The organism is Mesorhizobium sp. M1423, from assembly GCF_040317575.1.
GTDB lineage: Bacteria > Pseudomonadota > Alphaproteobacteria > Rhizobiales > Rhizobiaceae > Mesorhizobium.
Genome location: NZ_JAMYKU010000021.1, coordinates 1 through 57,090, shown reverse-complemented (window position 1 = coordinate 57,090; position 57,090 = coordinate 1). Strand labels below are relative to the sequence as shown.

General features: G+C 62.9%; 51 protein-coding genes, 1 tRNA gene and 1 riboswitch (1 of these 53 only partly in view). Of the genes, 24 read left to right on the top strand and 28 right to left on the bottom strand.

Annotated elements, in window-relative coordinates:
* On the bottom strand, nt 1-646 hold the start of the coding sequence (locus tag NKG95_RS24015) for a bifunctional rhamnulose-1-phosphate aldolase/short-chain dehydrogenase (protein ID WP_353042734.1). Its footprint begins 1,457 nt before the window's first position; the window shows 646 of its 2,103 coding nt (coding positions 1-646); its start codon is at nt 644-646; the stop codon falls past the left edge of the window.
* A 188-nt stretch (nt 647-834) separates the two neighbouring features.
* Between NKG95_RS24015 and NKG95_RS24010 the strand changes: the two genes are divergently transcribed.
* From NKG95_RS24010 to NKG95_RS23980, 7 genes are all read left to right on the top strand, one after another.
* Entirely contained in the window at nt 835-1,644 is an 810-nt protein-coding gene (locus NKG95_RS24010) for a DeoR/GlpR family DNA-binding transcription regulator (RefSeq protein ID WP_352493797.1), read from the top strand.
* Between the two features lie 54 nt (nt 1,645-1,698).
* Nucleotides 1,699-2,694, top strand: a complete 996-nt coding sequence (rhaS, locus tag NKG95_RS24005) for a rhamnose ABC transporter substrate-binding protein (RefSeq protein WP_023719466.1) — start codon at nt 1,699-1,701, stop codon at nt 2,692-2,694.
* Nucleotides 2,695-2,777: 83 nt separating this feature from the next.
* A complete protein-coding gene (locus tag NKG95_RS24000) occupies nt 2,778-4,319 on the top strand; it encodes a sugar ABC transporter ATP-binding protein (RefSeq protein ID WP_352919182.1) in 1,542 nt (513 codons plus the stop codon).
* Nucleotides 4,316-5,293: an ABC transporter permease gene (locus NKG95_RS23995; protein WP_352493795.1), complete on the top strand. Its 978-nt coding sequence runs from the start codon at nt 4,316-4,318 to the stop codon at nt 5,291-5,293. Before NKG95_RS24000 ends, NKG95_RS23995 begins: the two co-directional genes overlap by 4 nt.
* Complete coding sequence (locus NKG95_RS23990; RefSeq protein ID WP_352482463.1) at nt 5,290-6,291, top strand: ABC transporter permease; 1,002 nt, start codon at nt 5,290-5,292, stop codon at nt 6,289-6,291. The genes NKG95_RS23995 and NKG95_RS23990 overlap by 4 nt, the downstream gene beginning before the upstream one ends.
* On the top strand, nt 6,291-6,608 hold the full coding sequence (gene rhaM, locus NKG95_RS23985) for an L-rhamnose mutarotase (RefSeq protein WP_352482465.1): 318 nt from the start codon (nt 6,291-6,293) through the stop codon (nt 6,606-6,608). The genes NKG95_RS23990 and rhaM overlap by 1 nt, the downstream gene beginning before the upstream one ends.
* Nucleotides 6,605-7,975, top strand: a complete 1,371-nt coding sequence (locus NKG95_RS23980; RefSeq protein WP_352919180.1) for an FGGY-family carbohydrate kinase — start codon at nt 6,605-6,607, stop codon at nt 7,973-7,975. The genes rhaM and NKG95_RS23980 overlap by 4 nt, the downstream gene beginning before the upstream one ends.
* Nucleotides 7,976-8,011: 36 nt before the next feature.
* Here NKG95_RS23980 and NKG95_RS23975 read toward each other — a convergent pair whose 3' ends face one another.
* Together NKG95_RS23975 and galE are read right to left on the bottom strand one after the other, a co-directional pair.
* Nucleotides 8,012-9,262 (bottom strand): D-amino acid dehydrogenase, encoded by a 1,251-nt coding sequence (locus NKG95_RS23975; RefSeq protein ID WP_353042733.1) that lies wholly within the window; start codon nt 9,260-9,262, stop codon nt 8,012-8,014.
* Nucleotides 9,263-9,366: 104 nt separating this feature from the next.
* A complete protein-coding gene (gene galE / locus NKG95_RS23970) occupies nt 9,367-10,362 on the bottom strand; it encodes a UDP-glucose 4-epimerase GalE (RefSeq protein ID WP_023719473.1) in 996 nt (331 codons plus the stop codon).
* A gap of 265 nt (nt 10,363-10,627) precedes the next feature.
* Between galE and hemA the strand changes: the two genes are divergently transcribed.
* Nucleotides 10,628-11,905, top strand: a complete 1,278-nt coding sequence (hemA, locus tag NKG95_RS23965) for a 5-aminolevulinate synthase (protein WP_353042732.1) — start codon at nt 10,628-10,630, stop codon at nt 11,903-11,905.
* A 92-nt stretch (nt 11,906-11,997) separates the two neighbouring features.
* Here the strand turns inward: hemA and NKG95_RS23960 are convergent, their stop codons facing one another.
* Nucleotides 11,998-13,164 carry a pyridoxal phosphate-dependent aminotransferase gene (locus tag NKG95_RS23960; RefSeq protein ID WP_352547899.1) on the bottom strand — a complete coding sequence of 389 codons (1,167 nt, stop codon included), beginning with the start codon at nt 13,162-13,164 and terminating at the stop codon, nt 11,998-12,000.
* Between the two features lie 111 nt (nt 13,165-13,275).
* Complete coding sequence (mscL, locus tag NKG95_RS23955; RefSeq protein ID WP_352493792.1) at nt 13,276-13,698, bottom strand: large conductance mechanosensitive channel protein MscL; 423 nt, start codon at nt 13,696-13,698, stop codon at nt 13,276-13,278.
* A 233-nt stretch (nt 13,699-13,931) separates the two neighbouring features.
* On the opposite strand from mscL, the gene NKG95_RS23950 reads away from it, so the two are divergent.
* The gene (locus NKG95_RS23950) at nt 13,932-17,420 is read left to right on the top strand and encodes a PAS domain-containing hybrid sensor histidine kinase/response regulator (protein ID WP_353042731.1); all 3,489 of its coding nucleotides are present in this window, start codon (nt 13,932-13,934) and stop codon (nt 17,418-17,420) included.
* A gap of 3 nt (nt 17,421-17,423) precedes the next feature.
* Here NKG95_RS23950 and NKG95_RS23945 read toward each other — a convergent pair whose 3' ends face one another.
* Together NKG95_RS23945 and NKG95_RS23940 are read right to left on the bottom strand one after the other, a co-directional pair.
* Complete coding sequence (locus NKG95_RS23945; RefSeq protein WP_502893818.1) at nt 17,424-18,086, bottom strand: response regulator; 663 nt, start codon at nt 18,084-18,086, stop codon at nt 17,424-17,426.
* 118 nt (nt 18,087-18,204) lie between these two features.
* The gene (locus NKG95_RS23940) at nt 18,205-18,636 is read right to left on the bottom strand and encodes a hypothetical protein (protein ID WP_353042730.1); all 432 of its coding nucleotides are present in this window, start codon (nt 18,634-18,636) and stop codon (nt 18,205-18,207) included.
* Nucleotides 18,637-18,762: 126 nt separating this feature from the next.
* On the opposite strand from NKG95_RS23940, the gene NKG95_RS23935 reads away from it, so the two are divergent.
* On the top strand, nt 18,763-19,113 hold the full coding sequence (locus NKG95_RS23935) for a DUF952 domain-containing protein (protein WP_352482472.1): 351 nt from the start codon (nt 18,763-18,765) through the stop codon (nt 19,111-19,113).
* Complete coding sequence (locus tag NKG95_RS23930) at nt 19,110-20,186, top strand: quinone-dependent dihydroorotate dehydrogenase (RefSeq protein WP_352860761.1); 1,077 nt, start codon at nt 19,110-19,112, stop codon at nt 20,184-20,186. The genes NKG95_RS23935 and NKG95_RS23930 overlap by 4 nt, the downstream gene beginning before the upstream one ends.
* Before the next feature lie 3 nt (nt 20,187-20,189).
* Here the strand turns inward: NKG95_RS23930 and NKG95_RS23925 are convergent, their stop codons facing one another.
* The gene (locus NKG95_RS23925; RefSeq protein WP_352860760.1) at nt 20,190-21,614 is read right to left on the bottom strand and encodes an MATE family efflux transporter; all 1,425 of its coding nucleotides are present in this window, start codon (nt 21,612-21,614) and stop codon (nt 20,190-20,192) included.
* 50 nt (nt 21,615-21,664) lie between these two features.
* On the opposite strand from NKG95_RS23925, the gene NKG95_RS23920 reads away from it, so the two are divergent.
* Nucleotides 21,665-22,567 (top strand): histone deacetylase family protein, encoded by a 903-nt coding sequence (locus NKG95_RS23920; RefSeq protein ID WP_353042729.1) that lies wholly within the window; start codon nt 21,665-21,667, stop codon nt 22,565-22,567.
* Between the two features lie 62 nt (nt 22,568-22,629).
* On the opposite strand, the gene NKG95_RS23915 is transcribed toward NKG95_RS23920, so the two are convergent.
* A complete protein-coding gene (locus NKG95_RS23915) occupies nt 22,630-22,932 on the bottom strand; it encodes a DUF6460 domain-containing protein (RefSeq protein ID WP_254816341.1) in 303 nt (100 codons plus the stop codon).
* Nucleotides 22,933-23,025: 93 nt separating this feature from the next.
* On the opposite strand from NKG95_RS23915, the gene NKG95_RS23910 reads away from it, so the two are divergent.
* Nucleotides 23,026-23,099: transfer RNA gene (locus tag NKG95_RS23910), tRNA-Gly, on the top strand.
* Between the two features lie 315 nt (nt 23,100-23,414).
* Here NKG95_RS23910 and NKG95_RS23905 read toward each other — a convergent pair.
* Nucleotides 23,415-24,404 (bottom strand): LysR family transcriptional regulator, encoded by a 990-nt coding sequence (locus tag NKG95_RS23905; protein WP_353042728.1) that lies wholly within the window; start codon nt 24,402-24,404, stop codon nt 23,415-23,417.
* Between the two features lie 317 nt (nt 24,405-24,721).
* On the opposite strand from NKG95_RS23905, the gene chvE reads away from it, so the two are divergent.
* The 4 genes from chvE (at nt 24,722) to araD1 (ending at nt 29,883) form a co-directional block, all read left to right on the top strand.
* Nucleotides 24,722-25,786, top strand: coding sequence for a multiple monosaccharide ABC transporter substrate-binding protein (gene chvE / locus NKG95_RS23900; protein WP_352526805.1), 1,065 nt, complete (start codon nt 24,722-24,724; stop codon nt 25,784-25,786).
* Between the two features lie 99 nt (nt 25,787-25,885).
* Nucleotides 25,886-27,418, top strand: a complete 1,533-nt coding sequence (mmsA, locus tag NKG95_RS23895) for a multiple monosaccharide ABC transporter ATP-binding protein (protein ID WP_352776082.1) — start codon at nt 25,886-25,888, stop codon at nt 27,416-27,418.
* Nucleotides 27,415-28,707: a multiple monosaccharide ABC transporter permease gene (gene mmsB / locus NKG95_RS23890; protein ID WP_353042727.1), complete on the top strand. Its 1,293-nt coding sequence runs from the start codon at nt 27,415-27,417 to the stop codon at nt 28,705-28,707. Before mmsA ends, mmsB begins: the two co-directional genes overlap by 4 nt.
* Nucleotides 28,708-28,890: 183 nt before the next feature.
* Entirely contained in the window at nt 28,891-29,883 is a 993-nt protein-coding gene (gene araD1, locus NKG95_RS23885) for an AraD1 family protein (protein ID WP_023719489.1), read from the top strand.
* Nucleotides 29,884-29,912: 29 nt separating this feature from the next.
* Here araD1 and NKG95_RS23880 read toward each other — a convergent pair whose 3' ends face one another.
* Nucleotides 29,913-31,007: a 2'-deoxycytidine 5'-triphosphate deaminase gene (locus tag NKG95_RS23880; protein WP_353042726.1), complete on the bottom strand. Its 1,095-nt coding sequence runs from the start codon at nt 31,005-31,007 to the stop codon at nt 29,913-29,915.
* A 143-nt stretch (nt 31,008-31,150) separates the two neighbouring features.
* Nucleotides 31,151-31,228: riboswitch (SAM riboswitch) on the top strand.
* A 70-nt stretch (nt 31,229-31,298) separates the two neighbouring features.
* Here NKG95_RS23880 and NKG95_RS23875 point away from each other — a divergent pair.
* On the top strand, nt 31,299-32,489 hold the full coding sequence (locus NKG95_RS23875) for an O-succinylhomoserine sulfhydrylase (protein ID WP_352790956.1): 1,191 nt from the start codon (nt 31,299-31,301) through the stop codon (nt 32,487-32,489).
* Nucleotides 32,490-32,524: 35 nt separating this feature from the next.
* On the opposite strand, the gene NKG95_RS23870 is transcribed toward NKG95_RS23875, so the two are convergent.
* A complete protein-coding gene (locus NKG95_RS23870; RefSeq protein ID WP_353042725.1) occupies nt 32,525-33,679 on the bottom strand; it encodes a ceramide glucosyltransferase in 1,155 nt (384 codons plus the stop codon).
* A gap of 227 nt (nt 33,680-33,906) precedes the next feature.
* Between NKG95_RS23870 and apaG the strand changes: the two genes are divergently transcribed.
* On the top strand, nt 33,907-34,299 hold the full coding sequence (gene apaG, locus NKG95_RS23865) for a Co2+/Mg2+ efflux facilitator ApaG/CorD (RefSeq protein ID WP_254816331.1): 393 nt from the start codon (nt 33,907-33,909) through the stop codon (nt 34,297-34,299).
* A gap of 76 nt (nt 34,300-34,375) precedes the next feature.
* Here the strand turns inward: apaG and NKG95_RS23860 are convergent, their stop codons facing one another.
* The 3 genes from NKG95_RS23860 to NKG95_RS23850 all read right to left on the bottom strand — a co-directional run bounded on the left by NKG95_RS23860 (nt 34,376) and on the right by NKG95_RS23850 (nt 37,629).
* A complete protein-coding gene (locus NKG95_RS23860; protein ID WP_023719494.1) occupies nt 34,376-35,386 on the bottom strand; it encodes an Hsp33 family molecular chaperone in 1,011 nt (336 codons plus the stop codon).
* A gap of 117 nt (nt 35,387-35,503) precedes the next feature.
* Nucleotides 35,504-36,415, bottom strand: coding sequence for an ornithine carbamoyltransferase (gene argF, locus NKG95_RS23855; protein ID WP_031194171.1), 912 nt, complete (start codon nt 36,413-36,415; stop codon nt 35,504-35,506).
* 14 nt (nt 36,416-36,429) lie between these two features.
* On the bottom strand, nt 36,430-37,629 hold the full coding sequence (locus tag NKG95_RS23850; protein WP_023719496.1) for an aspartate aminotransferase family protein: 1,200 nt from the start codon (nt 37,627-37,629) through the stop codon (nt 36,430-36,432).
* A gap of 354 nt (nt 37,630-37,983) precedes the next feature.
* Between NKG95_RS23850 and NKG95_RS23845 the strand changes: the two genes are divergently transcribed.
* A complete protein-coding gene (locus NKG95_RS23845; protein WP_023719497.1) occupies nt 37,984-38,508 on the top strand; it encodes a GcrA family cell cycle regulator in 525 nt (174 codons plus the stop codon).
* A 102-nt stretch (nt 38,509-38,610) separates the two neighbouring features.
* On the opposite strand, the gene NKG95_RS23840 is transcribed toward NKG95_RS23845, so the two are convergent.
* The 3 genes from NKG95_RS23840 to NKG95_RS23830 form a co-directional block, all read right to left on the bottom strand.
* Complete coding sequence (locus NKG95_RS23840) at nt 38,611-39,618, bottom strand: magnesium and cobalt transport protein CorA (RefSeq protein WP_352861740.1); 1,008 nt, start codon at nt 39,616-39,618, stop codon at nt 38,611-38,613.
* A 193-nt stretch (nt 39,619-39,811) separates the two neighbouring features.
* Nucleotides 39,812-40,537, bottom strand: a complete 726-nt coding sequence (gene phoU / locus NKG95_RS23835) for a phosphate signaling complex protein PhoU (RefSeq protein WP_352526793.1) — start codon at nt 40,535-40,537, stop codon at nt 39,812-39,814.
* A 114-nt stretch (nt 40,538-40,651) separates the two neighbouring features.
* A complete protein-coding gene (locus tag NKG95_RS23830; RefSeq protein ID WP_353042724.1) occupies nt 40,652-41,917 on the bottom strand; it encodes an ATP-binding protein in 1,266 nt (421 codons plus the stop codon).
* A gap of 214 nt (nt 41,918-42,131) precedes the next feature.
* Between NKG95_RS23830 and ppk2 the strand changes: the two genes are divergently transcribed.
* Nucleotides 42,132-43,034, top strand: a complete 903-nt coding sequence (gene ppk2, locus NKG95_RS23825; RefSeq protein WP_353042723.1) for a polyphosphate kinase 2 — start codon at nt 42,132-42,134, stop codon at nt 43,032-43,034.
* 24 nt (nt 43,035-43,058) lie between these two features.
* Here ppk2 and NKG95_RS23820 read toward each other — a convergent pair whose 3' ends face one another.
* The 3 genes from NKG95_RS23820 to NKG95_RS23810 all read right to left on the bottom strand — a co-directional run bounded on the left by NKG95_RS23820 (nt 43,059) and on the right by NKG95_RS23810 (nt 45,291).
* The gene (locus NKG95_RS23820) at nt 43,059-43,808 is read right to left on the bottom strand and encodes an enoyl-CoA hydratase-related protein (RefSeq protein WP_353042722.1); all 750 of its coding nucleotides are present in this window, start codon (nt 43,806-43,808) and stop codon (nt 43,059-43,061) included.
* 15 nt (nt 43,809-43,823) lie between these two features.
* On the bottom strand, nt 43,824-44,462 hold the full coding sequence (locus tag NKG95_RS23815) for an acyl-homoserine-lactone synthase (protein ID WP_353042721.1): 639 nt from the start codon (nt 44,460-44,462) through the stop codon (nt 43,824-43,826).
* A gap of 97 nt (nt 44,463-44,559) precedes the next feature.
* Complete coding sequence (locus NKG95_RS23810; RefSeq protein WP_353042764.1) at nt 44,560-45,291, bottom strand: helix-turn-helix transcriptional regulator; 732 nt, start codon at nt 45,289-45,291, stop codon at nt 44,560-44,562.
* Between the two features lie 250 nt (nt 45,292-45,541).
* Between NKG95_RS23810 and NKG95_RS23805 the strand changes: the two genes are divergently transcribed.
* Entirely contained in the window at nt 45,542-46,393 is an 852-nt protein-coding gene (locus NKG95_RS23805; RefSeq protein ID WP_353042720.1) for an ABC transporter substrate-binding protein, read from the top strand.
* A gap of 15 nt (nt 46,394-46,408) precedes the next feature.
* On the opposite strand, the gene NKG95_RS23800 is transcribed toward NKG95_RS23805, so the two are convergent.
* Complete coding sequence (locus tag NKG95_RS23800; RefSeq protein WP_023719505.1) at nt 46,409-46,819, bottom strand: tellurite resistance TerB family protein; 411 nt, start codon at nt 46,817-46,819, stop codon at nt 46,409-46,411.
* Between the two features lie 247 nt (nt 46,820-47,066).
* On the opposite strand from NKG95_RS23800, the gene NKG95_RS23795 reads away from it, so the two are divergent.
* Nucleotides 47,067-48,722 carry a lysine--tRNA ligase gene (locus NKG95_RS23795; RefSeq protein WP_352716970.1) on the top strand — a complete coding sequence of 552 codons (1,656 nt, stop codon included), beginning with the start codon at nt 47,067-47,069 and terminating at the stop codon, nt 48,720-48,722.
* Here the strand turns inward: NKG95_RS23795 and NKG95_RS23790 are convergent.
* From NKG95_RS23790 to NKG95_RS23765, 6 genes are all read right to left on the bottom strand, one after another.
* Nucleotides 48,685-49,521, bottom strand: coding sequence for a thermonuclease family protein (locus NKG95_RS23790; RefSeq protein WP_353042719.1), 837 nt, complete (start codon nt 49,519-49,521; stop codon nt 48,685-48,687). The genes NKG95_RS23795 and NKG95_RS23790 overlap by 38 nt on opposite strands.
* A gap of 11 nt (nt 49,522-49,532) precedes the next feature.
* The gene (locus tag NKG95_RS23785; RefSeq protein ID WP_353042718.1) at nt 49,533-50,177 is read right to left on the bottom strand and encodes a S24 family peptidase; all 645 of its coding nucleotides are present in this window, start codon (nt 50,175-50,177) and stop codon (nt 49,533-49,535) included.
* An 81-nt stretch (nt 50,178-50,258) separates the two neighbouring features.
* On the bottom strand, nt 50,259-52,478 hold the full coding sequence (locus NKG95_RS23780; RefSeq protein ID WP_352640403.1) for a 3-hydroxyacyl-CoA dehydrogenase NAD-binding domain-containing protein: 2,220 nt from the start codon (nt 52,476-52,478) through the stop codon (nt 50,259-50,261).
* A 12-nt stretch (nt 52,479-52,490) separates the two neighbouring features.
* Nucleotides 52,491-53,699, bottom strand: a complete 1,209-nt coding sequence (locus NKG95_RS23775) for an acetyl-CoA C-acetyltransferase (RefSeq protein WP_352547915.1) — start codon at nt 53,697-53,699, stop codon at nt 52,491-52,493.
* A 31-nt stretch (nt 53,700-53,730) separates the two neighbouring features.
* A complete protein-coding gene (locus NKG95_RS23770) occupies nt 53,731-54,900 on the bottom strand; it encodes an acyl-CoA dehydrogenase family protein (protein ID WP_353042717.1) in 1,170 nt (389 codons plus the stop codon).
* A gap of 114 nt (nt 54,901-55,014) precedes the next feature.
* A complete protein-coding gene (locus NKG95_RS23765; RefSeq protein WP_353042716.1) occupies nt 55,015-56,811 on the bottom strand; it encodes an acyl-CoA dehydrogenase in 1,797 nt (598 codons plus the stop codon).
* On the opposite strand from NKG95_RS23765, the gene NKG95_RS23760 reads away from it, so the two are divergent.
* On the top strand, nt 56,810-57,090 hold a 281-nt coding region (locus NKG95_RS23760), incomplete at its 3' end, for a hypothetical protein (protein WP_353042715.1). The genes NKG95_RS23765 and NKG95_RS23760 overlap by 2 nt on opposite strands.

Below are 57,090 nucleotides of genomic sequence, written 5' to 3'. Positions count from 1 at the left end.
CGTAGCATTCCTTCGGCGTGTCGCCCCAGCTGAACAGGCCATGGCTTGCCAGCACGACACCCTTGGCCTCGGGGTTCTCGAGGCAGAATTTCTCCAGCCACAGGCCGAGTTCGAAGCCCGGGCGCTTCCATGGCAGCCAGCCGATCGTGTCGCCGAATATCTCCTTGGTCAGCGCCTGCGAATCCTTGGCGGCGGCAATAGCGATGATGGCGTCGGGGTGCATGTGGTCGACATAAGGCTTCGGCACGAAGGCATGCAGCGGTGTGTCGATCGAGGCCGCGCGCGGGTTGAGGTTGAAAGTGCAGTGGGGCAAATAGCCGACCATCTCGTCTTCATGTTCGAGGCCACGATAGAGACCTTTCAGCGCGCGCAATTTGTCCATGTAGAGCGTGGCGAAGCCGTCGAGTTTGATCGAGGCGCTGTCGCCGCCCGAGCCCTTGACCCACAGCACTTCCACGCTCTGCCCAGTGAGCGGATCGTTTTGCCAGATCTTGGAGGAGGTGTTGCCGCCGCCATAATTGGTGACGCGCTTGTCGGAGCCAAGAACATTCGAGCGATAGACCAGACATTCGGGCTCGCTCATCGCTTGCGCTTTTGCGTCATCCCAAAGATTGGCGAGGCGCGTGCCGGAGCGCTTGTCGAGCATAGGTAATCCTCCCTTTGGGACACGCAAACGGCGCGGGTCCCTTTTGTGCGAATTTCTACGCAAGCGGCTGTCTTGTCAATCACAAACGATCAATATCAATCATATTGCACTGCACAATGAAATTATCTGATCGGAAATGATTGACACTGCGCGCTTTGGGTGCCTAGATGCTCAAGCAGGGAGGAACCATGCACGAGAAAGAGCGCCACAGGATCATTCTGTCCGCCGTCCAGGAAAAGCCTGTGGTGACGGTGCAGGAGATGGTCGACCTGACGGAGTCGTCGGAGGCGACGATCCGGCGCGACATCGCGGCATTGCATGTGCAAAAGCGGCTGCGCCGAGTGCGCGGCGGCGCCGAGGCGCTCTCGCCTCCGCAGTTCATCGGCCTTGCCGGCCGGCCGTTTTCCGTCAACGAGACGATCAACGCTTCGCAGAAGCGGGCGATCGCACGAGAGGCCGTGGAACTCTGCAAGGACGGCGAGCCGATCATCATCAATGGCGGCACCACCACGTTCCAGATGGTGCATTTCCTGAGCGGCCGCCGCATGCCGATCTTCACCAATTCCTTTCCGATCGCCGAGCACCTGCTCAGGCATTCCAAGAACACGGTGATGCTGTCGGGCGGCACCATCTACCGCGAGCAGAACATTATCCTGTCGCCCTTCGACAATGACGTGACGCGCAATTTCTACGCGCGCCGCATGTTCATGGGCGCGCAGGGACTGGGGCCGCTGGGTCTTATGGAAGGCGACCCGCTGCTGATCCAGGCCGAGCAGAAGCTTATCGACCAGGCGGACGAATTGGTGGTGCTGGTCGACTCCTCGAAATTCCGCAAGCGCTCGAGCCTGATCCTGTGCGGCCTGTCGCGCATCGCCACGGTGATCACCGACGACGGCATCGAGGATCGCGAAGCCAAGATGCTGGAGACCGCCGGCGTGACGCTGATCGTCGCCCGCACAACGGCAAGCAACAAGGAAGAATCTTCGCTGCAGGCCTGAGAAAACTCACGCCCGCAGCGGCGATGGAATGCAACGCTCAAGGGAGGATATTCGATGAGCTTTCTGAAGAAACTGATGGTTACGGCGGCGTTTTCCGCCGCCATGTTCGTGAATGCCGCCTATGCCGAAAACGTCAAGATCGCGCTGGTGGTGAAGTCGCTCGGCAACGGCTTCTTCGACGCCGCCAACAAGGGCGCCGAAGAGGCGGCCAAGGAACTCGGCGACGTCGAGATCATCTACACCGGCCCGACCAAGGCGACCGCCGAAGCGCAGATCGAAGTGGTCAATTCGCTGATCGCCCAGAAGGTCAACGCCATCGCCATTTCGGCCAATGACGCCGACGCGCTGGTTCCGGCGCTGAAGAAGGCGATGGAACGCGGCATCACCGTCATCTCGTGGGATTCAGGCGTCGCGCCGGAAGGCCGCCAGCTTCACCTCAACCCTTCCGACACCAACCTGATCGGCGAGACCATCATCAAGCTTGCCGCCGACTACCTGCCGGAAGGCGGCGATGTCGCCATCCTGTCGGCTTCGTCCACCGCGACCAACCAGAACGCCTGGATCGACGCGGCCAAGAAGGTGCTGCCGGAGAAGTTCCCCAAGATCAAGCTCGTCGCCACCGTCTATGGCGACGACGACTCGGCCAAGAGCACGGACGAGGCCAAGGGCTTGCTGAAGTCCTACCCGAACCTCAAGGCGATCATCGCACCGACCACGGTCGGCGTCGTTGCCGCCGCGCAGGTGGTGACCGATGAAGGCCTGATCGGCAAGGTCAACGTCACCGGCCTGGCGCTGCCGTCGGAGTTCAAGAAGTTCATCGACAACGGCGCCAGCCAAGCGGTTGCGCTGTGGAACCCGATCGACCTCGGCTATTCGGCCGTCTACCTCGCCCACGACCTGGCGGTGAAGAAGGAAGAGGCGAAGCCCGGTGCTACGCTGTCGATCGGCCGCGTCGGCAAGGTCACGCTCGACGACACCAACTCGGCTGCGATGGCTCCGCCCTTCCAGTTCGACAAGTCGAACATCGAAAAGTTCTCCAAGATCTATTGATCCTGGAGCCTTCGAACTGGTGCGGCGGGACCTTGGCCCCGCCGCGGCCTCAACCGGACCTAGTTTCAGGGCTTGATACGATTATGGACACGACAGCCCAACACGAAGTGGCGAAGGAAGCGCCTTTGTCTCCCGGGCCGCGGCTGACGCTGTCCGGCATCTCGAAAAGCTTTCCCGGCGTGCGCGCGCTGCACGATGTCAGCCTGTCGCTCTATCCCGGCCAGGTGACCGCGCTGATCGGCGAGAACGGCGCCGGCAAGTCGACGCTGGTCAAGATCATGACCGGCATCTATCAGCCCGATTCAGGCACAATCAACATCGACGGCCAGCCCGTCGCTTTGCCCAGCGCCCATGCCGCCTTCGGGCATGGCATCACCGCCATCCATCAGGAAACCGTGCTGTTCGACGATCTGACGGTGGCCGAAAACATCTTCCTCGGCCATGCGCCGCGCACCCGCTTCAAGACCATCGACTGGCGCACCATGCGCAAGAATGCCCGCGAGGTGCTGGACACGATGGGCGCCGGCCATATCGACGCCGATGCCAGGCTGAAGGATCTCGGCATCGCCAACAAGCATCTCGTCGCCGTTGCCCGCGCCATGTCGATCGACGCGCGGATCGTCATCATGGACGAGCCGACGGCAGCACTTTCGATGAAGGAGATCGAAGAGCTTTTCCTGCTGATCGAATTCCTCAAGAGCGACGGCAAGGCGATCCTGTTCATCAGCCACAAATTCGATGAGATCTACCGCATCGCCGACCGCTATACCGTGTTCCGTGACGGCGAGATGGTTGGCGAAGGCCTGATCAAGGATGCCGGCCAGAGCCAGATCGTGCGCATGATGGTCGGCCGCGCGGTCGACCATATCTTTCCGCAGCGCAAGGCCGAGATCGGCGCGCCGGTGCTGGCCGTCTCCGGCCTGTCGCATCCGACCGAGTTCGATGATATCGGCTTCGAGCTGCACAGGGGCGAGATCCTCGGCTTCTACGGTCTTGTCGGCGCCGGGCGCAGCGAGGTGATGCAGGCGATATCAGGCATCACCCGCACCAGCGGCGGCACGATCACGCTGGAAGGCAAAGCGATCGCGCCGAAATCGGCGGCGGATTCGATCGATGCCGGCATCGTCTATGTGCCGGAGGAACGCGGCAAGCAAGGCGTGGTGATCGGCCTGCCTATCTTCCAGAATGTCTCGCTGCCTTCGCTCAAGCGAACCTCCAAATCCGGCATATTGCGGCTGGCGGAAGAGTTTGCGCTAGCCCGCTCCTACACAGAGCGGCTCGACCTGCGCGCCTCCTCGCTCAGCCAGGACGTCGGCACGCTGTCGGGCGGCAACCAGCAGAAGATCGTCATCGCCAAATGGCTGGCGACCGCGCCCAAGGTGATCATACTGGACGAGCCGACCAAGGGCATCGACATCGGCTCGAAGGCCGCCGTGCACGGCTTCATGGCCGAGCTCGTCGCGCAAGGCCTGTCGGTTATCATGGTGTCGTCCGAACTGCCGGAAATTCTCGGCATGTCCGACCGTGTCGTCGTTATGCGCGAGGGCCGCATTGCCGCGGTCTACGACAATAAGGGGCTCGACGCCGAAACGCTGGTCAGGACGGCAGCGGGGATCGCGGCATGAAGGCTCTTCTCAAATACCGCGAAGTCTGGCTGCTGGCGGCAATCGCCGTGCTGATCGGGCTGATCTCGATGCGTTTTCCGGGCTTTGCCGCTCCCGGCAATGTGCGCCAGGTGTTCAACGACACGTCGATCCTGATGATCCTGGCGCTCGGCCAGATGGTGGTTATCCTGACCCGCTCGATCGACCTGTCGATGGCAGCCAATCTCTGCTTCACCGGCATGGTGGTGGCGATGCTGAACGCCGCGCATCCGGCAATCCCGATCCCGCTGCTGATCGTCATCGCACTTCTGGTCGGCCTGGTGCTCGGCGCCATCAATGGCCTGTTGGTGTGGCGGCTGAACATTCCCTCGATCGTGGTAACGCTCGGCACTCTCACCATCTACCGCGGCGCCACCTTCGTTATTTCAGGCGGCGCCTGGGTCAACGCCGACCAGATGAGCCCCGATTTCATCGGCCTGCAGCGCGCGACGTTCCTCGGCATACCGGTGCTGTCATGGATTGCCCTGCTGGTCATCGCCTTGTTCTTCCTTGTGATGACGCGCACGGCGCTCGGCCGCTCGATCTACGCCATCGGTGTCAACCCGACCGCATCGGTCTATGCCGGCATCGACGTCGGCCGGACGAAATTCATCGTCTTCTGCATTTCGGGGATGATCGGCGGCCTCTGCGGCTATCTCTGGATCTCGCGCTACGTCATCGCCTCGGTCGAGGTCGCCAACGGCTATGAGCTCAACATCATCGCCGCCTGCGTCATCGGCGGCATCTCCATCGCCGGCGGCATCGGCTCGGTCGGCGGCGCGGTGCTCGGCGCGCTGTTCCTCGGTATCATCTCCAACGCGCTGCCGGTGATCAATATCTCGCCCTTCTGGCAAATGGCGATTTCGGGCAGCGCCATCATCCTGGCCGTGGTGCTCAACGCGCGCGGCGAACGCCGGCAAGGCCGCATCATCCTCAAAAAGGCGGAAGTGGCATGACCGATACCCCTGCCCCGCGCCATGTTCCGAACCGACTCGACAAGCCGTTCACTGCGGCGATCTTCTCATGGGAGGCGCTGCTGGTCGTCGTGGCGGTCGCCATCTTTGCCGTCAACAGTTTTGCCTCGCCCTATTTCCTCGACGCGTGGTCGCTGTCGGACCTGACTTTCAACTTCACCGAAAAGGCGCTGATCGCGCTGGCCATGGCACTGCTGATCATCTCCGGCGAAATCGACCTGTCGGTCGCCGCTATCATCGCACTCGCCTCGACGATGATGGGCATGGCGGTGCAGGCCGGCGCCGGCACGCCTGTCCTGGTGGCAATCGGCATCGTCGTCGGGCTCGGCTGCGGCGCCTTCAACGGGCTGCTCGTCACCAGGCTGGGGCTGCCGTCGATCGTCGTCACCATCGGCACGATGAGCCTGTTTCGCGGCGTTGCCTTCATCATCCTCGGCGACCAGGCCTACAAGGGCTATCCCGCGAGCTTCGCCTTCTTCGGCCAAGGTTATGTCTGGTGGGTGGTGTCGTTCGAACTGACGCTTTTCCTGGTCGCGGCCGTCGTCTACTGGTTCCTTCTGCACCGGACGAGCTTCGGCCGCCGGGTCTTTGCCATCGGCAACAACCCGGTTGCGGCGCAGTTTTCCGGCGTGCGTGTCGGCCGCATCAAGTTCATCCTGTTTTGCCTGACCGGCCTGATGGCGGGCATCGCCTCGGTGCTGATTACGTCACGGCTCGGCTCGACCCGGCCGTCGATCGCGCAGGGCTACGAACTCGAAGTCATCACCATGGTGGTGCTCGGCGGCGTCAGCATTCTCGGCGGCGCCGGCAGCATTCTGGGCGTCGTGCTGGCGGCCTTCATCATGGGGCTGGTGACCTTCGGTCTTGGCCTGCTCAACGTGCCGGGGATCGTCATGTCGATCTTCATCGGCCTGCTGCTGATCATCGTCATCGCGCTGCCGATCCTGTGGCAGCGCGTGCGGCGGGAGCGCTTTGCCTGATGCCCGAAAAATATGCGTTCAAGATGAAGCTCAATCCCGGCATGAAGGCCGAATACAAGAGGCGCCACGACGACATCTGGCCGTCACTCGTCGCGTTGCTAAAACAGGCTGGTATCTCCGATTACTCGATCCATCTCGACGAGGAGACCAACACCTTGTTCGGCGTGCTGTGGCGCCGTGACGACCATGGCATGGACGAATTGCCTAAGCATCCGGCGATGCAGCGCTGGTGGGCCGAGATGGCAGACATCATGGAAACCAAGCCGAACAACGAGCCGGTGGCGGTGCCGCTGGAAACAATGTTCCATATGGAATGACCCGCCACGTCGCCGTCATCGATATCGGCAAGACCAACGCCAAGGTGGCGCTGGTCGATCTCGCCGCAGCAAGCGAAGTGGCGCTGCGCAGGATGGTCAACGAGCCGGTTCGGCAACGCCCGTATCCGCACCACGACGTCGAGCGGTTATGGGCGTTCATCCTCGGCAGCCTGGCCGAGATCGATCGCGAGCAGCGCATCGACGCGATATCGATCACCACCCATGGCGCAACGGCGGTGCTGGCCGACGCATCAGGCGAACTGGCGCTGCCGGTGCTCGATTACGAGTTCGACGGTCCGGATGCCTTCGCCAAGGACTACGACGCGATCCGCCCGCCTTTCACCGAGACCGGCACGCCGCGCCTGCCGGCCGGCCTCAATCTCGGCGCGCAGTTGTTCTGGCAGCAGAAGCGCTTTCCAGCGGATTTCGCCAGGGCCGCCGCGATGCTGATGTATCCGCAATACTGGGCCTTGCGCCTGACCGGCGTCGCCGCCAGCGAGGTGACTTCGCTCGGCTGCCACACCGATCTGTGGAACCCGTGGAAAGCGGATTTTTCCTCACTGGTCGACCGGCTGGAATGGCGCCGGCTAATGGCGCCGGTGCGGCAGGCCAAGGACCGCTTGGGCCCGATCCTGCCCGCTCTGGCGCGGCAAACCGGCCTCGATCCGCAAACGCCGGTGTATTGCGGCCTGCACGATTCCAACGCCTCGCTGCTGCCGCATCTCCTGTCCGACAAGCCGCCTTTCTCCGTCGTCTCGACCGGCACCTGGGTGGTGTCGATGGCGGTTGGCGGCAGCAAGGTCACGCTCGATCCGGCGCGCGACACGCTGGTCAATGTCAACGCGTTCGGCGATGCCGTGCCCTCGGCGCGCTTCATGGGTGGCCGCGAGTTCTCCGTGCTGACGGAAGGCCAATCGGAAGACTGGACCGAAGACGATGTCGCCGCGGTGCTCGCGCGCAAGACGTCCCTATTGCCTTCGATCCAACGGGGTTCGGGGCCGTTTCCGCACTGCGCCGCGGCATGGCTTAACGCGGACGGCATCAACAATGGCCAGCGCTTTGTCGCCATCTCGTTCTACCTGGCGCTGATGACCGCGACCTGCCTCGATCTGATCGGCGGCGGGGGGTCAACCATCGTCGAAGGACCCTTCGCCCGCAACCGGCTGTTCACCCGCATGCTGGCTGCGGCGACGGCGCGCGCCGTCATTGCCTCCGCGGCTGCGACAGGCACCAGCATCGGCGCCGCCTTGCTGGCGTCGGACCAGGGGACACCGCAAGGCAGAGGCGAAAGGACCGAACCGTCGGCCGATCCACTCTGGACAAGTTACGTGCGCTCCTGGCGTTCGGCAGTCGACGAACGAGCCTGACCGCCGAGCTCATGGCGCCCTGCGGTCAGGCCGTTGCTAGCCCGCGTAGAGCAATCCTTGTGGATCGATCTCCGGCTTGCGGCCGGCGACCACGTCGGCAAGGAATTTTCCCGAACCGCAGGCCATGGTCCAGCCGAGATGGCCGTGGCCGGTATCGAGATATAGATTGTCATACCGCGCCCGGCCGATGACCGGCACGGAGTTCGGCATCATCGGGCGAAGTCCAGCCCAGAGCTCGGCCTTGCTCTCGTCGAAGGCGCCGGGAAAAAGCTCTTTGCCGGTTTTGAACATGGCAGCAAAGTCGCTCGGCCGGTGGGTGCGGTCGAAGCCGGTGAATTCGGCGGTGGAAGTGAGCCGCAGCCGGTTGCCGAGCCTGGAATAGGCGATCAGCTGGTCCTCGTCGGCGCCGCCCATGGTCGGCCCCTTGCCCTCATCCTCCAGCGGGATGGTCGCGGTATAGCCCTTCACCGGATAGACCGGCAGGTCGATGCCGTAGCGGCGGCCGAGCAGACCGCTCTCCGGCCCCATCGAGATGACCACCGCATCGCCAGCCACCGGACCGGCCGAGCTCATCACCGCGCGCACCCGGTCGCCGTCGATGTCGAGGCCTTCGACCGTCGTGCCGTAGAGGAATTGGACGCCGAGTTTTTCGGCGGCATAGGCAGCGAGGCGCTGCGTGAATTGACTGGAATCGCCGGTCTGGTCGATCGGCGAATAGACGCCGCCGGCAATTTTGTCCTTGGCTCCGGCAAGGCCGGGCTCGAGCTCGACCAGCCGGTCGCGGCCGACGATCTCGATCGGCAGGCCATGTTCGGCGAGATAGCGGTAATTGTCGGTGCCGGTATCAAAGCTCTGCTGCGAGCGGAAGAAATACAGAATGCCTTTCTTGCGCTCGTCGTAGTGAACGCCGGTGTCAGCGGAGATGGCGTTGATGCAGTCGCGTGAATAAAGCGCCAGGCGCAGCTTGATCTCGGTGTTGGCGCGCATGCGCTTATGCGTGCACTGGCGCAGGAAGCGCAGGCTCCAGGCGACAAAATACGGATCGAAGCGCAGCCGCACCTTGATGCCGAGATCGTGGTTGTAGAGGGCTCGCAGGAACGTTTTAAGCGCGGCGGGCGAAGCCCAGGCGGTGGCATCGCCGGGAGATACCAGGCCGGCATTCGACTGGCTGGTGCCGCGCGCCGCCGCCGGATGGCGCTCGATCACCGTGACTTCATGGCCGTCGCTGGCCAGACAATAGGCCGCCGCCGTGCCAACGACGCCGGCTCCAAGCACCGATATTTTCATGCCGCCCCCAAGTCGAACGCAGCCGAACGCCTGCACGCTCAGCCGTGAGGCCCTTCAATAGCGCCTCTGCCTCCTGCCGACGAGCCCTTACGGAGAGCCCGCGCTTAGCCCAGAGCCGAATTCTTGCTGGTCAGGATGCGCTCCCAGGCAAGCGCATCGGAGACGATCTGGTCGAGGTTGTCACGCTGCGGGGTCCAGCCGAGTTCGCCGCGGGCCAGCTCCGAATTGGCGACAACCGCGGCGGCGTCACCGGGGCGGCGCTCGCCCATCCGCACCTCGAAATCATGGCCGAAGACGCGGCGTACGCTGTCGATGACCTCGAGCACCGAATAGCCGTGGCTGTAGCCGCAATTGGCGACCAGGCTCGATCCGCCGGCACGCAGCCGCTGCAGGGCCAGCCGATGCGCCGCCGCCAGGTCGCTGACATGGATATAGTCGCGCATGCAGGTGCCGTCCGGCGTCGGATAGTCGGTGCCGAACACCTGCATGAAGGGGCGCTTGCCGAGCGCCGTCTCGCAGGCGACCTTGATCAGATGCGTGGCGCCGGGCGTCGACTGGCCGGTGCGGCCCTTCGGGTCGGCGCCGGCGACGTTGAAATAGCGCAGCGCCGTATAGCGCAGCCCATAGGCAATAGCCGCGTCGCGGAGCATCCATTCGCTCATCAGCTTGGACAGGCCGTAGGGCGATTCCGGCGCAAGCCTGGCGTCCTCGCGCACCGGCTCCAGGCCGGCGCCGCCATAGACGGCGGCGGTCGAGGAAAAGATGAAATTGGGCACGCCTTCGCGCACCGCGGTCTCGATCAGGGTGCGTGTCTTGCAGGTGTTATTCTCGTAATAGGCAAGCGGGTCGGCCACCGATTCGGGCACGACAATCGAGCCGGCGAAATGGATGATCGCGTCGACCTTGTTGTCGCGGATGATCGAGGCGACCAATTCCTTGTCGGCGACATCGCCGACGACGAGCTTTGCTTCCGGAGCCACCGCCCATTCAAAGCCGGTCGAAAGCCGGTCGAGGACGACGACGCTGTCGCCCGTGTCCAGCAACTCCCAGACCATATGGCTGCCGATATAGCCGGCACCGCCTGTCACCAAAACCGTCATCCGCATCCTCGCTATTCATGATTTATCGGAACTGTCTCAATCGTCGCCGTACTGGAAAACCTGCCGCCAGGCCATTACAATCTGCGGTACCCAGTCTCATCGGCGGGTGGCATTGTCCTGAAACAAGATTGATCCACATCAAGGGAATAGGCCACGTTCCGTGGTCGTTAGGAACAGGCCTGGGGCGTGGCATTTTGACCAAAACGGTGCGGTGGACGGCGAATAGGCCAATGACTATGATCCCGCGCAAAATTGGGAAGGCGACATGAATTACCAGCGGTTCTTCGAGGAAGCGATCGACCAGCTCCATGCAGAGCGTCGCTATCGCGTCTTCGCCGACCTTGAGCGTATCGTGGGAAAATTCCCGCGCGCCATCTGGCGTGCCAATGGCCGCGCCGAGGAAATCACCGTCTGGTGCTCCAACGATTATCTCGGCATGGGCCAGCATCCCGACGTCATCGCCGCGTTCCAGAAGGCGGCAGGCAAAATGGGATCGGGGGCCGGCGGCACCCGCAACATTTCGGGCACCAGCAACCCGCTGGTCGAGCTCGAACTGGAGCTTGCCGACCTGCACGACAAGGAAGCGGCACTGGTTTTCACCTCCGGCTTCGTTTCAAACGAAGCGTCGATCTCGACCATTGCAAAGCTGCTTCCCAATTGCCTGATCATCTCGGACGAGCTTAACCACGCTTCGATGATCGAGGGTGTGCGGCGCTCGGGCGCCGAGAAGAAGATCTTCCGCCATAACGACGTCGCGCATCTCGAAAGCCTGCTGCAGGCGGCCGGCCGCGAGCGTGCCAAGCTGATCGTCTTCGAGAGCGTCTATTCGATGGATGGCGACATCGCGCCGATCAAGCAGATCGTCGACCTCGCCGAGCGTTACAATGCGATGACTTATATAGACGAGGTCCATGCCGTCGGCATGTACGGGCCGCGCGGCGGCGGCATCACCGAGCGCGAAGGGCTGGCCGACCGCATCGACATCATCGAGGGCACACTGGCCAAGGCGTTCGGCACGCTTGGCGGCTACATCACCGGCACCAGCGCCGTGATCGACGCCGTGCGCTCCTATGCGCCGGGCTTCATCTTCACCACGGCGCTGCCGCCGGCGATCGCTGCCGCGGCAACCACCTCGATCCGCCATCTCAAGCGCTCGGAGGCCGAGCGCGACGCGCAGCTGCGTCAGGCGACGCGGACCAAGGAAGTGCTTGCCGCGGCCGGCCTGCCGGTAATGGAGTCACCTACCCACATCGTGCCGCTGCTGGTCGGCGATCCCGAGCTCTGCAAGATGGCCAGCGACCGCCTGCTCGGCGTGCACGGCATCTATATCCAGCCGATCAATTACCCGACAGTGCCGCGCGGCACCGAACGGCTGCGCATCACGCCGACACCGTTCCATTCTGACGCGCTGATTGCCTCCTTACAGGACGCGCTAGTCGAGACATGGGATGCGTTGGGGATTCCCTACGGTTCGGCCGGCCGGCCTTCAGTGGCCAAGAGCGACCGCGTCATTCCGTTGCTGGTGCCGAAGTCGGGCGGGTAACCTCCGCCGCTACGGGCACCATTGCGGAAGCCGCCTATCGGTGCCGCCTCATTTTTCAGTGCTGCGATGCCTGGCGCGAAGCTCAACACACCTCACACAGTCTTCATCCATTTCGCCAGCCGGTGCGCGGCTTCTTCGAGCTGGTCGAGGCGGCGGTGGAAGCATAGCCTGAGGAAAGCTTCGCCGCCGGGGCCGAAGGCGGTGCCGGGGGCCAGGCCGACATTGGCGCGGTCGACCATGTCGAAAGCGGCAGCGCGGGAATCGGTGATGCCGTCGACGGCGAAGAACAGATAGAACGCGCCCTGCGGCACGGTGAACCGCGCCCTGCCGGTTTCGGCGAGAATGCCGCAGACGAGGTCGCGCGCCGCCCTCGCCCGCTCCACCTGTTCGACGATGAAGGCATCGCCCTCGTCGAGGGCGACGACGGCGCCGCGCTGCATGAACTGCGCAACGCCGGAAGTCGAATACTGGACCAGGTTCTCGAACACCTGCTGCAAGGCGGGATGGATCTTGATCCAGCCGATGCGCCAGCCGGTCATCGCCCAGTTCTTGGAAAAGGAATTGACGAACAGGATGCGGTCCTCATCGGCCATGATGTCGATGAACGACGCCGCGCGGCCATGGCCGTAGTGGAACAGCGAATAGATCTCGTCGGCAATGATCCACAGGCCCCTTTCGCGGGCGAGATCGAGGATTGCCTGCAGCGTCTCCTTGTCGGCGGTCCAGCCGGTCGGGTTGGACGGCGTGTTGACGAACAGCGCCTTGGTCCGTGGCGTGATCGCCGCTGCGATCTTGTCGACATCGCAGGACCAGCCATTGCCGGACTGATCAAGGGTGACTGCAACCGGAACGGCGCCGGCCACGCCGGCGGCGGCGGCGAAATTCGGCCATGCCGGCGACAGGTAGACAAGTTCGTCGCCCTTGCCGGCCACCGCGTCGATGGCCATCTGGATGGCATGCATGCCGGAGCCGGTGACGATGAATTCTTCGTTGGCGAAAGTCTTGCCGAAATGCCTGGTGTAGTAGCGGGCGAGCGCCTGCCTGAGTTCGGGAATGCCCCGCTGCCAGGTGTAGAAGGTCTCGCCGGCGGCCAGCGCCTTGGCGGCGGCATCGGTGATGAAGGCAGGCGTCGGCAGGTCGCCCTCGCCGGCCCAAAGCGGGATCATACCGTCGCGGCCGCGGCCACGATTCATGACGGCGACAATGCCGCTTTCGGGCGCCGCCCGCGCTTCGGCGCGCAGAGTATCGATCAGGGTCATGGATGGGTCCGTTTTCGTTTGCTCGACTGCTAGCGTGTTTCAGGGCGGACGAAAACAGAAAACCCCGGCCGCAAGCGACCGGGGTTTTGGTCCAGAAAGTTGCCGCAGGCGCTACTTTCTGGCGAGGAGATCGCGAATTTCGGTGAGCAGCGCGACGTCGGCTGGTGGCGGAGCGGCCGGGGTAGCCGGTTTCTCGCGCTCCAGCCGCTGGCGCAGATTGTTCACCGCCTTGACCATCAGGAAGATAATGAAGGCGAGGATAAGGAAGTTCAACGCCACGGTGATGAAGCTGCCATAGGCGAAGACCGCGCCCTGTTTCTTGGCATCCGCCAGCGATGTGGCGTTAACGGCCGAGGACAAGGGCAGAAAGTAGTTGTTGAAGTCTAATCCGCCCAAAATCGCCCCGATGACCGGCATGATGATGTCGTCGACCAGCGAGGTGACGATCTTGCCGAAGGCAGCGCCGATGATGACGGCGACGGCCAGGTCCACCACATTGCCCCTGGAAATGAATTCCTGAAACTCTTTCAGCATTCGACCCTCCTTTTCCTGACCGGCCGTGCTGCCGTCCACGCCCTCGGCATCGACCGGCAGGCAGAATAGCAAAAACCTGCGGTTGCGACAGGAGCAAAGACGTGTTTCCCCGGCCTGGATTGCGCGAAGCCGCGGCCATAATGCGCCGAAAGCCGCGATGGACTCGGTGGCCAAGCTGTGATTGCGTCTGCAAGGCCGGATGAAAAAGCCGGCGCAGGGAGGAAGTTCGAGGCGTGCAGGGCTGGTTCATCGTCATCATCGCGATCGCCTATGTGACGTTGCTGTTTGCTATCGCCAGCCTGGGCGACCGGCGCTCGACTTCATCCGGGCCTGGCCGCGCCCGGCCCTTTATCTATGCGCTCAGCCTCGCCATCTACTGCACCTCCTGGACCTTCTTCGGCTCGGTCGGGCTCTCCTCCGAGCGCGGCCTCGAATTCCTCGGCATCTATATCGGACCGGTTCTGGTGTTCGTGTTCGGCTTTCCGCTGCTGCAGCGCATCGTCAGGCTGGCAAAGACCGAGAAGATCACCTCGATCGCCGACTTTCTCGGCGCCCGCTACGGCAAGAGCTTCGCTGTCGCGGCGATCGCCACGCTGATCGCAACCATAGGCGCGGTGCCTTACATGGCGCTGCAATTGAAGGCGATCTCCGGCTCGGTCAGCCTGATGGTCGAGCACTATACCGGCTCGCCGCCGTCGTTCGATCCGTTCGTCAGCGACATCTCGCTTGTCGTTGCCATGCTGCTGGCGCTGTTTGCCGTGCTGTTCGGCACGCGCCATGCCGACGCCACCGAACACCAGGACGGTCTGGTGCTGGCGGTGGCGGTCGAGACCGTGGTCAAGCTCGCCGCCTTCCTGGCGATAGGCCTGATGGTCACGTTTCTGATCTTCGGCGGGCCAGGCGATATGTTCGACCGGCTCGCCGAAAACACGCAGGTGCGCCAGGCGATGGGCTACAACACCTCGCTCGCGACCTGGCTGGTACTGACATGCCTGAGCGGCTTTGCCATCCTCATGCTGCCGCGCCAGTTCTACGTCACCATCGTCGAGAACCGCAGCGAGGCTGAGCTGCGCACGGCGACATGGGTGTTTCCGCTCTATCTCGTGGCAATCAATCTGTTCGTGCTGCCGATCGCGCTGGCCGGCCTGGAACTGGTCGGCCCCAGGACCAGCAGCGACCTCTATGTGCTGTCACTGCCGCTGTTCAGCGGCCACGACGTTCTGGCCATGGCCGCCTTTATCGGCGGCCTGTCGGCGGCGACGGCAATGGTGATCGTCGAAAGCGTCGCGCTGTCGATCATGATCTCCAACGACCTGATCATTCCGCTGTTCGTGCGCCGGCTGCTGCGGACCACGACCTCAGAGAGCGAGGACTGGTCGACGCTCATCCTCAATGTGCGGCGGGCGGCGATCTTCATCATGCTGTTCATCGCCTTCCTCTACTACCGCGAGAGCACAAACAGCGCGCGGCTATCCTCGATCGGCCTGATGTCGTTCGCCGCGATCGCGCAGTTCGCGCCGGCAATGATCGGCGGCCTGGTCTGGCGCGGCGCCAACGGAAGGGGTGCGGCACTCGGCATGGTGGCCGGCATCGTCGTCTGGAGCTACACGCTACTGCTTCCCTCGCTCGCCGCGCCCGAGACCGGCATCCTCGTCCACGGCCTGTTCGGCTTCGATGCATTGCGGCCGCAAGCCCTGTTCGGCACCGTCGCCGAGCCGCTGAACCATGGCGTGCTGTGGAGCCTGTCGATCAACACGTTGTTTTTTGTGTTCGGCTCACTGTCGCGCGCGTCGGTGCCGCTGGAACGCATCCAGGCGTCGATCTTCGTGCCGCGCGAGGCGGGGCCGCTGCCGAGCCTGCGCCGCTTCCGCACCACGATCACCGTCAACGACCTCAAGGACACGATCGCGCGCTATCTCGGTGTCGAACGCACCGAGCGCTCCTTCCAGTCATTCGAGAAGAGCAGCGGCACTTCACTGCACGGCAACGAACAGGCCAGCATGGATGTCATCCGCTTCTCCGAGCAGCTTCTGGCCAGTGCCGTCGGCTCCTCCTCGGCGCGGCTGATCCTGTCGCTGCTGCTGCGCCGCAACGACCGCGAATCCAAGGACGCCTTCCGCCTGCTCGACGACGCCACCGAGGCGCTACAGCACAATCGCGACCTGCTGCAGATCGCACTCGACCAGATGGAACAGGGCATCACCGTCTTCGACCGCGATTTGCGGTTGATCTGCTGGAACCGCCAGTACCGGGCGCTGTTCGACCTGCCCGACGAGATGGGCCAGGTCGGCGTCTCGCTCGATCGTATCCTGCGCCACCTTGCCGAGCGCGGCGATATACCGCCAGACCAGCGCGTCACCATGCTGAACCGCCTGACCAGCTTCGTCAGCCCATGGCAGATGGAGCTGAAGACCAGCGGGCGTATCCTGGAATTGCGCTCCAATCCGATGCCGGACGGCGGCATCGTCGCCACCTATGCCGACATCTCAGGGCGCGTCGAGCAGGATCTGGCGCTGAAGCGCGCCAATGAATCGCTGGAACAGCGCGTGAAGAGCCGCACCGCCGAGCTCACCCGCGTCAACGAGGAGCTGGCGCAGGCGCAGATGCTGGCCGAAGAGGCCAATCTCGGCAAGACGCGCTTCCTCGCTGCCGCCGGCCACGACATCCTGCAGCCGCTGAACGCCGCCCGCCTCTATTGCTCGTCGCTGATCGAGAAGACCGGCAAGGGGCCTGCCGGCAAGGCGGCGATGAATATCGAATCGTCACTGGAATCGGTCGAGACCATCCTCGGCGCGGTGCTCGACATTTCGCGCCTCGATGCCGGTGCGATGAAGCCGGACGATACGAGCTTCGGCCTCGACGGGCTGCTGCGCCAGATCGGCAACGACTTCCGGCCGCTTGCCGCCGAAAAGAAGCTCGAACTCTCGATCATGCCGTCGTCGCTCAGCGTCATGACGGATCGAAATCTGCTGCGCCGGCTGATCCAGAACCTGGTCTCCAACGCCATCAAATATACGCGCCATGGCCGCATCCTGGTCGGCGTGCGGCGGCGCGGCGAACTGGCCGAGATCCAGGTTATCGACACCGGCATCGGCATTGCCGGCGACAAGCTCAACACCGTGTTCCGCGAATTCACCCGGCTCGACGAGGGCATGCGCGAGGCGGAAGGCCTCGGCCTGGGGCTCTCCATCGTCGACCGCATCGCCCGCGTCCTGCGCCTTGAAATCCGGATCTTCTCCAATCCCGGCAAGGGCACGCGCTTTTCCGTGCTGCTGCCGGTGGCGGCCGTGCAGGCACCGCGACGCGAGGCCGAGGTGAAGGCACCTGCCCATGCCGCGGCCTCGCTTGCCGGGCTGCGTGTGCTCTGCATCGACAATGACGGCCGCATCCTCGATGGCATGCGGCTGCTGCTCGAGGGCTGGGGCTGCAGCGTCGACACGCTTTCCGGCGCGGAGGATCTCGACAGGTCCGCCATGCATCGGCCGGACATCGTGCTTGCCGACTATCATCTCGACGACAAGACCGGCCTCGAATTGATCGCCCAGTTGCGTGCGATCCATGGCGAGGACCTGCCGGCCGTGCTGGTCACCGCCGACCGCTCCAGCGAGGTTCGCGCCGCCGCCGGCAGGCTCGACGTGCCTGTGATCAGCAAGCCGTTGAAACCGGCGATGCTGCGCTCGATGATGGCCAGGGTCAGGCCGCTGGCGCCGGCGGCCGAATAAGAATCAGCCGGCGGCCTGCACCGGGTCGCTGCCGATCTTGGACAAAAGGATGACCGCCTGGGTGCGGCTGTCGACGCCGAGCTTCTGCAGGATGGCCGAGACATGCGCCTTGATCGTCGCTTCGGAGACGCCGAGCTCATAGGCTATCTGCTTGTTGAGCAGTCCCTCCGCCAGCATGCCGAGCACGCGCGTCTGCTGTGGCGTCAGCGCCTGCAGCCGCTTGATCAGGTCGGAAATCTCGGGATCGCGCTCGACGCCGAGATCGACCCCGGCGGGTGCCGCGATATCACCTGCGAGCACCGACTGCACCGCATTGCGGATCTCTTCCATGCTGGCCGATTTGGAGATGAACCCCGAGGCGCCCAGGTCGAGCGCGCGCCGGATCGTCACCGGATCGTCATGCGCCGAGACCACCATCATCGGCACCGCCGGATGGATGCCGCGCAACGAGATCAGGCCGGAAAGGCCGCTTGCGCCCGGCATCGAGAGGTCGAGCAGGACCAGATCGACATCCTCATTGGCCAGGACCAGCGCCTTGGCGCTTTCGAAATCGCCGGCCTCGTGAATGGCGGCAACATCTCCGATGCCGGCGAGTGCCTCCCTCAATGCACCGCGAAAAAGCGGATGATCGTCGGCGATGACGAATGTGTAGCCCAACGGTGATATCCCTCCCCGAATCCCGTTGGCGATTTTCCGCCTTGCAGGATCTGAACGATCATAACGCTACGCCGCTGTTCGGCGTGGCCGGCTTGCTATTCCCGCCCTAGGTCTTTTTGCGAATTGCCTAGGTCTTTTGCGAATTGGGCTTGGCGCCGTCTTCGTCCTTGTCCATGTCCTTGACGATATCCATGAAGCTGCGCAGGAAGCGCTCCATGTAGCCCATCGTCTTGTTGAAATCCTCCTCGCTGGGCAAAGTCGATTCGAAACGCGCGGCAAGCGAATTTTCGAGCTTGGCGACGCGTTCGTCGAGCGCCTTCACCGAATTTTGCAGCCGGTCGACCTGATCCTGGAAGGCGGCACGTTCGTCGGCCGCTGTCTTGCAGACGAGCTGACCGGAACGCTCCTCGCAGAGCGACATGGTGCCGGTCTGCGTATCCATGCGCACATAGCCATTGGCCGATTTTTCCAGCCGGTAGCGATCGGCTTCCTCGGAAAAGGCCGAAGCTGCGACAAGCGAGACCAGTGCTGCGGGGATCAAGACGTGTTTCAGACGCATGTTTTCCTCCATGAGCCAGTCGGCGCAATCTATCACAGTTTGCGCCGGAATTGGGGAAGAACCTGAAATGGGGAAGAACGCGGGCCTGCCCTTCCCCGCGTCGTCGGTTCGGACTATAGCGCAACGATGTCCGAGATCATCTACAAGATAGTTCCCGAGGCGCTGTGGCGCGAGGCTGAACGAGAAGGCCGCTTCACCGGCGCGCCGATCGACGTCGCCGATGGCTTCATCCATTTTTCCACCGCCGGGCAGGTTCGGGAGACGGCAGCCAAGCATTTCGCCGGCCAGAGCGGGTTGCTGCTGGTCGCCGTCGACGGCGCGCACCTCGGCGATGCGCTGAAATATGAGGTCTCGCGCGGCGGCGCCTTGTTCCCGCATCTCTATGGCGGGCTCGGCCTCGATGCGGTCGTCTCGGTGCAGGCATTGCCGCTCGGTGCCGACGGCCGGCACGAATTCCCGGCGCTGGAGGCCGAATGAGCGCGTTCGACCGGATCGGCCAGAAACTGCTGTTCACGCTCGATCCGGAAACCGCGCATGGGCTGTCGATTGCCGCGCTGAGATGCGGCCTGCCGGTCGCCGGGCGCCCTTTGCGAGACGACAGGTTGAAGACACGCATCTGCGGGCTCGATTTTCCGAACCCGCTCGGCATGGCCGCGGGTTACGACAAGAATGCCGAAGTGCCGGACGCGCTGCTCGGCCTCGGCTTCGGCTTCGCCGAGGTCGGCACGATCACGCCGCTGCCGCAGACGGGCAATCCGAAGCCGCGCATCTTCCGGCTGCCTTCGGACGGGGCAGTGATCAACCGGCTGGGCTTCAACAATGAAGGCCACGCCGCCGCGGAAAAGCGTCTTGCTGCCCGCAAGGGCCGCGCCGGCGTCGTCGGCGTCAACATCGGCGCCAACAAGGACAGCGCCGACCGCGTCGGCGACTATGAGCGCGGCGTGATCAGGTTTGCGCGATACGCCGGCTATCTGACGATCAACATCTCCTCGCCAAACACGCCGGGCCTGCGCAACATGCAGGCGCGCGAACAGCTTGGTGAACTCCTGTCGCGGGTCATGGCCGCGCGTGCGGCGGCACCGGCAAAGCCGCCCGTCTTTCTCAAGATCGCGCCGGACCTGGTCGAGGCCGAACTGGAGGACATCGCCGCCGAGATCACCGACAAGCAAATGGACGGCGTCATCGTCTCCAACACCACGATCGCGCGAGCCGGCCTGCGCAGCGCGGGCCTTGCCGGCGAGACCGGCGGGCTTTCGGGAAAACCCTTGTTCGAGCGCTCGACCATCGTGCTGGCAAGGATGCGAAAACTACTTGGCCCGGATCCCGCCATCATCGGCGTCGGCGGCGTCGATTCCGCCGAGACGGCGCTGGAAAAGATCCGTGCTGGCGCCGATCTCGTCCAGCTCTATACCGGCATGATCTATGCCGGGCCTGCGCTGCCGGGGCGTATTCTTTCCGGCATGGTCCGTTTCATGGACAGTCAAGGGCTGAAGTCGCTGCGCGAGCTTCGCGACAGCCGCCTCGATCACTGGGCGACGAAACCGCTTTAGCGATCAGTTAAAGGCCGTGCGCACCCGCAGCCGCAATATAGTGAGCAGGCTGAAGCCGCGTACCAGCAGGAACACGTGCAGCGCCGCCCACAGGCCGTGATTGCCGAACGCCGGCGCCAGGATCAGCAACGCGGCGCTGAACGCCAGGAACGACACCAGCATCATGTTGCGCATGTCGCGCGACCATGTCGCGCCGATGAAAACACCGTCCATCTCGAAAGCCAGCACGCCGCTGAGTGCGGTGAATGCCGCCCATGGCAAGTAGATGTCGGCGACGGCGCGGACGTCTGTCGAGGTCGTGATCAGGGCGACCAGACCGGTGCCTTCCAGCAGGAGCACGAGCGTCGCCACGCCTGCCAGGCCGAGCCCCCAAAGCAGCGTCAGCCGCACCGCCTGGTCAAACGCCGTGGCGGCACGGGCGCCGATGGCGCGCCCGGCCAGCTGTTCGGCGGCGGTGGCGAAACCGTCGAGGAAATAGCCGGCAACCAGGAAGAGGTTCATCAGCACGGCGTTGGCGGCCAGCGTCAGCGTGCCGAATTGCGCGCCTTGGCGCGTGAACAGCGCGAAGGCGGCGAGCAGTGAGAAGGAGCGGATCATGATATCGCGATTGAGCGACATCATGCGCAGGAATGCCGGCAAATCGAGGACGCGATGGCGCGGCAGCCTGGGTGCGGCCCAGAAGCGCCGGCCGACGATGGCGAGACCAAGCAGCATGGCGACGAACTCGCCGGTGAGCGTCGCCCAGGCGACGCCGGCAACGCCCCAGCCAAGCTCCAGGGCGAGCAGGAAGCAGAGCGCGATATTGATGCCGTTCAGCACCAGCTGCAGCATCAGCCCGAGCCCGCCCTCGCCGCGCCCCAGCACATAACCAAGGATGGCGTAATTGATAAGCGAGAACGGTGCTGCGAGCATCCTGATGCGGATATAGACGTCCATCGCCGCGCCGACGCGCGGCTCGGCGCCGATGAACCATTGCCCGGCAGCCGAAACCAGGGGCGCAAGTGCGGCAAACACGATGCCGGCGACGACCGCGATCAGCACGGCGCGCCAGAACACCGCCTGCTCCTCCAGTGCATCGCCGCGCCCGAAGGCCTGGGCGACGAGGCCGGTGGTGCCGGAGCGCAGGAAGTTGAAGGTGGTGAAAACGACGTCGAAGATCAGGGCGCCGGCCGCCAGGCCGCCGAGAAGGGCGGCGTCGCCGAACTGTCCGACCACCGCCGTGTCGACAATTCCGAGCAACGGCGTCGTCAGATAGGCAAGCGTCATCGGCACGGCGATGGCGAGCACCGAACGGTTGGTGACGACGAAAGCCCTGGCTTCGGTGACGTGGGCTTCGGTGGGTAAAGCCTGCTCCAAACGTGTGTTGCTTCCTGTTGCGGCTTGATCGGCTAGCCGATGTGCCCCAGTTTGCGGACCTCGCGCAACCATCCATCCCGGCATGGTCAACCGAAACCCGCCTCTGGCGCACCGGCCGTCCCATGTCCTTGCAGATCGTTCATCATCCCGATTACGACGCCGGTTTCGCCGTCAACCACCGCTTCCCGATGAGCAAATATCCCCTGCTGATGGACGCCTTGCGGGCACGCGGCCTGGCGCGGCCCGAAGCGCTCAACACACCAGCGGTGGCGCGGCCATCATGGCTGAAGCTTGCCCACGCGGCAGACTATGTCGACCAGGTGCTTGCCTGCGACGTGCCGGTGAGGATCGAGCGCGAGATCGGCTTTCCCGTGGGACCGCGGGTTTCGCTGAGGGCGCAGCTCGCAACGGCCGGCACGGTGATGGCGGCGCGGCTGGCTTTGCTGAACGGAATCGCTTGCAACACGGCCGGCGGCAGTCATCACGCGCGGCGCGCGCAAGGCGCCGGCTTCTGCACCTTCAACGACGTGGCCGTTGCCGCGCTGGTGCTGCTCGCCGAAGGTGCCGCCCAAAACATCCTGGTCGTCGACCTCGACGTGCATCAGGGCGACGGCACGGCGGATATCCTGAACGACGAGCCGCGCGTGTTTACCTTCTCCATGCATGGCGACCGCAACTACCCCGCGCGCAAGATCGCCTCCAACCTCGACGTCGCCCTGCCCGACGGCACCGGCGATGCAGCCTATCTGGAGCGGCTGGGCGCCATCCTGCCGGAGCTGTCGGCGCGAAAGCGCTGGGATCTCGTCTTCTACAATGCCGGCGTCGATATCCATGCCGAGGACCGGCTCGGCAGGCTGGCGCTGTCGAATGACGGGCTGCGCGCCCGCGACGATATGGTGATCCGCCATTTCCGCACGCTAGGCGTCCCGGTGTGCGGCGTTATCGGCGGCGGCTATTCGACGGATGTCGCAGCACTTGCCGCACGCCACGCCATCCTGTTCGAGGTGGCTGCGGGCTACGCGTGAAAGGCTGTTTGTTTGAGCATGATCTTTTCCGAAAGCCGGTTCCCACTTTTTGGGATCATGCTCTACTTCCTGAAATTGGCGATCCTGAGCAGGATGAAGGCCGGCACGACGATCGCGGCACCGAGCAGGATGTAGCCGAGGAAGCGGTCGATGGCGTGGAAGCCCAAATTCCACAGGTCGATGAAGAATTTGCGGATGCCGTAGAGCACGTCCATCGGCGACCAGCCGAAGGCGTTCATGACCAGGCCGACGAGGAACGACACCACAAGCAGCTTCAAGATCACCCGGAGCGGCGTATCGCCGAGAAAGCGGTTCAGTGCGGACAAGGCCTGTCTCCACAGTCGGGTGCCGCGATTCGGGCACATGCCCAGAAATACGCAGTTGACCGCCCGGCATCAAGCCGAGCCCTCAAACCGGATTGCGCATCGGCGCCGGGCCATGATATCGGAGGAACCAGCGCGGGTATGATGTAATGGTAGCTTGTCAGCTTCCCAAGCTGAACGCGCGGGTTCGATTCCCGCTACCCGCTCCAGCTTTTGCCACACGGGTTGCGCCTGAGTTGGCGATGTTGAAAACTTGCGGCTTTACAGGCAGTTTTACAGCTCGGCTGGCCGTCCTTCATCTGTTTGGCCGATGTGCCAGTTCGTCGAATATCTCACATTGAGGGTCGGCGGGGCCTCGAATGACCCCAACCGGAATGTCTACCCTTGGCCCGCTGGCTTCTGCTGGCGGGCTTTTTTTGAGCATCACGCAGCAGTTGTGGCCGACGTGCATCGGCGCCGCTGCTGGTGGGCCTGTCTGGTCGTCTGGCCGGCCACGGGATGCGCCCCGCTACCCGCTCCAATCCTCAGCCCACCTCCCGCAAAATAAAATCGTGCAGCATCTTGGCCGCCGGCGACAGCGCGCGGTTCTTTACCGTGATCAGGCTGTAGGGCCTGACCTCGATGTCGAACTCGGTCTGGACGACGTCGATGGCGCCGTCGAGCCCTTCGGGGTTCTGAATGAACTTCGCGACCTGGATCGACACCGGCGCGATCGCGTCGGATTGCGCGACCATGACCAGAGTCAGTAACAGCGAGCTGGTGTTGAGGATGCGATCCGGCAGCGCGATGTTGCGGTTCAAAAAGTTGCTTTCCATGGCTTGGCGCAGCGGCGAGCCGCCCGACTGGAAAACCCAGTCATAGGCGGCGGTGTCTTCCAACCGCACTGCCTTGCCCTTGGTCAGCGGGTGGCCGCGGCGCACGATCAGGCAGGCCTTCTCGACGCCGATGACGCGGGCCTCGAACAGCCGCGGATTGAGGTCGTCGGGGATGCGGGCGATGATGAAATCGTGCCGAGAGGCGATCAGCTCGCGCGCCAGCACGTTCGAGGTCTCGACCTGCATGGTGATTTCGATGCGCGGATAGAGGCGCCGGATCTCGCGGATGGCCGGCACCGCCAGCTCGATTGCCGGCGCCGTGACGGCACCCAGGAACACCGAACCGCCCTTGCCCGCCTTGAGCTCGAAGATCTCGCGATCGACCTCGCGCATCTCGAGCAGGATCGACCGCGCGCGCCGTGCCAGCGCCTTGCCATAGGGCGTCAGCGTGATGCCGCGCGGCAGCCTTTCGCAGAGCTTGACGTCGAGCACCGCCTCCATCTCGGCGATCATGCGCGAAGCGGCCGGCTGCGAGATGTTCATGACCTGGGCCGCGGCGCTCACCCGGCCGTGCTCGTCGAGGGCTGCGATCATGCGCATGTGGCGCAGGCTCAAGCCGCTGCGCAGCAGGGTTCCGCCCTCTCCCGGGACCTCATCGTAACCAGCTGAGATTGCAGCAGGATTTCGCAGCGCTGCCATGATTTTCTTTGTTCCCACACCCCGCGCCCGACCAGTCATCCGGCAGCGTCGCCACTAGCTTTAGCCATATCAGTTTCGATATAGCAACCATCAAAGATCGCATTTGACAGTTATGGCAAAGCGACACACCCTTCGCGCGTCCTGAGACTTGACGATCGGTGACGGGGGAAAACTCGTGTCGATTGAAACCAGAGTTTCGGGGCCGATTGGGAGGATACCGGAGATCGATTGACGGCAGCAGCGCGTTTGGCGCTCCTGCACGATTGCGCGGCCCACGAAACCCAAGGGTACGCGTCCATCAACCAGGGAGAGTTAATGTGAAGATCATCAAGACACTGGCCGCCGTGGCGGCCCTTGGCATCGCGGCCATGACGCTGCCTGCGCAGGCAGGCGAAGGTCTGGTCGGCGTGCTGATGCCGACCAAGACCTCGCAGCGCTGGATCAATGACGGCGACGCCGTCAAGTCCCAGCTCGAGGCTCTCGGCTACACCGTCGACCTACAATACGCGCAGGACGACATTCCAAACCAGCTCAGCCAGCTGGAAAACGAAATCACCAAGGGCCCGAAGGCGCTGATCATCGCCTCGATCGACGGCACGACCTTGTCGGACGCACTGCAGAAGGCGGCTGACGCCGGCGTCGTCGTCGTCGCCTATGACCGCCTGATCAAGAAGACCGGGAATGTCGACTACTACACCACATTCGACAATTTCGGCGTCGGCGTCATTCAGGCCAAATCGCTGCTCAAGGGCCTCGGCTATCCCGAGAAGAAGGGTCCGTTCAACATCGAGCTGTTCGGCGGTTCGCCGGACGACAACAATGCCTTCTTCTTCTATAACGGCGCCATGTCGGTTCTCCAGCCGCTGATCGACGACAAGACCCTCGTCGTGAAGTCCGGCCAGATGGGCATGGACAAGGTCGGCACGCTGCGCTGGCTGGCGGCGACGGCCCAGGCCCGCATGGACAACCTGCTCTCCGCCAACTACTCGGACGGCAGCCGCGTCGATGGCGTGCTCTCGCCCTATGACGGCCTGTCGCGCGGCATCATCGCCTCCTTGCGCGCCGTCGGTTACGGCACTGCCGATCAGCCGTGGCCTGTTGTCACCGGCCAGGACGCCGAGACCGCTTCGGTCAAGGCGATCATCGCCGGCGAACAGTACTCGACCGTGTTCAAGGACACCCGCGAACTCGCCAAGTCGACGGTCGAGCTCGTCGACAAGGTGCTCTCGGGCGGCAAGCCGGAAGGCCTCGACACCAAGACCTACAACAACGACGTCAAGGTCGTTCCCTCGATCCTGCTGACGCCGCATGAGGTCGACAAGTCGAACTACCAGGCACTGGTGGTCGACTCCGGCTACATCAAGGCCGAAGAACTGAAGTAATCGCGGTTACAAAGCCTGGGGTCCTGCGCAGGCAGGGCCCCTTTTCGTTGGCGAGCCAGCCCGGTATTGTTTGCGGACCTCGCAGGAGTGGTATTCTCAATGGCATCGACGATTTTGGAGATGCGCGACATCACCAAGACGTTTCCCGGCGTCAAGGCGCTGTCGAACGTCAAGCTGATGGTCGAGGAAGGCGAGATCCATGCCGTGGTCGGCGAGAACGGCGCCGGCAAGTCGACGCTGATGAAGGTGCTGTCGGGCGTGTATCCGTCCGGCACCTATGACGGCCAGATCATTTATCGCGGCGATGAGTGCCATTTCAAAGGCATCCATGACAGCGAGCGCAAGGGCATCGTCATCATCCACCAGGAGCTTGCGCTGGTGCCGATGCTGTCGATCGCCGAAAACATCTTTCTCGGCAACGAGCAGGCCAGATACGGCGTCATCGACTGGAACGCCAGCGAGACGCGCACCAGCGCCCTGCTCAAGAAGGTCGGCCTCAAGGAAGACCCCAACACGCTGATCACCAATATCGGCGTCGGCAAGCAGCAGCTGGTCGAGATCGCCAAGGCGCTCAGCAAGGAAGTGAAGTTGCTCATTCTCGACGAGCCGACGGCGAGCCTGTCCGAAAAGGACAGCCAGGCGCTGCTCGATCTGCTGCTCGAATTCAAGCGGCAGGGCATCACTTCGATCCTGATCTCGCACAAGCTCAACGAGGTGAACCGGGTCGCCGACAAAGTCACCATCATCCGCGACGGGCGGACCATCGAGACGCTGGCCAAGAAGGACATCTCGGAGGACCGCATCATCACCTCGATGGTCGGCCGCTCGCTCGACGACCGCTATCCGCCGCGCGAGCCGAAGATCGGCGAGACCGTGCTTGAAGTGAAGAACTGGTCGGTCTACCACCCCATCCATGCCGAGCGGCAGGTCATCAAGGGCATCAACCTCAACGTTCGGAAGGGCGAGGTGGTCGGCATTGCCGGGCTCATGGGCGCCGGCCGGACCGAGTTTGCCATGAGCCTGTTCGGCCGGTCCTATGGCCGCCGCATCACCGGCGAGGTGTTCCTTAACGGCAAGCCGATCGATGTTTCCTCGGTGAGCAAGGCGGTGGAACACGGCATCGCCTATGTTACGGAGGACCGCAAGACCTACGGTCTCAACTTGATCGACCATATCAAGCACAACATCACGCTGGCCAACCTGCCCGGCGTGTCGCGCCATGGCGTGATCGACGATTTGCGCGAGCTTTCGGTCGCCAATGATTATCGCGGCAGGACCAATATCCGGGCCTCGAGCGTCTACCAGATGACCGGCAATCTTTCTGGCGGCAACCAGCAGAAGGTGGTGCTGTCGAAATGGCTGTTCGCCAATCCGGAAGTACTGATCCTCGACGAGCCGACGCGCGGCATCGATGTCGGCGCCAAGTATGAAATCTATACGATCATCGCGCGTCTCGCCTCCGAGGGTAAGGCGATCATCGTCATCTCGTCGGAAATGCCCGAACTGCTCGGCATCACCGATCGCATCTACGTCATGAATGAAGGGCGCATCGTGGGAGAAATGGCCGCGGCCGACGCAAGTCAGGAAAAGATCATGCGCGCCATCGTCCGCGGAGAAGGAAAAGCATCATGAGCACTGAAAGCGCTCCCGGGCCGCAGAGCGGCGTCGCCCAGGACCTACAACAGACACCTCGCATTGCCGTCTCGGCGCTGGTCACCAATCTGCGCGAATACGGCCTGATCCTGGCGCTGATAGCCATCATGGTGTTCTTCCAGTTCACGACGTCCGGAACGCTGTTCAAGCCGGTGAACCTGAGCAACCTGGTGCAGCAGAACAGCTTCATCATCGTGATGGCACTGGGCATGCTTTTGGTGATCGTCTCTGGCCATATCGATCTCAGCGTCGGCTCCGTCGCCGGCTTCATCGGCGCGCTGGCGGCGATGATGATGGTCATCTGGCCGCTCGGCCCTTTGAGCAATCCGCTGGTAGTGTCGATCATCTGCCTGATCGTGGGCGGCGCAATCGGCGCGGCACAAGGCTACTGGATTGCCTATCACCGAATACCGAGCTTCATCGTCACGCTGGCGGGCATGCTGATCTTCCGCGGCATCTGCCAGGCGCTGCTGGGTGGCGGGTCTTCCGTGGGGCCGCTTCCAGTCGGCTTCAAGGCGCTGAGTTCCGGCTTCATTCCGGACCTGATCGGCCCATTGACGCTGATACCACCGACCGTGAACGCCGCCGGCAAAACCATTGTCGGCAGCGGCCTGACGCTGCACCTGACGACTATCGTGATCGGCCTCGCCGCCGTGCTCGCCTATGCCTATTTCGGGCTCAGGGCGCGGCGCACCCGCGAGCGGCATGGCTACGAAGCCGAGCCTTTCTCGCTGTTCGTCGTCAAGACCCTGGTGATCAGCGGGCTGGCGCTGTTTCTGGTCTACCAATTCGCCACCTATAGGGGCCTGCCCATCGTTCTCATGGTGATGGGCGTGCTGATCGCGTTGTTCGTCTTCGTTACCAAACGCATGACGATCGGCCGCCGCATCTATGCGATGGGCGGCAATGCCAAGGCAGCGCAGCTATCGGGCATCAAGACCGAACGGCTGACGTTGATGGTGTTCATCAACATGGGCGTGCTGTCGGCACTCGGCGGCCTGATTATCGCGGCGCGCCTGGGGCAGGCGGTGCCGGCGGCGGGCCTCGGCAGCGAACTCGACGTCATCGCCGCGGTGTTCATTGGTGGCGCTTCGGCGATGGGCGGCGTCGGCCAGGTCATCGGCGCGGTGGTCGGCGGTTTCATCATGGGCGTCATGAACAACGGCATGTCGATCATGGGCGTCAATGTCGATTGGCAGCAGGTGGTCAAAGGCCTGGTGCTGCTCGGCGCCGTCGTCTTCGACGTCTACAACAAGAACAAGGCTTGAGAGGCAACCAGGAGGCATACGGGTCACATCGCGGCGCTGCCGGGCGGCGCGAAGAAGTCCCCCGAGGGACCTGACCCGCGAGCGCAATCCGGACGAAGAATTTCAACCGCGGCGTGGACAGGGTCCGAGCCGCGCCGGGCAGGGTTTGCCAAGAAGGCAGGCCGCAATTCAGAGAGGGTTACCATGCTGATCTCACAGATCCTCGACGACGCCGAGACGATCCGCGTCGTTGCCCGCAACGGCGGCAAGACCCGCGTCATCAACGGCGCTCGCAGCGTCTATTCGCTGGCGATGGAAGCCGCGCGCACCGGCACCGGGCTTGTCGCCCTGATCGAGCGCAAGGGCTTCGGCGAAACCGTCGATCTCGACGCAGCCTACAAGAAGGGACGGCTGCTGTCGCCGATCAACCATCCCGATCCGGCGCATCTCCATCTCACCGGCACCGGGCTGACGCATCTCGGCTCCGCCGCGACCCGCGATTCCATGCACAAGAAGCTCAGCGATGGCGGCGAGGAACAGCTGACCGATTCCATGAAGATGTTCCGCATGGGGCTGGAGGGCGGCAAGCCGGCGAAGGGCCAGATCGGCGTGCAGCCCGAATGGTTCTACAAGGGTAACGGTACCATGGCAGTGGCGCCCGGCGCGGCGCTCATGTCGCCCGCCTTCGCCCAGGATGCCGGCGAGGAGCCGGAAATCGCCGGAATCTATGTGATCGGCGACGACGGCGCCCCGTTCCGCGTCGGCTTCACGCTGTCGAACGAGTTTTCCGACCACGTCACCGAGCGCGTGAATTATCTCTTCCTCGCCCATTCGAAACTGCGCAACGCCTCGTTCGGGCCGGAGATCCTGATCGGCGATTTGCCATCCGATATCCGCGGCGCTTCACGCATCCTGCGCCACGGCAAGCTGCTTTGGGAAAAGCCGTTCCTGTCGGGCGAGGCGAACATGTCGCACACCATTGGCAATCTCGAGCATCACCACTTCAAATACTCGGCCTTCCGCCAGCCGGGCGACGTGCATGTGCACATGTTCGGCACGGCGACGCTGTCCTTCGCTGACGGCATCAGGACGGAGGCTGGCGACGTGTTCGAAATCGAGGCGCAGGATTTCGGCCTGCCGCTGCGCAACCCGCTCGAAATCGAGCAGCCGGTGAAGGTCGCGGTGAAGGCGCTTTGAGCCGGCATAGGCCGCAAGTAAGGGGAAGCTCAGCGCGCGGCGCGGAAATGCTTGGACAGTTTTAGGCCCTGCGCCTGATAGTTGGAGCCGAGATCGGTGCCGTAGAGTGCCTGCGGCCGTTTCAGCATGTGCTCGTAGACCAGCCGTCCAACGATCTGGCCGTGGTCGAGGATGAACGGCACTTCGTGGCTACGCACCTCGAGCACCGCCCGGCTGCCGGTGCCGCCCGACGCCGAATGGCCAAAACCCGGGTCGAAGAAACCGGCATAATGGACGCGGAACTCGCCGACCAGCGGGTCGAAAGGCGTCATTTCGGCGGCGTAGAGCGGCGGCACATGCACCGCCTCGCGCGACACCAGAATATAGAATTCGTCCGGATCGAGCACCAGCTCGCCGGCACCGCTCTTGTAGAGCGGCTCCCAGAAATCGACGACATCCTGCGCGGCGCGCTTGTCGACGTCGACCAGGCCGGTGTGGTGCTTGCCGCGGTAGCCGACCAGCCCGTCCTTGTCGCCGTCGAGGTCGATCGACAGCGCGATGCCGCCGCCTGAGATGTTGGGTGGCTCGGTGGCGACCAGCATCTCGGCGCGATGCAGGTCGTGCAGTTCGCTTTCCGACAAGAGCGCATTGCCGGTGCGGAACCTGATCTGCGACAGCCGCGAGCCGGTGCGCACGACGATCGGGAAGGTGCGCGGGCTGACCTCCAGATAGAGCGGGCCTTCATAGCCGGCGGCCATCTTGTCGAACTCGTGGCCGCGGTCGGTCATTACCCGAGTGAAGATGTCGAGCCGCCCCGTCGAGCTCTTCGGGTTGGCCGAAGCCGAAATATGCGCGGGCAGCGCCAGGCTTTCCAGCAGTGGCACGATGTAGACGCAGCCGGTTTCGAGCACGGCACCTTCGGCGAGGTTGATCTCGTGCAGCTTCAGCCGGTCGAGCTTGTCGACAACTCTGTGGTCCGGGCCGGGCAAGAAGGAAGCACGCACGCGCCAGGCCTTGTCACCGAGCCTGAGGTCAAGGCTGGCCGGCTGGATCTGGTCGGCATCGAGCGCGCGCGGCGATTTCAGCGCGCCCGTCTGGAACAGCGCGGAAATATCCCGATCGGGAAGAATGCCTGTCTGCCGCAAGGGTCTGGCTCCGTTCGAACACCGGGCGAGGTCTTGTTTCGTCGCAGGTCCTTGCCACAAACCGTGGACGCCTTTGGCACCTGCTTGGTACAACCGTCTTAATCATGCCGGCAATTGACGCAAGCGTGGTGCGGGTCTAAAGCTCGTTATCCCGTGGTGATTTGGCCGGTCGGCTTGCAGCCACGTTAAATAAGTCGCTAAAGGACCGTCGGGCCGCAAGGCCATATGGACCGGTTGCGACTTTCGCGACCGGTTTTTTGTTGTTTGGACCATTTTTGGTGTTTGGATAGAATGATGACCAAGAAGCGCGACTGGAAGCCTCAGACCGCACTCGTGCATGCCGGGACGCTGCGTTCCGGCTTCGGCGAGACCTCTGAGGCGATGTATCTCACCCAAGGCTATGTCTACGAGACGGCGCAAGCAGCGGAAGCGCGCTTCAAGGGTGAGGAGCCGGGCTTCATCTATTCGCGCTATGCCAATCCGACGGTCGACATGTTCGAAAAGCGTATGTGCGCGCTGGAAGGCGCCGAGGACGCGCGCGCCACGGCGTCCGGCATGGCGGCGGTGACGGCAGCATTGCTGTGCAGCGCCAAGGCGGGCGACCATATCGTGGCGGCGCGCGCATTGTTCGGCTCCTGCCGCTGGGTGGTCGAGACGCTGGCGCCGAAATACGGCATCGAGGCAACGCTGGTCGATGGCACTGACATCGCCAATTGGGAACAGGCGGTCAAGCCGAACACCAAACTGTTCTTCCTGGAAAGCCCGACCAACCCAACGCTGGAGGTGGTCGACATCGCCGCCGTCGCGGCACTTGCCAACTCGATCGGCGCCAGGCTGATCGTCGACAATGTCTTCGCCACGCCCTTGCAGCAGAAACCCTTGCAGCTCGGCGCCCATATCGTCGTCTATTCGGCCACCAAGCATATTGACGGCCAAGGGCGCTGCCTTGGAGGCGTTATCTTGTCGGACAAAAAATGGATCGACGAGAACCTGCATGACTATTTCCGCCACACCGGCCCCAGCCTCTCGCCCTTCAATGCCTGGACCCTGCTGAAAGGCCTGGAGACGCTGCCGCTGCGCGTACGCCAGCAGACGGAAAGTGCCGGCCGCATCGCGGATTTCCTCGCCGAGCGCCCGCAAATCGCCCGCGTCATCTATCCCGGCCGTGCCGACCACCCGCAAGCGGCCGTGGTCAAGAAACAGATGTCAGGCGGCTCAACGCTGATCTGCCTGGATGTGAAGGGCGGCAAGCAGGCGGCCTTTGCTTTCCAGAACGCGCTCGACATCGTGCTGATTTCCAACAATCTCGGCGACGCCAAGAGCCTGATCACTCATCCGGCGACGACCACGCACAAGAACTTGACCGATGAGGCCCGCGCCGAGCTCGGTATCGGGCCGGGCACGCTCAGGCTTTCCGTCGGCCTGGAAGATACCGACGATCTGCTCGAAGACATCGAGCAAGCGCTGAGAGCCGCCGGATAGGGCTGACCGAACAGAGGTGAGCGGGGACGCGCCGGTCAGGCGCCGGACGGGGTCTCTTCCAGCTCCGCGACGGCCTTGGTCTGGATGGTCATAACGTTGCCGCGCCAGTCGACGGCGCCGCTCAGCCAGCCGCGCGCCCATATCGCCGGCAGCATGCAGTCGCGAACCATCATCGCCAGGATGGTGCGCAGCGACAGGTGCCATCCTTTGACCCAGGCCAGGGCACATTCCGGCAGGTAGGCCGCGACCAGCACGGCGATGGCGGTTGCCGGCAGGCTGACGCCGGCGTCAGCCGCCGCGATCAGCGCAAGCACCAGCGGCGGCGCCGCTCCGATCAGGATCTCGGGGGCGAAGAACAGCGCGAAGGTGACGCGGCGCAGCCGCGCCCAACGCGCCTGCCGAGACCAGATCTCGCCAAGCGTGCGCCGGCCGAGCGGCTGTTCGAAGGGCGAAGCGACAAGATTGACGCGCAGTCCGAGCCGGTTGACCAGCTTGGTCGCGGCGGCGTCCTCGGCAATCTCGGCGGCCAGTGCGCGGATGCCGCCATTGGCGTCAAGCATCGGCTTGTTCCACAACATGCTCTTGCCCTGGGCGAAGCCAAGGCCGAGCGCCTCTCCAGCGTACTGCCAGCGTGCCTGCAGCGTGTTGAGAAAGGCGCATTCGACCTCCCCCCAAAACCCTTCAGGCCGCGAGCCGATCGGCGTCGAGCAGACGAGGCCGGTGTCGGGCCGCCATGCCGCCATCAGCTGCTGGACATAATCGCTCGGCATAAGCACGTTGGAATCGGCAAGGATGACCCAGCGATAAAGCGCCGCTTCCCAACCCTTCACGCAATTGTTGAGTTTCGGATTGCCGCTGATGCGGTCGTCGCCGACGAGCAGCCGGGCGCGTATAGCCGGAAAACGCGCCATTGCAGCGGTGATCGACTTGACCACGGGGTCGTCGGCATGGGCGACGCAGAAGATGAGTTCGTAGCGCGGCCAGTCGAGTGAGAAGGCGCGCTCCAGCGTCTCCTCGGTAAACGGCTCGACGCCGCGCGCCGGGACGACGATCGATACCGGTAGCACGGTGGCGGCGGGCGATGCGATCCTGGCTGCTCGCTTCAGCTTCAGCGAAGCTAACAGGATGCTGGCGAGATTTGAAAGAAGGAGAGCTATGGAAAAGAGGGCGGCTGCGAATGTCGGTTCCATCGAGATCTGGTCACTCCAGAAATGCCGGCCGCCTGACGGCCGTTTTCAACAATTCGACAGAACACCGAGTCGCCCGGCACAAGCCTGCACACCATCATTGTCATGTGTCACTTAAATGACATTGTTTTTCGGCACCTGCGCTTGAGTCGGGCAAGGAGATGACGCGCATCGTTGATCAAACTGCGCTGAGCGTCGAAAGTTCCATCTACATTGCTTTGGAGCAGTTTATGTACAGCGCCGTCACCCGCAACATCGAAGTGCAGGTCAGGCCGTTCTATCTGGAGGATCACTCCGACCCGCCGCAAAACCGCTATGTCTGGGGCTACCAGGTGACCATCGACAATCAGTCGGACGAGTTCGTGCAGCTTCTGTCGCGCTACTGGCACATTACCGACGGCACCGGCAAGGTCGAGGAAGTGCGCGGCCCCGGGGTCGTCGGCGAGCAACCGGGACTCAACCCCGGCGACAGCTATCAGTATACGTCTGGATGCCCGCTCTCGACCCCGTCCGGCATCATGGTCGGGCACTACACAATGCGCAACAAGCGGGGCGAGACCTTCGACGTCGCCATCCCCGCCTTCTCACTCGATTTGCCAGGCACGCGGCGCACCGTCAATTGACGTTCACTTTGATTCCTCTTCCCGCCTTGCGGGGCGAGGAACCCAAGTTCTGCGAAGGCAGCCGCACTGACGCTCGTTATTGAGCCGCTGCAAATTCCGCCGGGTCGAAGTCATATTGCTTCGAGCAGAATTCGCAGGCGACGTGAATGCTACCATCCTCGGTGCTGTCTCTGATCTCCTCGGCGGAAAAACCCTCGAGGATGCCGCGGATCTTCTCCCTCGAGCATGAGCACTGGTCGGCGACCGGCACGCCGCCGAAGACGCGGACACCATGCTCGTGGAACAGCCGGTAAAGCAGCCGCTCGGCGCCGATAGTCGGATCGATCAGCTCGGTCGGTTCAATGGTACCAAGCAGCGCCAGCAGTTCCTGCCAGGAATTGTCGGTCGGGTCGTGGATTTCCTCACGCGGATCGCCGTCGCCTCCGGGAAGGTCGGGTACGCGCATGCGTTCCGGCGACTGCGGCAGGAATTGTGCCAGCAGGCCACCGGCGCGCCATTGCTCGCGGGCACCGCCGACGCCGGGCGTCAGAAGCTTGGCCACCGAAAGCCGTAGGTCGGTCGGAATCTGCTCCGATTGGCGGAAATAGGTGCGTGCGGCTTCTTCCAGCGTGACGCCGTCGAGCTGGACGATGCCCTGGTAGCGTTGCGTGTGGGCGCCCTGGTCGATTGTCAGCGCCAGGACGCCGCTGCCGAGCAGCGTCTGCGGCGACGTCTCGCCGGCAGCCGTCAAAGCCTCCAGCCGGTCGGCATCGAAGCGGGCATAGGCGCGCAGCGCGTGCGGCGTGGAGAAATCCGCGACCAGCATATCGACCGGCCCGTCGGTGCGGGTCTGCAGAATGAACTTGCCCTCGAACTTCAACGAAGTTCCGAGCAGGACGGTCAGCACACAGGCTTCGGCCAGTAGTCGTGCCACCGGCTCGGGATACTCGTGGCGGCTGAGAATAGCGTCGAGCATCGGCCCGAGCTGGACGGTACGGCCGCGCACGTCGAGCGGGCCGACCTCAAACGGCACGACATGGTCGTCGCCGGCGTAGCCGAACTCGCCGAGCTTGGGTTGATGTTCAGCCAATTGACGAGTTTCCAACATGACAAAGCTCCGGGGCGCGGCGATGCCGCCCTCCGGGGCGCATGCGACGAGACGCGCTCGATTTGCGTGATGCGCCTGAGATAGGCACCACGAACTCCCGGATCAAGGCGGCCCGGATCAAGCGCCCAGGCACCAGGCCAAAACCGCCTTCTGGGCGTGGAGCCGGTTCTCGGCCTCGTCGAACACCACCGAATGCGGCCCATCGATGACCTCGTCGGTAACCTCCTCACCGCGATGCGCCGGCAGACAGTGCATGAACAGCGCGTCCGGCTTGGCTTTCGCCATCAGGGCCGCGTTGACCTGATAGGGCAAGAAGACATTGTGGCCGCGCGCACGGTGCTCCTGACCCATCGAGACCCAGCAGTCGGTGACGATGCAGTCGGCCTCGTGAACGGCCTCCTCGGGCGAACGAGTGAATTTCAGCTTGCCGCCATTGGCCTTCGACCAGTCGACATGCCTCTGAGCCGGTTCGCTGCCTTCGGGCACGGCGACGTTCAGCTTGAAGCGGAACCGCGCAGAGGCCTCCAGTAAAGAATGCAGGACATTATTGCCGTCGCCGGTCCAGGCGATCGTCTTGCCGGCCACCGGACCGCGGTGCTCTTCGAAGGTCATGATGTCGGCCATCAACTGGCAGGGATGGGTTTCGTCGGTCAGCCCGTTGATGACGGGCACCGTAGCGTTTTCCGTCAGTTCCAGCAGCCGGTCATGCGAGGTGGTGCGGATCATGATGGCATCGACATAGCGCGACAGCACCTTGGCCGTGTCTGCAATAGTCTCGGAACGGCCAAGTTGCATCTCGGTGCCAGTCAGCATGATCGTCTCGCCACCCAACTGCCGCATGCCGACGTCGAATGACACGCGCGTGCGCGTCGAGGGCTTGTCGAAGATCATCGCCAGCACCTTGCCTTCGAGCGGCTTGGTGCGTTCGCCGGCCTTGAGCCTCGCCTTTCGCACAGCTGCGTCGTCGAGCATGAAGCGCAGATCGCCTTCGGAAACGGCGGAAAGATCGGTGAAGTGGCGAAGGGACATCAGGAATTCCAGGATTACTTCGCGGCGGCAGCGACGATGGCATCCGCCAGGCTCTTGGCGCCGGCACGAATGCGCTCGAGCCCCTCGTGGATCTCGGCATCGGTGACGGTGAGAGGCGGCAGCAGACGGATAACGTTGTCGCCGGCCGGAACCGTCAAGAGATGCTGGTCGCGCAGTGCCACCGTAACCTTGGTGTTGGGCATCGCGCATTTAAGGCCGAGCATCAGGCCGGTGCCCCTGATGCTTTCGATAACGTCCGGAAATTCGTCGGCGACACCGGCCAGCCCCTGTTTCAAGAGCAGCGCCTTGCGCCGGACGTCATCGAGAAAGCCGTCTTCCAGCACCACGTCGAGCACGGCGTTGCCGACCGCCATGGCCAGCGGATTGCCGCCGAAGGTGGTGCCGTGCACGCCGGCGGTCATGCCGGCCGCTGCCTCGTCGGTGGCGAGGCAGGCGCCCATCGGGAAGCCGCCGCCGATGCCCTTGGCCACCGCCATGAGGTCGGGTGTGACACCCGCCCACTCATGCGCGAACAGCTTTCCGGTGCGGCCGACGCCGCATTGGACCTCGTCGAAAATCAAGAGCAGTCCGTGCTGATCGCAGAGCTGCCTGAGCCGCTTCAGCGATTGCGACGGCACTTGCCTGATGCCGCCCTCACCTTGCACCGGCTCGATCAGGATCGCCGCGGTTTCAGGCGTGATCGCCTTTTCGGCGGCGTCGATGTCGTCGAAGCCGACTTGGTCGAAGCCGTCGACCTTGGGGCCGAAACCTTCCAGATATTTGTACTGGCCGCCGGCGGCGATGGTCGCCAGGGTGCGGCCATGGAAGGCGCCTTCGAAGCTGATGGTGCGGAAGCGCTCGGGATGGCCCTTGACGAAGTGATAGCGCCGCGCCGTCTTGATGGCGCATTCAAGCGCCTCTGCGCCGGAATTGGTGAAGAACACCTTGTCGGCGAAGCTGGCGTCGGCCAGCCGCTCGCCGAGCCGGCTCTGTCCCGGAATCTCGTACAGATTGGAGACGTGCCAGAGCTTGGCGGCCTGTTCAGTGAGGGCCGCGACCAGATGCGGATGGCTGTAGCCCAATGAATTCACGGCGATGCCGCCTGCGAAATCGAGATATCGCTCGCCCTTGTCGGTGACCAGCCAGGTGCCTTCACCGTGGTCGAAAGCCAGGGGTGCGCGAACAAAGGTCTCGAAAAGCGCCGAACCGCTCATTATATGCGTCTCCGGAACCGGAAAATCAAAAAGCCGCCAAAGCGGCGGCCCTTGTGGCTTATCGTGTTTTTCGGCCGTGAAGTCAACGAAAAGGTCGCGCAAGGACGTGCGGCAAGCCCCCCAGCACAATGCCGGCTCATAAGCGACCGGGCAAGTTGGGGAAAACCGAAAAAACCGATTCGTGTTGGCCTTGGGACTCTTGTCACCGAGTCAGCGCATAAGGTAATTGTAGTAGAGAAATAACTAGATTTCGTGCGGCGGACCTAATCACCCGATATATGTGGTGTCTGCCCGGCAGAAGCCGGGTCGGGAATGGATTCCGATTGCCGCACTTTTCAGCAGGAGCGCGGTCTCATGAACTGGACTGACGAGCGAGTCGAACTTCTCAGAAAATTGTGGTCGGAGGGTCTCAGCGCCAGCCAGATCGCCGCACAGCTTGGTGGGGTCAGCCGCAATGCGGTCATCGGCAAAGTGCACCGGCTGAAACTGTCCGGCCGCGGACGCACAACCGCATCACCGGCACGCCAGAAGAAGACGGTACAGGGATCGACGATCCAGAAATCGGTGTCGCGGGCAGCAAGCGCCACGCGCCATGCCACCACGTCGATGTCGATCGGTGCGACCGCGCTCAAGGCGCAGTTCGATGCCGAACCGGTGTCGCGCCACTATATCCGCCCGGTCGAAAACGTCGTCGTGCCGATCTCCCGGCATCTGCAACTCGTCGAGCTGAACGAGCGCACCTGCAAATGGCCGAATGGCGATCCGCTTTCCGAAGACTTCCATTTCTGCGGCAACGACGCCGCCGAAACCGGGCCCTACTGCAAGTACCACGCCCGCGTGGCGTTCCAGCCGGCTTCGGAGCGGCGGCGGAGCAGGTGAATGGTGAATGGTGAATGGTGAATGGTGAATGGTGAATGGATATCCGGGCCGAAGCCCGACATGTGAACTGATTTTAACTATTCACCATTTACTATTCACTATTCACAACCACCCGTTCTTGCGAAACCGCCAGTAGAGAACCGTGCAGATCAGGGCGATTGCCGCCAGTACGGCCGGGTAGCCATATTCCATCCTCAGTTCCGGCATGTCGCTGAAATTCATGCCGTAGATGCCGGCGAATGCTGTCGGCACGGCCAAGATGGCGGCCCATGAGGCAAGCTTCTTGGAGATCGCCGTCTCCTGGCTCTGACCGACCAGAAGGCTCGCCTCGAAGGCGAAGGCGAGAACCTCACGCAGGCTGTCGATCTTTTCCTGGACAGTGCGGATGTGGTCGGTGACGTCGCGAAACAGCGGGTGCATGGCTGTATGAATTTGCGGCAGATCGGCGCTGGTCAGCCGCCGGCAGACCTCCACCAGCGGCAGGGCCGCATTACGCAGGCGCAAGAGATCGCGGCGCAGCATGTAAAGCCGCTCGATGTCGGAGCCGGTCATCGGTTTCAGCAGAACCTTGTCCTCGATCGCCTCGACCTCGTTTTCGATCTGCTCGAGCACCGGCATGTAGTTGTCGACGATGAAATCGAGAATGGCGTAGAGGACGAAATCCTCGCCCTTGGCGAGGGAATGCGGACAGCTTTCCCAATGCTGGCGAACGGCGGCGTAGGAGGTCGACGGGCCATGCCTGACGCTGACGATGTAGCCGGCGCCGACGAACAGATGCGTCTCGCCGAAGGTGACACGGCTGTCGATCAACTGCGCCGTGCGGGCAACGATGAACAGGGCATCGCCATATTGCTCGATCTTCGGCCGTTGGTGCGGATGCTCGGCGTCCTCAATCGCCAGCTCATGCAGATGGAATTGCGCCTGGACGCGAAGCAACAAATTGCGGTCGGGCTCCAGCAGTCCGATCCAGACGACATGGCCCGGCTTCCCAGCCCATTCGCCGGCTTCCTCGATGGGTATGTCGGCGATGCGCCGCCCAGCTGTATAGACGCTGCAAGCGATTATGCCCGACATCGGCGGCGCAGGAGCAAACTCGCGGACATATTCCATCGCAGCCTCCTGAAGGCAGGCCTTCATCGCGGAACTGAGAAGTCGGCGCGTCAAAGCTTAGCGCAATTTTCTCTCAGGTGGCGAATCCGAAATTCGCATCAGTGTCGAGCAGCAGGGGAGCTGCTTTTCTGATTTGAGAGCCACTCCACCAAGCCGCGAATCCAGCGCGGCCACCACGCTTGGTTTCGAGAACTCACTTCGCAGGCAGCGTTGCGGGAAGAATGATCTTGTCCGTCTTGTCGCCCTTCGGGCGATCGGCCGGCATCTGATCGCCGGTGACGATATAGTAGATCGTCTCGGCGATGTTGGTGGCGTGGTCGCCGATGCGCTCGATGTTCTTGGCGCAAAACAGGAGATGCGTGCAGGGCGTGATGTTGCGTGGGTCTTCCATCATGTAGGTCAGCAACTCGCGAAACAGCGAGGTGTACATGGCATCGATCTGGTCGTCGCGATCGCGCACGAAACCGATTTTCTCTACCGAGCGCGACGCATAGACGTCGAGCACTTCCTTGAGCTGGGTCAGTGCCAGATTGGCCAAAGCCTCGAGGCCGCGGAACAGGCTGTTCGGCTGGCGCCCGTCGGCGACGGCAACCACCCGCTTGGCGATGTTCTTGCCGAGGTCGCCTACCCGTTCGAGGTCCGCCGAGATGCGGATCGCTCCGACGATCTCGCGCAAATCCGTCGCCATCGGCTGGCGCTTGGCGATGATGATGATCGCCTTGTCGTCGATCTCGCGCTGCCCCTCATCCAGAACCAGGTCGTCTCGAATGACTTTCTGGGCAAGCCCAGGATCCGCATTGACCAGCGCCGCTACTGCCTGCTCGACCATGCGCTCGGCATGCCCGCCCATCGCCGCGATGCGCTTCGACAGATATTTCAGCTCCTCGTCATAGGCGCTGACGATGTGCACGGACTGCATGGACGAATGCCTTCCCGGGATATCCTTGTTGAGTCGTTCGCTCGAATCCCCGCTGATACGCTAGCCGGATGACAGAAAAAAGAAACGACCCATCATGTGTTACATAGTACCGTGTCAGCGAGCCGGCAAATGAACCGAGAACGCCGCACCCTTGCCGACCTCCGACCTGATGGAGAGCCTGGCGTTGTGGCGCGTCAGGATATGCTTGACGATGGACAGGCCAAGGCCGGTGCCCTTCTGGGTCCGGCTGTTCTCGACATCGACACGGTAGAAGCGCTCGGTGATGCGCGGGATGTGTTCTTCGGGGATGCCGGGGCCGAAATCCCTGATGGTGACGTCGATGCCCGGCTCGGGATCGCTGTCGCCGCGCGTGATCGACACCACGACGCGTCCACCGGACTGACCGTATTTGCAGGCGTTTTCTAGCAGGTTTTCAAAAACCTGGAAAAGCTCGTCGCGATCGCCGGGCACGTCGAGCGGCCCTTGCGCGAAATCCCGCTCGATGACGACGCCGTTTTCCTTGGCCAGCGGCCCAAGCGAATCGATGACGCTGTCGATGGCCTGGCGCAGATCGACCTCGGTTCCCGGCTTGAGATAGGGCTTCATCTCCAGGCGTGACAGCGACAGAAGGTCGTCGATGAGGCGCGCCATGCGGCTGGTCTGGTTCTGCATGATCTGCAGGAACTGCTCGCGTGCCGCAGGGTCGTTGCGGGCCGGCCCGCGCAGCGTCTCGATGAAGCCGGCGATCGAGGCGAGAGGGGTGCGCAGCTCATGGCTGGCATTGGCAATGAAGTCGGCGCGCATCCTGTCGATCCGGCGCGCTTCGCTCTGGTCCTTGAACACCAGCACGTAGAGATCCGTGGCGTGGCCGACAGAAGACGCACTCACCCGATAGGCTCGTTCGACCGGCAGCTTTTCGATGTAGTCGACGCTGTCCGAGGCGACGTTGCCCGACAGGATGCTGTCGAGCAAGGCCTGCATTTCCGGCGCGCGGAATTTCAGCGACAGCGACATGCCGGGGGCAATCCCGCCGAAGGCGGCAAAGGCGGCGGCGTTGGCATGGACGATGGTGGCGGAGCGATCGAAAATGATCAGCGGATCGGCAACCGCCGCCGCGAGATATTCGCCGGAAAGCCGTTGCAGGCCGCTCGCCTCGATGGCTGCGGCGCTTTCGGTGGATTGACGCGCGACGCCGGCCGGCAGCATCGCCGCGGCAACCAGTACGGCGCCTGCCAGCAGCACCACATAGCCGGACATGCCGGCAAAACCATAGACCATCAGAACCGCGAGCAAGCCGGCCGCCAGTAGCCAGCGGGTGTTCCACAGCCGCATAGCAACGGCTTGCGCCTTGCTTTTCCGCTCTGTGCCGATGTCGGCCATTTGCGCTCCGTCGCCTGCGCTCCGTCGGCCGGCAGGTTCAAGAACTTCCTGCTGGACCGGCGCTAGAGCGCCGTGCGTCCAATTGGACGCACAAAGGACGCTCTACCACTTTTGATCTGCTGCATCGTTCTTTCCGAAAATCGATTCCGATTTTCGGGCCGATGCAGTAAGGCTCCCAATAGCATGAGTCCGGAAGCTGGAAAGGTTCGTCTCGATGAAAAACGCCAAGGAAGACCCCGCTGCACCCTCATCGGGACCACTGAAGATCGCAATCGACGGCAAGGAGCGGGAGTTCGACATCGAGGCCCCGACGCTTCCCGACTGGGTCGAGGACCGCAAGCTGACCGCCGGCGGCTATCCCTACGACAAGAAGATGAAGAGCGAGGGGTATGAGGAGAGGCTAGAGCAACTGCAGATCGAGCTGGTTAAGGCGCAGGCATGGCTGCAGTCGACAGGCAAGCGGGTGATCTCGCTGTTCGAGGGACGCGACGCCGCCGGCAAGGGCGGCACGATCTTCGTTTTGCGCCAGTATCTGAACCCTCGCACGGCGCGCAACGTGGCGCTGACCAAGCCAACACCCACCGAGCTTGGACAATGGTACTTCCAGCGCTACGTCGACCACTTCCCGACGTCGGGCGAATTCGTCACCTTCGACCGCTCCTGGTACAACCGCGCCGGCGTTGAACCGGTGATGGGATTCTGCACGCCCGAGCAGCACGAGCAGTTTCTGGACGAGGTTCCGCATTTCGAACGGATGATCCGCAACGAGGGCATCTATTTCTTCAAATTCTGGCTGGACATCGGCAGGGAAACGCAGCTCGAGCGATTTCACGATCGTCGCTGGAGCCCGCTGAAGAACTGGAAGTTTTCACCGATCGACATCGCCGGCATCACCAAATGGGACGACTACACCAAGGCGCGCGACCTGATGGTCGAACGCACGCACAAGGAGTTCGCGCCCTGGATCATTGTGCGGGCGAACGACAAACGGCGCGCGCGGCTGGCCGTCATGCAGCGCATTCTCCTGACGCTGCCCTATGACGGCCGCGACCTCGAGATCGTCGGCAAGGAGGACAAGAAGATCATCGGCGAAGGGCCGACTTTCCTCGAAAAATAAGCTCACCTCATCGATACGCGGCTCTCATGCCGCCAGCCGGGCAATCCGCTGCAGCCGCTTCAGCGTGGTGTCGTCCTGCAGCGCCTGCTGGAAAAGCGAGATCTCCTGGTCAATGCGGTCGCAGAGCGCGCCGGTGTCGCCCCTAAGCAGGTCGCGCGTCTGCAACAGCGCCGCGACAGGCTTCTTGGCGAGCTGCCTGGCTCTGGCCAACGTGGCTTCCTCGACGCTGCCGTCCGTCACGATCTCGCCGACAAGGCCGAGTGCCCTGGCATCTTCGGCGGCAAGCGTGTCGCCCAGGCAGAAGAAGCGGAACGCACCGGCATAGCCGAGCTTCTGCGGCGCCAGGATGCTGGTCGCCGCGTCCGGCACCAAGCCGAAATCGACGAACGGCACCCGGAACGTGCTCTTGCTCGAGGCAATCACCATGTCGCAGTGGAACAGGATGGTGCAGCCGACGCCGACGGCGTCGCCGTCGACACAGGCAAGGACCGGTTTCGGGAACGTCGCCAACGTGCGGAACATGTCGGTTACGGCGGCGATCAATCGTTGATGCTTGGTGGCGTCGAGGAATTCGGAAAAATCGCCGCCGAGGCAGAAGCAGCCGGCGAGGCCGCGCAGCGCCACGACGCGCACATCATCGTCGATTGCGGCTTCGTGGAATATCTTGGCCAGGCTTTCATAGGCTCGCCCGTCCAGCACCGGACGGCCGTCATCCGACGACACCGTGACAATCAGTGTATGATTCCGAAACTCTGTTTGCGGGTGGATGTTCATGGCTGTCTCCAATTCTCACGAGGCCTGCCTCATTCCGAGCCTGTCGGGATATCCCCTGGCCAGCACCGGCGCGAAATGACTGCGACGCGAACGCACCACCCCAAGCGTATGCTCGTTGAAGGTGAGCAGTGTGGCGACGACCTGCTGGTCGCCATAGGTGCGCTGGTAGCCAAGCGGCGTGGCCAGGAAATGCAGCTGCAGCGCGCGAAGCACCCACATGGGCTCGAACTCGATGATCACCTGGTTGATGTTCCGCTTCAGCCCCCACTCGACGAAGCCGGCGATCAGCTCGGTGCCGACCGTCGAGACGCCGCGCTTGCCGTCACGAAAGCCCGGCGCCACCGCATAGCGGGTCAGTTCCCAGACGTTCGGGCCCGACGGTGGCGTCCCTTCATATAGGTCCGCCAGCACCTCGGTCAGAAGATGCGCCCGGGTGGTCGGCAACATCCGCTGGTAACCGGCGAGCTCGCCATTGCGGATGACGAGCTGATGCACCGCCTCGTCGTGGTCGAACTGATCGATCTCGAGGCCATCGGGGCGCTGCAGATCGGTCCATCCCATCTCCTCGACGAAAATTTTGTAGCGCAACCGATGAACGGCCTCCCAAAGGTCGGGACGTTCCATAAGTTCCTGTGTGGTAAGGGAAAAAAGCATTTGCCGTCTCCTAGGTTCAATAGGAAGATACGGCCGGGCTGTCCCGAGAAAATTACGCGATCACGTAGGCAAGAATTTCTAGGCCGGCACGGCCGAGCTAGCTAATATAGCCGCGCCTTATCGCTTCCGCGACCGCCTGCACCCGATTGACGGCACCGAGTTTGCTTTTGGCGTTAAGAAGGTGTTTCTCTGACGTGTGTTCCGAAATGCCGAGAATCTGTGAAATCTCCCATTCGGACTTACCGACGGCGGCCCATTGCATGCATTCGCGCTCACGCGGCGTCAATTCGACGTGGTCGATGGTTTTGCCCGCCATGGTGTGGAGCTGCATGGCGCGGCCAATCGCATAAGTCGAGACCAGCGACACCAACCCGAAGTCGGCGCCCGACAATTCAACAGCCTCGCCGCCTAGCGACACCATGACGATCTGGCCATCGAGTGTGATCAGCGGGAAGGCCAACCCGTCGCGAAGCTTGAATTCGCCGGCGTCGCCCATCACCTCGCCGCCGCTCTTGCCGATGCGGATGCCCTGAGACGCTTCCCGCCACTGGAACGGCGCTTGAAGCTGCTTCATGTGACTGACGACGGGGTCGTGATCGACGTAGTTGCGCGCGACGTAGCGCTCAAGCCATTCAGCCGGCCAGTCGCAAAGCAGCACATGGTCCTTTTGCTGGTTTCTCGGGGTGCCAGGTTGCGGAACCGTCCCGGCCATCAGCGCCGTCAGGCCGAACTCACTGGTTACCCCCAACAGCTTTTCGCAGACCGCCGCCGCGGTGCCGGCGTGCTGCAACTGATCTATCAATTCCAGGGTGCGATCGAAATGACCCATCGCAACATCTACCCCATGTTGCCTTCCGCTCTTGAGACCAATGGCAGTGATCAATCCGCACCACGCCATCAACCCCGGACTGCAAAGCTGCTTCTTTGTGCGCCCTACTGCTCCCTCTTCAGCCGGCATCACGCAGTCACTTGCAAACTCACTAAACAATATCCCTAAATTGCCATGATGAAACCAAAAAGCGTTGTGCCTCTGTTATTTTCGTACGAAAAGCCGAGGCAAGACTGGACGGAGTCGTCGCGTGGCGTTTCGGTGCATATCCATTTCATTGATCTCGATGCTGATCGGAGTGCAATCGCTTGCGGGTGCTGCGCGCGCCGCGGAGCCGCAGGTGCCGGTGTTTTGGGACGCCAAGGTGCGGCTGCCAAAGCCGGACCTTTCGACGCTGCCGCGGCTGCGATTCCTGACCACCACCGATTTCCCGCCCTTCAACTTTCTCGATGGGGCAGGCCGGCTGTCCGGCTTCCACGTCGATCTGGCGCGCGCCATCTGCGCCGAGCTCGGCATTGCCGAAAAATGCCAGATCCAGGCGCTGCCCTGGGCCGAGCTCGAAGGCGCGCTGCAGAAAGGCGAAGGCGAAGCGATCATTGCCGGCATCGCCGCCACGCCGGAGTCGCGGTCGAAATACGCGTTTTCACGCTCCTACCTGCAGTTTCCGGCACGCTTCATCATGCTGAAGACACAGGCGCTGACCGAACCAATATTCGACAGGCTGCGCAGCAAACGTGTCGGCGTGATCGCCGGCTCCGCGCATGAACGGATGCTGCGCGACTATTTCGGCGACGTCCAAATCGTCCCCTTCGCAAAGCCGGAGGAGCTTTATGGCGAGCTGAAAGCCGGCAAGATCGATGCCGCCTTCGGCGACGGCATGCGTTTCGCCTTCTGGCTCGGCGGTTCGGATGCGGCGGGCTGCTGCCGCTTTGCCGGCGGCCCCTATCTGGCGCCCGAATATCTCGGCTCGGGCATGGCGATCGCCACCAGGGCCAACGACCCGGCACTGGCCGCCGCATTCGACTACGCGCTGCAGGAAATTTCGGTGAAAGGCACGTTCGCCGAGTTCTATCTGCGCTATTTTCCGGTCAGCTTTTTCTGAGCTTAGACTGCCGGCTCAGGTCAGCGTGCGAAGGCGCGCCTTGGCGGCTCGCGCGATGGCGGCGACCGTCAGCGCATCAAGGTCGAGTTCCCGGCGGACGAGCTGCAGCACGCGCACCTCCTCCAGTCGCATTTCGAGATCGACGGCCGCGACCTCGAAGGCAGCGGCATAGGCGGTGTCACGCAGGCGGTCGGGCAGCGCCTCGGCGACGCGCGCCAGGACGCCCTCCAGCCCGTCCTTTTCTTGCAGCATTTTCTGGCAGGCCTGGGCGACCTCGACCAGCCGCTCCTGATTGAAATCCTCAAACACCGGCCAGGATCGAACGACGTCGCCGATCCGCGCCAGTTCGACATCGGTCATGTCGCGGTCTGACGCCGAGGTGATGACCATCAGGTAGATCATGGCTTCGTGTGGCGACAATGGCATTTACAACTCCTTGAGACGGGTCCCGAAGTTAGGAACGAGGGACCGGCGCCGCAAGGAAAAAGAGCCGCGATCGTTGACGCTCCGGTCAGGCCCTGAAGCCTGATCCATACCGACTAAATGGGACGGGGCTCATATCTTCTTGCCTGATCACGGTCCTGCCCGGAAACCGGGTTCCACTTTTCGGGATCATAGTCTAGAGCATGCGGCTGCCGGCACGGATGCCGGCAAAGCTGCAGGAAATAGCATCATGGCCGGACAACAGCCGATCGATCTCAGCCCGGAAGTCCTCACCGCCGCCGCCGAAAGCAAGGCGTGGCCGTTCGAGGAAGCGAAAAAGATCGTCGCCCGCTACGCGAGCAGCGGCTACCCGGAAACGGTGCTGTTCGAGACCGGCTACGGCCCGTCGGGGCTGCCGCATATCGGCACTTTCGGCGAGGTGGCGCGCACATCTATGGTGCGCCACGCCTTCCGAGTGCTGACCGAAGACAAGGTCAAGACGCGGCTGCTGTGCTTCTCCGATGACATGGACGGATTGCGCAAGGTGCCGGACAATGTGCCTAACAAGGACATGCTGCGCGCGTATCTCGGCAAGCCGCTGACCAGGATACCGGACCCTTTCTCCAATGAGTATCCGTCCTTCGGCGCCGCCAATAACGCACGGTTGCGCGCCTTCCTCGACCGTTTCGGCTTCGATTACGAATTCGCTTCCTCGACCGACTATTATACTTCCGGCCGCTTCGACGCGACGCTGCTCAAGATGCTCGAGCGCTTCGATAAGGTGATGGCAATTATGCTGCCGTCGCTGCGTGAAGAGCGGGCGCAGAGCTATTCGCCCTTCCTGCCGATCCATCCCAAGACCGGCATCGTCATGCAAGTCGCGATCGATGAGCGCAAGCTCGACGCCGGCACCATCGTGTGGCGCGACCCGGACACCGGCGAGCGCTTCGAGACGCCGGTGACCGGCGGTCATGCCAAGCTGCAATGGAAGCCAGACTGGGCGATGCGCTGGGCAGCACTCGGCGTCGATTACGAGATGTCCGGCAAGGATCTGATCGATTCCGTCAAGCTCGCCGGGCAGATTTGCCGTGCGCTCGATGCTCCAGCGCCGGAGGGCTTCAATTATGAGCTGTTCCTCGACGAGCACGGCCAGAAGATCTCGAAGTCGAAGGGCAATGGGCTAACCATCGACGAGTGGCTGACTTATGCGCCGACCGAGAGCCTTAGCCTTTATATGTTCCAGCGCCCGCGAACCGCGAAGAAGCTTTATTTCGACGTCATCCCGAAGGCGGTAGACGAATATTACACGTTCCTCTCTGCTTATCAGAAGCAGGATTGGAAAGAACGGCTGGGCAATCCGGTCTGGCACATGCATGACGGCAATCCGCCTATCATCGACCTGCCGGTGTCGTTCGCGCTGCTGCTCAACCTGGTCAGCGCCTCGAATGCGCAGAACAGGGACGTGCTGTGGGGCTTCATTTCGCGCCACGCACCGGGTGTGACGCCGGCAACTCACCCCGAACTCGACCGGCTGACCGAATATGCGATCCGCTATTTCGACGATTTCGTGAAGCCGGCTAAGGTGTACCGTGCCGCCGACGCGGTCGAGCGCGAGGCGCTGACCAAACTTTCGGAAGCGCTCGCCGCGCTGCCCGCTGACGCCGCCGGCGAGGCGATCCAGAACGCCGCCCTCAATGTCGCGCGCAAGATCGAGCGCTACCAGGATCGTTCCAAGCAGAGCCCTGAGGGTGGACCCGGCGTCTCCGTCGCCTTCTTCCAGATGATTTATCAGGTGCTGATAGGTCAGGAACGCGGGCCGCGCTTCGGTTCCTTCGCCGCACTCTACGGCATTGCCGAAACGCGTGAGCTCATTCGACGGGCGCTTGCTGGTCAGCTGGCGGCTTGAGGACGCCGTCCTGCTCCTCCAGGATCGAGCCCGGCGCCACAGGCGCGGATCGCGACGCAGCCGGGAGCGGCGGCAGGCCTGAGACGCTCGGCGCCGGCCCGAAGACGCCCTTTTTCGCTGCACGCGCCTTCTCGCCGGCTTCTATGTAAGCGCCGCCCTTGGCGGCGCGCGCCCAGCCGTTTTCGACCAACCATTGGCCCATATCCTGATTGCCGATCCGGCACTCGGCGGCGATCAGGTCACGGCCGCCTTCGGGCGGCACGGCACAGACCACCGCACGACCGCGCAGAAAAGCGCGGAAGGCAGTTCGCGCCCGGATGCCGCAACTCCAAGACTTGCCGCCGTCGGTGCAAGTCTCGTCCTGCTTGACGATGTCGATGCCGGAAACCGCAATCGAATAGCCCTTTGCCTCGATGACCCCGGCGGCCGGCGCGACCGGCTGGAACAGTTTCGTGCCTTTCCAGTCGTCAGGCATTTTCGTTTTTGGCGGCCTGGGCAGTCCGGCCAATGCCAGATCGCTCAACGGTGCGCGCGGCTCAATCCGTTCAAGCTCGTCGGAACCGAGCTGCGGCGGCACCACGATTTCCGGATCGATTGCCCTTGAATGCGTAGCCTGCTTGGCCGCCTCTGGTTTCGAGATGGCCGACGTAGCCGGCGCGGCGGGCTGGGGTTCAGCGCTGACCTGAATTTGCTCGCCAGGGCCGCCGCTTTGGTTCTGGACGGCGCGGCCGCCAGCGACAATTGCCGTGGCCATCGCCGGAATCGCCAGAACGGCCAAGGCAAGGTGAGGCAGACGCACCGGCCCCGCGCCTACTGGCTTGCCCAGACAATCCGCGCCACCCATTCGACATCACGCATGAGGATGTCGCGGTCCGGATGATCGGGATTGAGGGAGACCAGCGCGATCGACTTCGGTGTCTGGCGGTCGAGCACCTTGGCCATCACCTCGCCGGCATTGGTCTTGACGACGACGCGATCGCCCTTTCGTATGATAGCCCCCGGCTCGACGATCAGGACATCGCCATTGCGGTAAAGCGGCAGCATGGAATCGCCCTGGACCTTCAACGCATAGGAGGTTTCGGTTGCCCGTGCCGGCAGCTCGATCAGGTCCCATCCCTGCCCCGCCGGAAACCCGGCGTCGTCGAAGAAGCCACCGGCGCCCGCCTGGGCGAAGCCGAGCAGCGGCACCGACGATTTCTGCACGGGCAGTGCGCCGGAATTACCCCGGCCTTCGACCAGCCCCGCAAATTCATCCAGCGAGGCGCCGGTCGCCTCGATGATCTTGGCGAGCGATTCGGTCGACGGCCAGCGCGGCCGCCCATCCGAGGACAGCCGCTTCGATTTGTTGAAGGCCGTCGAGTCGAGGCCAGCGCGCCTGGCCAGCCCGGAGGCCGAAAGCGAATAACGCTCGGCGAGAGCGTCGATGGCGGCCCAAACGCGGTCATGCGAGAGCACCTTGCTCTCCTTCGAAACAGGAAAAAATACCTTCCCTGTTCTACCTCTTGGCCGCCATCTTGTCCACCGCCGAAGACGGCGTCACGCTGCCTCCTTGGCCTCGTTCCTGTCATAGGGATCGAAACGCTCATAGAAGGTCTCGCCCTTCTCGGCCATGTCGAGCAGCAGCTTCGGCGCCCTGAACTCGGCGCCGTATTTCTTCTGCAGGCGCTTGGCGATCTTGACGAATTTCTTCGCGCCGATGCCGTCGATGTAGGACAGTGCACCGCCTGTGTAGGGCGCGAAGCCGAAGGCCAGGATCGAGCCGACATCGGCCTCGCGTGGATCGGTAACGATGCCCTCCTCCATCACCCGTGCCGCCTCAAGCGCGATGGTGACCAGCAGCCGCTGCTTCAGCTCCTCATAATCGACCCTCTCCGGCGCCAGTTGCGGGTAGAGGTCCCTGAGGCCTGGCCACAGCTTCTTCTTGGCAGGTTTTGCCGGATAGTCGTAGAAGCCCTTGCTGTTCTTGCGACCCAAGCGACCGTGTGTGTCGACCATCGTGCTGATCAGCGCCATCTGCTTCGGGTCGACCGCCTTGTCGCCGAGATCGCGCATCGTCTGCTTCATGATCTTCTGGGCAAGGTCGATCGCGGTCTCGTCGGTCAACGCCAGAGGACCGACCGGCATGCCGGCGGCTTTCGCCGCATTCTCGATCATCGGCGCCGGAACACCTTCGATCAGCATCTTGTAGGCTTCCGACATGTAGCGCAGTACGCAGCGATTGACATAGAAACCGCGCGTATCGTTGACGACAATCGGGGTTTTCTTGATGGCGCGGACAAAGTCGATCGCGGTGGCCAGCGCTTTGTCGCCGGTCTTCTTGCCGAGGATGATCTCGACCAGCATCATCTTGTCGACCGGCGAGAAGAAGTGGATGCCGATGAAATTCTTTGGCCGCGCCGAATTCCTGGCCAGCGATGTAATCGGTATGGTGGACGTATTCGAGGCGAAGGTCGCCGAAGGCTTGAGCACAGCCTCGGCCTGTTCGGTGGCGCCCTTCTTTACGGCCGAATCCTCGAATACCGCCTCGACGACAAGATCGCAGCCGGCGAGATCGGCGTAATCGGCCGTCGGCGTGATCAGCGTCAGCAACTGGTCCTTGTCCTGTGGCTTGGCACGGCCCTTCTTCACCTGATCCGAGATAAGGTTGTCGGAATGCGCCTTGCCCTTGGCGGCAGACTCCATGTCACGGTCGAGCAGCACCACCGGAATGCCCGCCTTGGCCGTCACATAGGCAATGCCGGCGCCCATGAAGCCGGCGCCGAGCACGCCGATCTTCTTAAACCTCGTTTCCGGCACACCGGCCGGGCGGCGCGCGCCCTTGTTCAGTTCCTGGAGCGACACGAACAACGAGCGGATCATCGCTGCCGCTTCCCTGGTCTGCATGATCTCGGTGAAGTAGCGCTGCTCGATCCGCAAGGCGGTGTCGAACGGCACCAGCAAACCCTCGTAAACGCATTTCAGGATGGCGGCAGCGGCGGGATAGTTGCCATAGGTCTCGCGGCGCAGGATGGCGATGGCCGGCGGCCACAGATTGGCACCGGCCACCGAATAGATCGGAGCGCCGGGCAGCTTGAAGCCTTTTTCGTCCCAGGGCGCCACCGGTTTCAAGCCGTTCCTGATCATCGCCTTGGCGGTTTCGACCAGCTTGTCCGGCTCGGCAATCTCATGGATCAGGCCCATCGACTTGGCCTTCTGCGGCGACAGCGTCTGGCCGGAGGTCAGCATTTGCAGCGCCTGCTGCTGGTCGGTCAGCCGCGGCACGCGCTGGGTTCCGCCGGCGCCGGGGAAAATGCCGATCTTCACTTCGGGAAGTGCCATCCTCACTTTGTCGGAATCGGCCGCGACACGGCCATGGCAGGCGAGCGACAATTCGAACGCGCCGCCCATGCAGGTGCCGTTGATCGCCGAAACCCACGGCTTACCCGAGGTTTCCAGCTTACGGAACAGGCCGTTCATATAGCCCGCATTGTCGAACAGCGCCTTGGTCGCCTTCTCTGGGTCCTTTGCCTTGTCGGCGGCGAAGGTCGCCAGCATCTTCTGCAGCATGGTGATGTCGGCGCCGCCCGAGAACGTATCCTTGCCGGAGGTAATGACCGCCGCCTTGATCGCTGCATCGGTCGCCACCTTGTCGACGATGACGTTCAGCTCGAGCATCACCTCTTGGGTGAAGACGTTCATCGAACGGTCCGGCATGTCCCAGGTGACCAAAGCAATGCCGTCGGCGTCGGTGTCGAGGGTGAAATTGGTATAGCTCATCATCTCTCTCCGTCAGACGCGTTCGATGATCGTTGCGGTGCCCATGCCGGCGCCGATGCAAAGCGTCACCAGCGCGGTGTTCAGGTCGCGGCGTTCCAATTCGTCCAGCACCGTACCGAAGATCATCGCACCGGTGGCGCCCAGCGGATGGCCCATGGCGATGGCGCCGCCATTGACGTTGATCCGGTCATGAGGAATGTCGAAAGCCTGCATGTAGCGCAGCACCACCGAAGCGAAGGCCTCGTTAAGCTCGAACAGGTCGATGTCCGACAGCTTCATCTTCGCCCGCCTCAACAGCTTTTCGGTGACGTCGACCGGACCGGTCAGCATCAGCACCGGTTCGGAGCCGATGTTGGCAAAGGCGCGGATACGCGCGCGCGGCTTGAGGTCGAGCGTCTTTCCCGCCTTTTTCGAGCCGAGCAGCACGGCCGCCGCGCCATCGACGATGCCGGACGAATTTCCGGCATGGTGGACGTGGTTGACCTCTTCCACCTCGGGATGCTTCTGCACCGCGACGGCGTCGAAGCCGCCCATTTCGCCGGGCATGACGAAGGACGGGTTGAGCGCGGCCAGCGACTGCATGTCGGTCGAAGGCCGCATGTGCTCGTCGTGATCGAGAATGGTCAGGCCGTTCTGGTCCTTGACCGAGATCACCGAATTCTTGAAGCGGCCCTCGCCCCACGCCTTGGCGGCACGCTTCTGGCTTTCGACCGCGTAGGCATCGACGTCGTCGCGCGAAAACCCGTATTTGGTGGCGATCAGGTCGGCCGATATGCCTTGCGGCACGAACCAGCCGGGCAGGCCGACCGAAGGATCCATGAACCAGGCGCCGCCGGAGGCGCCCATGCCGACCCGCGACATCGATTCGACGCCACCGGCAATCACGATCTCGTCGGCGCCTTGCGCGATCTTGGCGGCGCCGAAATTGATGGCGTCGAGGCCCGAGGCGCAGAAGCGCGATATCTGCATGCCAGGCGCCTTGGTGTCGTAGCCGGCCTCGAAAGCAGCGGCACGTGGAATGACTGCACCCGCCTCGCCAACCGGATCGACACAGCCGAAGATGATGTCGTCGACGGTGCCGGTGTCCAGCCCGTTGCGGTCGCGGATCGCCTCGAGCACCTTGGCGCCGAGCCGCACCGCCGGCACTTCGTGCAGCGAGCCATCCTTCTTGCCCCTGCCGCGCGGCGTGCGCACGGCATCATAGACGTAAGCTTCGGCCATTTTCCTGCTCCTTGGGTTTGCTGAAAGTCGCTCAGAGAGCGCGCCCGATCAGCAATTTCATGATCTCGTTGGTTCCGCCGTAGATGCGCTGGACGCGGGCGTCGCGGAACATGCGCGCAATCGGATATTCATTCATGTAGCCATAGCCGCCATGCAATTGAAGGCATTCGTCGACGACTTTTCCCTGCAGGTCTGACAGCCAGTATTTGGCCATCGAGGCCGTCACCGGGTCGAGGCCGCCGTTAATGTGGCGGGCAACGCAGTCATTATAGAAGACGCGCCCAATGGTCGCCTCGGTCTTCAATTCGGCCAGCTTGAACTGGGTGTTCTGGAATTCGATGATGGCCTTGCCGAAGGCCTTGCGCTCCTTGACGTAGTCGATGGTAAGAGCCAGCGCCCGCTCGACCATGGCGATAGCAGTGGTGCCGATCTGCAGCCGCTCCTGCGGCAATTGCTGCATCAGCTGGACGAAGCCCTGGCCTTCCTCGTTGCCAAGCAGGTTCGAGGTCGGCACACGCACGTCGTTGAAGAACAGTTCCGACGTGTCGTTGGCCTTGAGGCCGATCTTGTCGAGGTTGCGGCCGCGCTCGAAGCCCTCCACCTCGTCGGTCTCGACGACGATCAGCGAGATGCCCTTGGCACCTTTCTGCGGATCGGTCTTGGTGACGACGATGATGAAGTTAGCGAGCTGGCCGTTGGTGATAAAGGTCTTCGAGCCGTTGAGCTTGTACTGGTTGCCGTCCTTTTCGGCGCGCGTCTTGACGCCCTGCAGGTCGGAGCCCGCACCCGGCTCGGTCATGGCGATGGCGCCGATCAGTTCGCCGGTCGCCAGCCTCGGCAGCCATTTCTTCTTCTGCTCGTCCGAGCCGTAATGGAGGATGTAGGGGGCGACGATCGAATTGTGCAGGCCAATGCCGAACCCGTCGACGCCGACATGGGCGATCGCCTCGATGATGGCGCTCTCATGCGCGAAGCTGCCGCCCGAGCCGCCATATTCCTCCGGCATCGAGGCGCAGAGCAGGCCGGCCGCACCCGCCTTCAGCCAGCTTTCGCGGTCGACCATCTCGTTCTTCTCGAACTCGTCGTAACGCGGCGCGATCTCTTCCGACATGAAGCGGTGCGCCATGTCATAAAGCATGCCGACCTCGTCCGCCGCCCAGGCGGGTTTTGGAAGGCCAAGGATTTCGGCGGGACTGGTCATGTTTATTCTCTGATCCTCCTTCCAAGCACGCCGCCAGAATTGAGGCTGGCGCGCTGCCGTGGCGCCCTCTCCCGGCCGCTTCGCGGCCACCCTCCTCGCGAGGAAGAGGGGAGCCTAGAACGCTTCGGCCGGCAGCGCCATCAATGTGTCGGCGCCGCTGGAGATGCGGGCAAGGTGCGCCGCCGTCTCCGGCATGATCCGCTCCACGAAGAAGCGCGCCGTCACCAGCTTGTTGTCGTAGAAAGACGAAGCGCCGTCGGCGCCATTCGCCAATTTCGCTGCGGCCACCCTGGCCATCTGCGCCCACATATAGCCCAGCGCCACCAGGCCGAAGAGATGCATGTAGTCGGTCGAGGCGGCACCGGCATTGTCGGGCTTGGCCATGCCGTTCTGCATCAGCCACATCGTCGCCGCCTGCAGATCGTTGAGGCTCTTCTTCAGCGCCTTGGTGAAGGGCGCCATCTTCTCGTCGGTGCGGTTCTCCTCGCAGAACTCGCCGACTTCCCTAAAGAACGCCTGCACCGCGCGACCGCCATTCAAGGCCAGCTTGCGGCCGACGAGGTCGAGTGCCTGGATGCCGTTGGCACCCTCATAGATCATGGCGATGCGGGCATCGCGGACGAACTGGCTCATGCCGTGCTCTTCTATATAGCCGTGGCCTCCGAACACCTGCTGCGCCATTACCGCATGATCGAAACCCTTGTCGGTGAGCACGCCCTTGACCACCGGCGTCATCAGGCCGGTATAGTCATCGGCTGCCTGGCGATCCTTGTCGTCACCGGAGCGGTGAGCGATGTCGGACTTGATCGCCGTCCACAGCGCCAGCGCGCGGCCGGCCTCGTTGAAAGCCTTCATGGTCATCAGGCTGCGGCGGATGTCCGGATGGACGACGATCGGATCGGCCTTTCTGTCCGGCGCCTTCAGCCCTGACAGCGAGCGGCCCTGCAGACGATCCTTGGCGTAGGAAACCGCATTCTGATAGGCAACCTCCGACAGTGAGAGCCCCTGCAGGCCGACGCCAAGCCGCGCCTCATTCATCATGGTGAACATGGCTTTCAGCCCGCCATTGGCCTCGCCGAGCAGTGTGCCTTCAGCGTCGTCATAATTCATGACGCAGGTCGAATTGCCATGGATACCCATCTTCTCCTCGATCGAGCCACAGGAGACGGTGTTCTTCTCGCCCGGATTGCCTGATGCATCGAGCTTGAGCTTCGGCACGATGAACAGCGAGATGCCCTTCACGCCATCCGGCGCGCCCTCGATACGGGCCAGCACGAGGTGGACGATGTTTCCCGACATGTCATGCTCGCCGGCCGAGATGAATATCTTCTGGCCGGAGATCCTGTAGGTGCCGTCGCCATTTGGAACGGCCTTGGTGCGCAGCAAGCCGAGATCGGTTCCGCAGTGCGGCTCGGTCAGGTTCATGGTGCCGGTCCAGGCGCCCTCGACCAGCTTCGGCAACCATGTCGCCTTCTGCTCTTTGGTGCCATGGGTGATGATCGCAGCGATCGCACCTTGCGTCAGTCCGGCATACATCATCAGCGACATATTGGCCGACACCATATATTCGGCAACCGCAGTATGCACTGCATAGGGCAAGCCTTGCCCGCCAAACTCGACAGGTGCGGCGAGCCCCATCCAGCCACCTTCGCGATACTGGTCGAAGGCTTCCTTGAAGCCTTTTGGCGTCGTCACCGACCCGTCGACATGGCGCACACAACCTTCCACGTCGCCGACACGGTTGAGCGGCTGCATGACGTTTTCGGCGAGCTTCGCGCCCTCGGCAAGGATAGCCTCGAGCACATCCGGCGTCGCGTCGGAAAATCCGGGAAGATTGGAATAGCGCTGATAGCCCAGCACCTCGTTCAGCACGAACAGCGTGTCCCGGATCGGCGCTCTGTAGATCGGCATGCGTTTCCTCCACCATGCGGTCTTGGCCCCGAAATCAGCCTCAGCATATGAGGATGGCAGACGGACCAACGTTGCGGTCGAGATAACAAATATTGACGTTTGCGTAAACGTCAATTCTGCGATGGGGCAAATTTTCTCCCGCGCGCCAAGACGGCAAACGGCGAAAGACGGTAACGACGAAGAACCGCGCGGCGGAAACCCCGCGGTTTTAATTAGGGAAAAAAACGGCAGGTTTTTTTTGTTAGGTTTTTTACCTATGACGCAGGCGACGCCAAATGG

Coding starts and splice junctions, on each gene's coding strand:
- NKG95_RS24010 (WP_352493797.1), top strand. CDS start 835: ATGCACGAGAAAGAGCGCCACAGGATCATTCTGTCCGCCGTCCAGGAA.
- rhaS (WP_023719466.1), top strand. CDS start 1,699: ATGAGCTTTCTGAAGAAACTGATGGTTACGGCGGCGTTTTCCGCCGCC.
- NKG95_RS24000 (WP_352919182.1), top strand. CDS start 2,778: ATGGACACGACAGCCCAACACGAAGTGGCGAAGGAAGCGCCTTTGTCT.
- NKG95_RS23995 (WP_352493795.1), top strand. CDS start 4,316: ATGAAGGCTCTTCTCAAATACCGCGAAGTCTGGCTGCTGGCGGCAATC.
- NKG95_RS23990 (WP_352482463.1), top strand. CDS start 5,290: ATGACCGATACCCCTGCCCCGCGCCATGTTCCGAACCGACTCGACAAG.
- rhaM (WP_352482465.1), top strand. CDS start 6,291: ATGCCCGAAAAATATGCGTTCAAGATGAAGCTCAATCCCGGCATGAAG.
- NKG95_RS23980 (WP_352919180.1), top strand. CDS start 6,605: ATGACCCGCCACGTCGCCGTCATCGATATCGGCAAGACCAACGCCAAG.
- NKG95_RS23975 (WP_353042733.1), bottom strand. CDS start 9,262: ATGAAAATATCGGTGCTTGGAGCCGGCGTCGTTGGCACGGCGGCGGCC.
- galE (WP_023719473.1), bottom strand. CDS start 10,362: ATGACGGTTTTGGTGACAGGCGGTGCCGGCTATATCGGCAGCCATATG.
- hemA (WP_353042732.1), top strand. CDS start 10,628: ATGAATTACCAGCGGTTCTTCGAGGAAGCGATCGACCAGCTCCATGCA.
- NKG95_RS23960 (WP_352547899.1), bottom strand. CDS start 13,164: ATGACCCTGATCGATACTCTGCGCGCCGAAGCGCGGGCGGCGCCCGAA.
- mscL (WP_352493792.1), bottom strand. CDS start 13,698: ATGCTGAAAGAGTTTCAGGAATTCATTTCCAGGGGCAATGTGGTGGAC.
- NKG95_RS23940 (WP_353042730.1), bottom strand. CDS start 18,636: ATGCGTCTGAAACACGTCTTGATCCCCGCAGCACTGGTCTCGCTTGTC.
- NKG95_RS23935 (WP_352482472.1), top strand. CDS start 18,763: ATGTCCGAGATCATCTACAAGATAGTTCCCGAGGCGCTGTGGCGCGAG.
- NKG95_RS23930 (WP_352860761.1), top strand. CDS start 19,110: ATGAGCGCGTTCGACCGGATCGGCCAGAAACTGCTGTTCACGCTCGAT.
- NKG95_RS23925 (WP_352860760.1), bottom strand. CDS start 21,614: ATGGTTGCGCGAGGTCCGCAAACTGGGGCACATCGGCTAGCCGATCAA.
- NKG95_RS23920 (WP_353042729.1), top strand. CDS start 21,665: ATGTCCTTGCAGATCGTTCATCATCCCGATTACGACGCCGGTTTCGCC.
- NKG95_RS23915 (WP_254816341.1), bottom strand. CDS start 22,932: ATGTGCCCGAATCGCGGCACCCGACTGTGGAGACAGGCCTTGTCCGCA.
- NKG95_RS23905 (WP_353042728.1), bottom strand. CDS start 24,404: ATGGCAGCGCTGCGAAATCCTGCTGCAATCTCAGCTGGTTACGATGAG.
- mmsA (WP_352776082.1), top strand. CDS start 25,886: ATGGCATCGACGATTTTGGAGATGCGCGACATCACCAAGACGTTTCCC.
- mmsB (WP_353042727.1), top strand. CDS start 27,415: ATGAGCACTGAAAGCGCTCCCGGGCCGCAGAGCGGCGTCGCCCAGGAC.
- araD1 (WP_023719489.1), top strand. CDS start 28,891: ATGCTGATCTCACAGATCCTCGACGACGCCGAGACGATCCGCGTCGTT.
- NKG95_RS23875 (WP_352790956.1), top strand. CDS start 31,299: ATGATGACCAAGAAGCGCGACTGGAAGCCTCAGACCGCACTCGTGCAT.
- NKG95_RS23870 (WP_353042725.1), bottom strand. CDS start 33,679: ATGGAACCGACATTCGCAGCCGCCCTCTTTTCCATAGCTCTCCTTCTT.
- apaG (WP_254816331.1), top strand. CDS start 33,907: ATGTACAGCGCCGTCACCCGCAACATCGAAGTGCAGGTCAGGCCGTTC.
- NKG95_RS23860 (WP_023719494.1), bottom strand. CDS start 35,386: ATGTTGGAAACTCGTCAATTGGCTGAACATCAACCCAAGCTCGGCGAG.
- argF (WP_031194171.1), bottom strand. CDS start 36,415: ATGTCCCTTCGCCACTTCACCGATCTTTCCGCCGTTTCCGAAGGCGAT.
- NKG95_RS23850 (WP_023719496.1), bottom strand. CDS start 37,629: ATGAGCGGTTCGGCGCTTTTCGAGACCTTTGTTCGCGCACCCCTGGCT.
- NKG95_RS23845 (WP_023719497.1), top strand. CDS start 37,984: ATGAACTGGACTGACGAGCGAGTCGAACTTCTCAGAAAATTGTGGTCG.
- NKG95_RS23840 (WP_352861740.1), bottom strand. CDS start 39,618: ATGGAATATGTCCGCGAGTTTGCTCCTGCGCCGCCGATGTCGGGCATA.
- phoU (WP_352526793.1), bottom strand. CDS start 40,537: ATGCAGTCCGTGCACATCGTCAGCGCCTATGACGAGGAGCTGAAATAT.
- NKG95_RS23830 (WP_353042724.1), bottom strand. CDS start 41,917: ATGGCCGACATCGGCACAGAGCGGAAAAGCAAGGCGCAAGCCGTTGCT.
- ppk2 (WP_353042723.1), top strand. CDS start 42,132: ATGAAAAACGCCAAGGAAGACCCCGCTGCACCCTCATCGGGACCACTG.
- NKG95_RS23820 (WP_353042722.1), bottom strand. CDS start 43,808: ATGAACATCCACCCGCAAACAGAGTTTCGGAATCATACACTGATTGTC.
- NKG95_RS23815 (WP_353042721.1), bottom strand. CDS start 44,462: ATGCTTTTTTCCCTTACCACACAGGAACTTATGGAACGTCCCGACCTT.
- NKG95_RS23810 (WP_353042764.1), bottom strand. CDS start 45,291: ATGGGTCATTTCGATCGCACCCTGGAATTGATAGATCAGTTGCAGCAC.
- NKG95_RS23800 (WP_023719505.1), bottom strand. CDS start 46,819: ATGCCATTGTCGCCACACGAAGCCATGATCTACCTGATGGTCATCACC.
- NKG95_RS23795 (WP_352716970.1), top strand. CDS start 47,067: ATGGCCGGACAACAGCCGATCGATCTCAGCCCGGAAGTCCTCACCGCC.
- NKG95_RS23780 (WP_352640403.1), bottom strand. CDS start 52,478: ATGAGCTATACCAATTTCACCCTCGACACCGACGCCGACGGCATTGCT.
- NKG95_RS23775 (WP_352547915.1), bottom strand. CDS start 53,699: ATGGCCGAAGCTTACGTCTATGATGCCGTGCGCACGCCGCGCGGCAGG.
- NKG95_RS23770 (WP_353042717.1), bottom strand. CDS start 54,900: ATGACCAGTCCCGCCGAAATCCTTGGCCTTCCAAAACCCGCCTGGGCG.
- NKG95_RS23765 (WP_353042716.1), bottom strand. CDS start 56,811: ATGCCGATCTACAGAGCGCCGATCCGGGACACGCTGTTCGTGCTGAAC.